Source organism: Paracoccus kondratievae, assembly GCF_009301415.1.
GTDB classification, from domain to species: Bacteria; Pseudomonadota; Alphaproteobacteria; order Rhodobacterales; family Rhodobacteraceae; genus Paracoccus; species Paracoccus kondratievae.
On the sequence record NZ_CP045073.1, the window covers coordinates 789,174 to 843,179 of the forward strand.

Below are 54,006 nucleotides of genomic sequence, written 5' to 3' on the forward strand. Positions count from 1 at the left end.
AGTGCTGGACTGGGACAGCTTTCGCGCCTTTCTGCCGCTGCGCCTGCCGCGTCTGGTCGCGGCGGGTGCAGCGGGTGCGGCTCTGGCGCTGGCGGGCGCGGTGTTGCAGCGGCTGACCGCGAACCCGCTGGCCTCGCCCGAGGTGCTGGGGGTGTCGGGCGGCGCTTCGATGGGCTATGCGGCGACTCTGTATCTGGTCACCGCGCCGGGGCAGGCGGTGCTGGGGCTTGGTACCATGCTGGGCGGCATGGCGGCGCTGGTGCTGGTCGCGAACTATGCCCGCCGCCGCGACATGCCGGCTGAGCGGGTGCTGCTGGCGGGCGTGGCTGTGTCGGCCATGGCGGCGGCGCTGCTGTCGGCAATCATGGCGACGGGCAGCGCGCAAAGCTGGCAGGTGCTGGCCTGGCTGTCGGGATCGTCCAGCACCATCGGCGCCGCACAGGCGGGCACGCTGGCGGCGATGGCCCTGGGCGTGCTGGTCGCGGCCTTGCTGGTGCGGCGCTGGTTGCAGGTGCTGCCGCTGGGGGCCGAAGTTGCGGCGGGTGTCGGCCTGCCGCTGGTCGGGGCGCGGCTGGGGCTGATCGCGCTGGCGGGCATCGCCACCGGCGCCGCCACGGTGCTGATCGGACCGTTGAGTTTCGTCGGGCTGATGGCGCCGCATCTGGCGCGGCGCATCGGGCTGGCGCGGGCGCAGGACCATGTGCTGGGCGCGGCGCTGATCGGGGCAATCCTGATGATCGCCGCCGATTTCGGCGCCCGCATGGCCGGTTTCCCCTATGAGCTGCCGTTGGGGCTTTTCGCCTCGCTTCTGGGTGCGCCATGGCTGATATGGCTGATGATGAGGATGAGGCGATGACGGACGCGCTGTTCAGGATCCGGGGGCTTTGCGTCGACGTGCCGGGGCGCAGGCTGATCCATGGCATCGACCTGGATCTGCCCGGCAGGCAGATGGTGGCGCTGATCGGCCATAACGGTTCGTCGAAATCGACCCTGCTGAAGGTGCTGGCCCGGCAGATCGCGCATTCGGCGGGCAGCGTCGCCTTTGCGGGCCGCGCCATCACCGATTACAGCGCTCGCGACTATGCGCGCCGGCTGGCCTTCATGCCGCAGACCACTCCTCCGGCCGAAGGGATGACGGTGCGCGAGCTGGTGGCGCTTGGCCGCTATCCCTGGCACGGCGCGCTTGGCCGCTTTGGCCCGGACGATCATGCGGCGGTCGACGGCGCAATGGCGGAATGCGGCGTCGTCGCCTTCGCCGACCAGCTGGTCGACACCCTGTCGGGGGGCGAGCGCCAGCGGTGCTGGCTGGCGATGATGGTGGCCCAGCAGGCCGGGACGCTGTTGCTGGACGAACCGATTTCGGCGCTGGACATCGCCCATCAGGTCGAGGTGCTGTCGCTGGTACGCCGGATGTGTCACGATCAGGGCCGCACCGCCATCGTCGTCCTGCACGAAGTCAATATGGCGGCGCGGTTCTGCGACCATGTGGTCGCGATGAAGGCGGGCCGCCTGGCCCTGCAGGGCAGTCCCGACGAGTTGATGCGTCCCGAAGCGCTGGAACATGTCTATGGCCTGCCGATGCAGGTGCTGCTACGCGGTGACGGCGGCAGGGTTGCCGTTCCTGCGTAAAGAAGCAAGGACCGATCGTGTTGCGTGATTTCTTTGCCTATTACCGTCCATGGCAGGGGCTTTTCTGGTTGGATTTCGGCTGTGCCGTGGCGTCGGGCCTGCTGGAGCTGGCCTTTCCGCTGGCGATCACCGCCTTCATAGACCACCTGCTGCCTGCCGGGAACTGGGGCCTGACCGTGACCGCCGCCATCGGGCTGATGGCGCTTTACGCGATCAATTCCGGACTGATGACCATCGTGATATATTGGGGTCACAAGCTGGGCATCAATATCGAAACCGAGATGCGCGCCCGCGCCTTCGACCATCTGACCCGGCTGAGCTGGCGCTGGTATGACCGTGCCCGCACCGGCAAGCTGGTCGCCCGCGTCACCCGCGATCTGGAGGAGATCGGCGAGGTCGCCCATCACGGCCCCGAGGATGCATTTATCGCACTGATGACGTTTGTGGGCGCTTTTTTCCTGATGTTCACCATCCATCCCGGCCTTGCCCTGATCGTGGCGCTGATCGTGCCGGCCATGATGGCGCTGGTGGTGTTCTATGGCGGGCGGATGACGCGGACATGGCGTGCCATCTATTCCCGCGTCGGGGATTTCAACGTCCGGTTGGAAGAGGCGCTTGGCGGCATCCGCGTCGTACAGGCATTTGGCAACGAGGCGCATGAGAGCGCGCTTTTCGCCACCGACAACCAGAATTACCGGCGCACGAAGCTGGAAGCCTACAAGGTGATGGCGGCGTCATCGGCACTGCAATACATGGGGTTACGGCTGGTTCAGGTGGTAGTCATGGTGGTCGGAGCCGGTTTCGTGCTGTCAGGCCAGCTGACTACCGGCGGCTTTGTCGGCTTTCTGCTGCTGGTGGGCGTGTTCTATCGCCCGCTGGAAAAGATCGCCGCCGTGATCGAGACCTATCCGCGCGGCATTGCCGGGTTCCGCCGCTATCAGGAATTGCTGGCGACCGAGCCTGAGATCGCCGATGCTCCCGATGCCATTGAGGCGCCGGTGCTGCGCGGCGACATCCGGTTTCAGGACGTAGGCTTTGCCTATGACCCTGCGCGCCCGATCCTGTCCACCATCAATCTGGACATCAAGGCGGGTGAGACGGTGGCCTTTGTCGGTCCCTCGGGCGCGGGCAAGACGACGCTGCTGGCGCTGCTGCCACGTTTCTATGAACCGACGGCGGGGCGGATCACCGTAGACGGGCTGCCACTGGACCGGATGCGGCTACACGGCCTGCGCCGCCAGATCGGGCTGGTCAGTCAGGACGTGTTTCTGTTCGGCGGCACATTGCGCGAAAACATCGCCTATGGCCGTCTTGGTGCCTCGGATGCCGAAATCGCCACCGCGGCGCGGCAGGCGCAGCTGGGACCGCTGTTGGAGAGCTTACCCGACGGGCTGGACACGGTGGTGGGCGAACGGGGTGTGATGCTGTCGGGCGGGCAGAAGCAGCGCGTGGCCATCGCGCGCGCCTTTCTGAAGAACCCGCCGATCCTGATCCTGGACGAAGCGACCAGTGCCCTGGATAACCAGACCGAGCGCGAAATCCAGGCGGCGCTGGATGCGTTGTCGGTGGGGCGCACCACACTGGTCATCGCGCACCGACTGGGCACCATCCGCCATGCCGACCGCATCGTGGTGATGTCACATGGCCGCATTATCGAGATGGGCGAGCATGGCGCGCTCGTGGCGTGCGGCGGTGTTTATGCCCGGCTGTCGGGCTGACCCCAATAGGCGGCGGCAGTGAACTGCCGCCTGGTCAGGCCGGCTTGCACCAGACTCTGGCGTGCCTGACGCGCGGCCTGAGCGTGACCGGCGAACCAGACATGACGATCCTCGCCCGTGCCGAGATTGGCCCCGTCCAGCGCCGCCAGCAGATCGTCGCAGCGGCTGACGCGCGGATCATTGGCCAGATCGCCCAGATCCTCGGGCGCACAGCGCAACCATGCGCGGACATCGCCCCGCGTCAGAGCCAGCATGCGGGCGATGGCCGGCAGGGCGGTTTCATCGCCGAACAGCCGCAGCGTGGCCGCCTCGGGGCACCAGCCGCCGCCGGGGCCGATGATGCCCGCCTGATCGCCCGGCCGCACCTGACAGGCCCAGTCGCAGGTCGGGCTGTCCGCATGGCGGAAGATGTCGAAATCCACCCAATCCGCCGCCTGATCCGCCACGGTATAAACCGGGCGGTGCAGCGCATCTGCGCCCTCTGGCCAGACGGTGCGGCCGTTGGCGGCGACACGCGGCCATTGCGGCGGGCGGCCCTGCGGCGGGATCAGCAAGCGGAAATGCAGGCTGCCCTGACCAAAGCGCGCCGCCTGCTCGCCCTGCAACCGGACGCGGACAAATCGCGGCGTACGCGGCGTCACGCCGACCACCCGCATCAGCGCCAGCCCCGGCGTCAGCGCGCCGACATCGACATTGTCCCAGTGGATGCCCAGCCCGTGGCTTTCGAAAAGCTCGGTGGCACTGTCCTGTAAGACGCCGATCAGCCGGGCCTCGGGGGCGCTCAGCTCGATACGGACGGCGCTGCCGTCGGGGATCAGGGTCAGGCTGCTGCCCCAAACATGCATGGTCAGGCCGCCCGGTGTCTCGGCCAGCTCCACCTCCCATTCCGTGGCGCGGGCCCGCAGGATGGCCAAGGCGGCACCCGAAGCGCTGGACAGGATGCCGGTGCTGCGATGCGGACGAACAGGAAACATGGCGCGGCCCTTCCGGTTGTGAGAACGCAAGAATATTAGGGCATGTTAACACTTGAGCATATCGACGATGAGGACGAAGTTCAGGAAGGCCCTGAACATGATGTCGAGCTTCTCGAAGCGTGAGAAAATGCGGCGAAACCCCTTGAGCCTTCGAAACAGCCGCTCCACCTCGTTGCGGCGCTTGTAGAGGTCGCGGTCGTAGCCTCACGGCTCCTTGCGGTTCGTTTTCGGCGGCACGACAGGTAATCCTGACATCCATGACCTCATCTAAATCATGGTAACCTATTGATTCAGAGATCAGAAAAAACGCAATTGCAATGCTAGTCGTGCGGTTGAGCGAGCGGTAGATAGTGGGGCGTACAGTCAGTAGAAATGCAGCCGACCGGAAGCGGAAAGCTGGCGCTTGATTCCGACCCCATAGAGTCGCGACAGATTGGCCTCAGTCATCGTCCCCTCGGTCGGGCCATAAGCGACAACCCCCTCGCGGCCCATCAACAGCACCTCGTCGGCCAGCGCCACGGCATGGTCAGGATCGTGGCTGGACAGGATGACCCCGCGCCCGGTCTCGGCAAGGCGGCGAATCGCCTGACCGACATGGCGGCGGTTGGCGAAATCGAGACTGGTGGTCGGCTCATCCATGACCAGCGCCGCCGCATCCTGCGCCAGCGCCCGGGCGATCAACACCAGCTGACGTTGCCCACCTGACAGCCGGGTATGATCGGCCGCCGCCAGATCAGCGATGCCCAGATCCTGCATCGCGACCATTGCGCGGGCGGTCTCGGGCCTGCCGGGGCGGGCGAATGCGCCCAACTGCGCGGCAGCGCCCATCAGCACGATATCGAACGCGGTGAAAGCGAAGGGATTGGCCAGTGCCTGCAGCACATGCGCAAGCCGCGCCGCGATCTGTCGGCGCGACAGCCGGGTAATCGGATCGGCGCCCAGCAGCACCTGGCCCGAGAGCGCCGGGATCAGTCCCAGGAGCGTGCGAAACAGCGTCGTCTTGCCGGCGCCGTTCGGCCCCAGCACGCAAAGCACTTTTCCGGGCGCCAGCCGGAGATCCACGCCCCTGATGAGCACCCGGTCGCCATGGCCTACGGCCAGGTCGCAAGCGGCCAGCAGCGGCGTCATTCGCTCCACCCCCGCGAGCCGCGCGCCAGCAGGCCGATGAAGATCGGCGCGCCCAGCACGGCGGTCAGGATGCCCAGCGGCACCTCGATCTGGGCGATGCTGCGGGCGGCGGTGTCCACCAGCACCATGAAAGCCGCGCCGATCAGCACAGAGGTCGGCAGCAGCCGGTCGAAGCGCGGCCCGGTCAAGAGCCGCGCCATATGCGGCACCATCAGCCCGACCCAGCCGATCACCCCGGCCGTGGCGACGGCGGCCGCGGTCATCAGCGTAGCACAGGCGATGACCAGAATCCGCAGCCGGCCGACGGGAACGCCCATGGCGCGAGCCTCGTCCTCGCCCATGGCCAGGAGCCCGATGCGCCAGCGCAGCGCCAGAAGTGGCAGCATGGCGGGCAGGGCGGCGGCGATGTCTGGGCGCTTGATGTCGGTCAGGCTGCCCATCAGCCAGAAGGTGATCGCGGGCAATTGCTGCTCGGGGTCGGCCAACAGCTTGACCAGCGCGATGCCGGCCCCGGCCAGCGCGCCGACGGCGATGCCGCACAGCACCATGACCAGCACCTGGCCCGTGCCGCGCAGCGCGAGACTCAGCGCCAGCACCAGCCCCACCGTGGCGAGCCCGGTGCCAAAGCCCAGCAGCATCGCCGCCAGCCCCGGCAGCAGCAGCGCCAGCAGGCTGCGCTCAGTCACCCAGCAACACCGAGACAGTGGCGGCATCGGGTCGGGGCCCATAGAAAAGCTGGTAGAAATCGGCGATCCGGCCGTGCAGATCGCCCTTGGCGGCCTTGGGATACAGCTTGTGCGCCAGCCAGATCACCCCGGCCAGCCGGTTGACCGAGGGCGGCGTGTCGATGAAGCCGAAGGGCGCCCCCGGCGCCAGATAGACCCGGCCCTGCGCTACCGCCGGAATGCCCTGCCATTCCGGCATCGTGGTGACATTCGCGACGAAATCCGGGTCGACGGCGATAATGACATCGGGCGCCCAGGCCTGCACCTGTTCGGGCGAGACGTTCGCCAGACCATCGCTGTCGGTCCGGGCGACGTTGATGGCACCGACGCGGGCAATGACCTCAGCATTGATCGAGTTGGGGCCGGCGGTCTCGGTGCCCTCGGGGCCGCGCGCCAGATAGACCCGGGGCCGCGCCGTTTCGGGAATGCCGGCCAGCATGGCGTCAAGGTCGGCGAGCGTGGTCTCAGCATAGCGGGCCAGCGTCTCACCACGTTCGGGTACGCCAAGCACGTCGGCCATCTGTCGGATCGCCTGCGGCATTTGCGCGAAACTGCCATCGACCAGTACATAGGGCACACCGGTCTGGTCCTGTACCCTTGCCGCCAAATCGGCATAGGTCGCATTCACCGTACCGTAATCGACGATCAGCTCGGGCCGGGTGGACAGAAGCACCTCGAGGTTCAGCGTGTCGCCCCTGCCGGTCAGGCGGCCGAGGGCCGGCAGGTCGGCAGCCTCGGGGCACAGGAAGGGCAAATCTTGCGGCTTCAACGGCCGGGACCGCGACCGTGCGCCCTGCCGCATCGGTGAAACGCGCCCCGTCCAGCGCCAGCGCCGAACCGGAAGCGACCATCGCGAGGATCAGGCCGGCCATGCGCCGCGAGTCAGGCGGATCATGCGCGGGCTCCGAACGCTGCCTTGATGTCGATGAGCGGGGTGCCGTCGAGACAGTCGAGCCCGCGCACGGTCAGCACCGGCCCCTGCACGTCAAGCAGCCGGACGACCGACGAGGCCACCGGGTTCGGCCGCACCGGAGAGCGCAGCGCGAAGGTGCCCGTCGCGCGGTCGCCGAACTTGGGATTTTGCAGCACCAGATCGCGCCGCGCCTGGTCCATCCAATATAGGATCTGCAGGTGCTCCTGGCCCTTGATGCCGGTCAACGCCGGCCCCCAGGGATCGAACAGCTCGATCCGGCACGGCGGGCCGGCTTCGGCATCGCCGCGATGCGGGCAGTCGCCACGCCAGGTCCAGGGGGTGCGGATGCGCCCGATGAACCACAGCCCGGCGTCAAAGCCCTGCGGCGTGCCGATGGTCTGCTCATGCGGCCTCAGCGCGTCTGCGCCGACATCATTCATCCACGCCGACCATCACGTCCGAGGCCTTGATCACGGCCGAGGCGCGGCCGCCGACCTTGAGTCCCAGTTCCTTGGCCGCGTCATTGGTGATCGAGGCGGTGACCACGCTGCCGCCCAGATCAATACGGACATGGCTGGTCACGGCGCCGGTCACAATCTCAGTCACGGTACCGGGCAGAACGTTTCTTGCGCTGAGTTTCATGGGATGTTCCCTTTCGAAGCGGTCGCAGATCAGCCCACCTTAGCAAGGCAGGTCTGCTGCAGCCATGCGACAATCGCCTCCGTCTCGGACGGCAGCGGTTGGGCATTGTCCTCGGCGAAGGCCAGGAAGGCCTCGCGCCATTGCGGCGCCACACCGACCAGCACCGGCAGGCCTCGCCGTTGGCGCCGACCAGGCCGCGGCCCGCCGCCTCCTGCTTGCCGAACTTGTTCACCACCAGCGCCTGTGCGCCGGGCAGGCGGCTTTGGACGATGGCAAGGGCGGCGTCCAACGCTTCGGGTCCAGCCGGCAGCCGGGCACCTCGGGCGGCAGGTCGACGCTAATGCTGCGCCGCTCGCCATCGGGCAGGAGCGCCAGCACGATGTCGCAATGGCCGCGCAGCACCTTGGGATCGACCGGCTGCACGGTGCCGGCCAACGCGATGCCAAGCGCTGTCGCGCGTTCGGCCGCAGCGCTCAGCACGCTGTCGGTCCTGAACTCCTCCTCGGAGCAGACATAGCGGATGTCCATGGTGATTCCCTTCGGCGCTGATTCCCGCGACGTTATACATGATGAAACATAACGGACGGCACTGACAAGCGCCCAGTGGCGCGGCGAAGGCCTTGGCCGGGCTGCTGCCCGGGACCGGCATAGCGCAAGAAACCGAACAGGCCAGCCCGGTCTTCACGCTGGGCACGGTGGTGTTGACCGGCAAGGCCAATGCGCAGGGCGGCACCGCCAGCACCGTTCCCGCTGAAGATATCGCGCGGCAGAACCGGCTGACGCTGGACGATGCGCTGGCCGTGGTGCCGGGGGTCGAGGTCGGGAATACCGGCCTCAGCCGCAACGAGCGGCTGGTCTTCGTGCACGGCTTCGACCGCTTCCAGGTGCCGCTGTCGATCGACAGCATCCGGGTCTATCTGCCGGCCGACAACCGGCTGGACTATGGTCGTTTCCTGACCCCCGACCTGGCCGAGATCCAGATGCAAAAGGGCTATGTCTCGGTGCTGAACGGTCCCGGCGGCATGGGCGGCGCCATCAACCTGGTCACGCGCCAGCCCACCGAACCTTTCGAGGGCGAGGCCCGGCTGGGGGTCGAGGCCGGCAATCGCGGCGACATCTCGGGCCGCAGCGGCTATCTGTCGCTGGGCATGAAGCGCGAGCAGTTCTGGCTGCAAGGCAGCTATCTGAAGCGCGACAGCGACGGCTTCTATCTGTCGCGCGATTTTCAGCCGCGCCCGCAGCAGGGCGCCGGTCTGCGCGACTATTCCGACAGCGAGGATTCGCGGCTGAACCTCAAAGCCGGCTGGACACCCAATGCGAGTGACGAATAAGTGCTGAGCTATACCCGCCAGACCGGGCAGAAGAACGCGCCCTATAACGTCGACCTGCCGATCCGCAGCCTGACCGCCGAGCCCCGCGAAGGCCAGTGCCGGCAGCGCGACTGGATCTGGCCGGAATGGGACATCGACAGCCTGGCCTTCTATTCGCACACCGAACTCGGCGCCGGCTATGTCAAGACCAAGGCCTATTACAACCGCTTCGACAACCTGCTTTCGGCCTGGGACGATTACACCCATAGCACCCAGACCGAGCGCCGCGCCTTCGACAGCCGCTACAAGGACCGCTTCTGGGGCCTGAGCCTGGAGGGAGGGGCCGACATCGGCGAAAACACTCTGCGCAGCGCCGTGCAATTCCGCCGCGACAAGCATGAATCGATCCAATTCTCGAGTCCGGGCCTGGGTGGCAGTCCCGATCCGGCCGAGATCAGCACCGAGGAAACCTGGTCCGTCGCGCTGGAGGATACCTGGCAGGCGCGCGAGAATTTGGGCGTGGTCGCGGGCCTCAGCTATGACAAGGCCCGCGTACTGGAAGCCGACCAGACCGAGGCTGACATCGGCCTGCCGACGGGGTCTTCGGACGCGGTGAACTGGCAGCTGGCGGCGATCTGGCAGCCAGGCGCTTCGGGCGAATATCACGCCAGCCTGTCCTCGCGCACCCGGTTCCCGACGCTCTTCGACCGCTACAGCACCCGCTTCGGGACGGCGGTGCCGAACCCGGACCTGGAATCGGAACGTGCGCTGAACGCCGAGCTGGCTATAGCGGCGAGATCGGCCCCGCGACCGTGAACGCGGCGCTATTTTACAGCAAGATCAATAACATGATCCATTCGGTCCCAACCGGCGCGTTGGACGAAGAGGGCGACCAGATCACCCAGAACCGCAACGTCGGCGATGGCGTCTACAAGGGTTTTGAGGTCGCAGTGAACTGGCAGCTGGCCGACGACCTGGTGCTGGTGGCGAATTATACCTGGCTGCACCGCTCGATCACCGACCCGCTGCGCGCCGACTATCGGCCGACCGACACGCCGCGCCACAATGCCTTCCTGCGGCTGGACTGGCAGGCGACGCCGGTGCTGACGGTCTCGCCCTCGGTGCAGGTGTCGAGCTCGCGCCTGTCGGAAAGCGCAATTCAGCCCGAGGATCCGGCGGCGATCGCTTATACCCGCATGGGCGGCTTCGCGTTGGAGAATCTGGACTTCGCCTGGGCGGCCAGCGACCGGGCCGAGGTGCTGTTCGGCGGGCGCAACCTTTTCGACCGCGACTATTCGCTGGTCGAGGGCTATCCCGAAGCCGGGCGCAGCTTTTTCCTGACTACGGCGCTGCGGTTCTGAAATCATGGGGCGCATGCGCTGCGCCCCAGCCGATTTTCCAACCTGCACGAGGGGTTTTTCAACACAGGTCATGGCAGATGTGGAAAGGAAAGGTGATGAACCGGTTCGTAATCTACATGCGGCTCGGTCCCGAGGATCGGGGGCATCCTGAACGCAGCTTCACGGCCCAACGGCACGATATCATGTTCTTTCTGGACAATTGTATCGGAGACGGGAAGCAGGTGGTCAAGCGGTTCTGCGACAACGGCCTGGCCGGCGCCCGGGGCTTCCAGGCCCTGTCGGCGGCAATGGCGTTTTGCCGCCTGAACGGCGCCGAACTGCTGGTGGCACGGCTGGACCGCATCCCGTTCGAAGACTTCGGCTATGCCCCGTTCTTTGCCGATCCCGGCTTGCGGTTGCGCGTCGCCGGACTACCCTATGCCTGCAGAAGCGAGTTGCAGATTCACGCCCGGATGATCGAGCAAGAACGCGCATTCGACATGATGAAACAGCAGGCGAGCCAACCCTGCGACCCGCGTCGTCGAGCGGACTGAGGGTCGAGGACGATGAAATGTTCAAGGATATTCCGACCCATGCGCTGCTGCCCATCGTGCTGCCGATGCGCGAAAGAGGCTCTACCCTCCGCGAAATCGCTTCGGCGCTGAACCAGAGGCGCTGGACCACCGAAACGGGGACCGCCTGGCGCCCGACGCATGTCTCGCGGTTGCTGCGCGATCTGGGCTGAGGAGCCGGCCGAAAACCGTCTCCGTGTCTTCATGCTGAATCGTCCTTCTCATCGGTCGATCCACCTTATGCCCCTGTCTCAGAAACCGGCACTATCTCTGTTGGCCCTGGCGGCAACATTGGCGAACAACTGGCTGGGATAGATGAAGTAACCGTTGATCTTGATCTCGGGCGTGACAACACTGTCGGCCATCTCGGCAGATTTGATGCTCTCGTCGCCGCCTTCGATGTAGCTGACGAAGTTCTCGCTGATGAGCCGACCTGTCGGATTTGTCCAGATCGCAGGGGAGTGACTTTGGGAACGGACGCAACGGCCTTGCAGGCGGCAAACCGGGCGCGGCCCCATAGAGCAAAGGGTGGCGAGCCGCCTGTGGGCAAATCTGGCAACGTGGAGCAATAAGGGCACAACCGGAAAGGCAAAAAAGAACCGCGCCCGAGGGTGTGGCAGTTTTCTTGTCGTCGCTAGATGACAAGGTATCTGTGGTATGCTTTAAACGGTCGGCACATCAAAGGGGATCTGGGGATCGCACCATCGACGTTCTACAGAGTTTCAAGGCTGTGGAGCGTGATCCCGCCCTAGCATCGGATCGGGCCAGGCAGGACCGGAAGGACATGACTGCCATCAAGCAGATACCCGATGGTAGCAGAGGCCGATATGGCGCGCGTAAGGTTTGGCACCAGTTGCGCCGCGAAAGGCGCGACATCGCCCGCTGCACGGTGGAGAGGCTGATGAAGGTCATGGGATTGCAAGGCGTTGTGCGCGGCAAGAAGGTCGTCACGACCAACCCCGATGCGGCCCAACCCTGCCCGGACGACAAGGTGAACCGGGTCTTCGTCGCCGATAGGCCGAACCAGCTGTGGGTCAGCGATTTCACCTACGTCACAAGCTGGCAGGGCATGGTTTATGTGGCCTTCGTGATCGACGTATTCGCCCACAAGATCGTCGGCTGGCGCGTCTCGACCTCGATGACCACCGGTTTCGTCCTTGATGCCCTGAACCAGGCCATCTGCCAGCGCGCGCCGTCCGAGGCTGACAAGCTGATCCATCACAGCGACCGGGGCAGTCAATATCTCTCGATCCGATATACCGAGCGGCTGGCCGAGGCGGGCATCGACACCTCGGTAGATAGCGTCGGGGATTCCTATGACAATGCCCTGGCCGAAAGCATCATCGGACTGTTCAAGACCGAGGTTATCAAGTTCCTCGGTCCTTGGAAATCCGTGGGCCAAGTCGAGCGGGAAACCCTGAGGTGGGTCGATTGGTATAGCAATGCGCGACTTCACAGCGCCATCGGTTACGTCACGCCGAACGAAGCAGAGGAGGAATTCTACGCAAGCTTGAACGCCGCCGAAAAAGCAGCCTAATCATTGAACTAGAAACTCTCCGGTAAACCCGGGGCGGTTCACATCGTCGAAGAGCCGGAATCCGAAGCACTGTTGATCACCGCGCCATCGACACTCAGCGCTCAAGAACGAACGTATAGGCGCATGCATCCCACATGTGATAGTCAACCGCCGCTTTCATGATGTGGGTCACCCCGATGGCGTCGTGCATCAGCCCGTTGAAAAATGGCTCGACCTGATTGCGCAGGTAATCACTCGTTCCCAGGCTGAAATATTTGGTGTCCGGAACCGGTGGTGCCGTGCTTACAGCTTTTGTGAAGGCCGGTCCTGCACTGATCACCTGGGTCCGGGCCGCATCATATGCCTGATAGAAATCCTTCATGTGCCAGCTGCGGAGGCGACCGTTACTGTCGCCCAGCTGTTGAAACAGCATGGTGATAAAATTGCTGACAAACGTGCTGAAATCCAGAGCGTCTTCAGCAGCACTGGCAATAAGCGACAGCTGCTTAAAATCTGATTGGACCAGCTCCTGCGTTTCAAGCGGAAACAGCACGGGCAGCCTTCCCCATTCAGGCGCTCTTTCCCAATGTGTAAACATCATGCCCGGCGTTCCCCCCGGCGAAACGCCTTGGCTTGGCGACGAAGTGGGAATGGCCGGAGGAAGCGTGACTCCGCCCCACCGCAGGATATCCGAGACCAGCGGGATGAGCTTGCGGGTCTGAAGCGATGTCAGAACGTCACCGGCCACCTGGCGTGAGCGGATGCCCGCACTGGCGGCGCTCTCAAGGGGCAGCCCCGCCCATCTTGCGGTGTTTCGATGTAGCCCTGCGGCATTGAAGGTGTCCGTTCTGATCTGTAAATCTGGCTGCCAAGCCTTGGCCGCCAGCGCCGCGCAGGAGGCAAGGCCGCCGCCAAGTGAATGACCAAGGATCATCAGCCTGCCATTCCATTGCTGCATGGCTTCATCTGCAGCATCCTGCGCGACCTTGATGGTATCTTCGTATTGTGGTGTTCTTTCCCCAAGCGCTTGTGAGACATTGGTCGGCCAATCGCCATTCTGGCCGTAGAACAGAGAGGCGGAGCCCGTCCAGTTGATATGCGCTGTCCCAATGGTGACCCCGGGAAATCCCAGTGCAATCGGCACGTTACCCGTTGAAGGCAGGATCAGCGGTTGCTCACGCAGTCCCGCCGCGCGTAACTGTGTCCGCGTAGCTGTCGGAGGGTATCGACCTGTCGGAGAGATCGTCGGGATAATTGGCTTGAACTCGGTTTGATCCATGAACCAATCCACAACCCCGGTGGGAGTGATGGTGCAATTCAGCTCGATATGAACAGCCAGTTCATCGAGATCCTGATCATTCATTTCCGAGCCGCGAAACACCAGCGCGGGCGGGCAGACATCCAGCGGTGTCAGCCCGGCAGAGAGCTTCGGATAATACATCCTGCAGAACAGACCATTCCGCAGGTCTTTTTCCCATCCGCGCTCCCAGTGCTCCCAGAGACGGGCCTTTTCCTGGCGCAGGCGTGGCGTCAGTTCCGCATCTTCATAGTCATAAATATCAAGGATCAGCATTGCTGCCTTGTTCAGGCAGGGCTGCCAGTCTGCTTTGCCGGGAATGCGGGCCGGCTCTGTGATCACGCCCGGAGTATTGTTCGGCATGATTACGGCCCCCAGATCTGATCGCCGCGATCCGGGGTAGACAGCGGAGCATCGTAACGGGAATGGAGTTCGTCCTCGGCCAGATACCAGCCGCCATCCGCCTGATAGCTGAAAGCGCTCAGTTTGGCGCGGATGCGGTCGGTGTCAGCGGTCCGGTCAAGGGATTTACCAACCAATTGCAGCACCTGATCCAGCCGCCACGCCGTGTGGCGCGAATCCGGGCCAGAACCAGTAGCGAATGTATCAACGCGCCTTTCAAGCAGCGAAATTACGAAATCAGTTTGCTTGGAAGGGCCTGAAGGTAGCCTTGTCGCACGTAGCACTCGAAACAATATCTCGGCTGTGGCAAGCTGACCAGCACCAGATGCTAGGGATTCCATAAGACTCCGACCCGGCATTCCATTGATGAAGTCCGGTTTCATCCAAGGGTCTGCCCCTGCGTTGATCAGAGCAATCATCGCCCCGAGGTTTGTGACTGTGTTACTCAAGCTGAGCGGCGTTACATCACGGAACCCATACTGCTGCACATTGGGATTTGCGCCTGCATCGAGCAGGGCCTGCACGATGGGCAGGCTGGCATCATAATCCGGAAACAGCATGAAATCCGGCGCCGTCGGCGTACGCCGCTCGATCGCCATAAACAGGGCTTCCGTGTGGTTCACGTTCGGATCGACGCCTTGCGCCAGAAGCGCCTGCACCGCTGCAAGATTGTAGGCCATCACCGCCTCTTGCAGCAGCGTGGCAAGATACGGGACCGGCCGGCCGTCGCGCGTGAAATCCAGCGCGGGGGCATGATAACCATCAGACAGGACCGCAGGGTCGAACTGATCCAAACCCTGTGGAACCTCGCCTTTTGCAATCACGCGCGCCAATTCACGGATAGCCTCGGGGGCCTCGGCCCATCTGGTTTCGAATGCCGGCCAGTCAGGTTCATATACGGCCTGTTCCATGACAGTTTCCTCAGGATTTAAGACGGGTAATGCAGCGGTCAGCTCGCTCTGTTCCGCAGGAACCCATTCGAGTCTGAGCGGCACGAAAAAGAATGCAAATACCAGCCCAAAAATAAATCCGGCCGCTATCCCCAGAATGGCAATGAACCATCTGTTCATCAGGTATCCTCAGTTCAGCTTGATGAGATCGGACATGGCCTCGAACAGCTTGTCCATGGTCACTGCCATCCGTGCGCCGTTAACGGTGATGTTGCCGCTGTCATCCAGCGTGACCAGCGAGGCACCGACCTTGATGGTGATGCTGTCGCCAGCCGTGATCTCGATGCGCCGCCCTGCATCCAGCGTGTAATTGCCGCGCACATCGGTCATCTTGTTGCGCCCCACGGTCTCGTTGTGGTCGCCCTCGATCATCTGTGTTTTTGTGGCTTCGACAGCCAGGATCAGGTTGCCGATACCAGGATCGCGGCCGACATCCCCCATCGCCTCAGCCAGCGGGCCGATGCCCTGCGTGTTCCCGGCGGCACCTGCCGGAGAGATGGAGCCGATCCTGCCCGGCCCCACACCCAGATGCATGTCGCCTCCGATCATTTGCCGCAGTGTATTTCCAACCTCACATGACTGATCGTGACCGATACTCGTAACAGCATTGCGGTTCACACGCGTCGTTGCGTTACGCTCAATCTTGCTGTTCATGTCGCGCTGCGCGTGGATGAAGACTTCTTCGCGGCCCTTTTCGTCCTCAAATCGTAGTTCGTTGAACCCACGTCCGGTGCCCTTACCGTCATGGGTGTTGGTCCTGAATGTGCTGCGCGTCTTGTGCTTGGGCAGTTCGTAGGGGACGTCGTTCTTTCCATTGAAGACATTCCCGGTGACGATTGGCTTGTCCGGATCGCCCTCGAGGAATTCGACGACGACCTCCATGCCGATGCGGGGGATGACCATGCCGCCCCAGCCTGCTCCGGCCCAGTTCTGCGACACCCGGCAGCGCATCGAATGCGCGGCATCAAGGTCCCAGTGAAACCGCACCAGGATGCGGCCGTATTCGTCGCAGTCGATCTCGCCCTCGCCCACCACCATCGCCGTCTGCGGGCCATGCACCACGGGGACCTGCGTGCGCCGCGGGGGCGCCATCGGCGCGGTGTCGGGCATCAGCACGTAGCTGCCCGTAAAGGCATAGCCGTCGCTGCCCTGACCACCCGAGCCATAGGCCTCAGACACGAAGTGGTGCGATGCTGACAGGCACAGGTAGCTCTCGTCCGTGCCGGGGATCCGGTCGCCCGACAGCGTCACCCGCTTGCCAGACCGCAGGCTCAGGCAATCGCCCACCGCCCGGTTGCGACGGTCCGCTCCACGTTCCTGCGACGTGCGCAGGCCCGCCACGATCTTGCCCACGTCCTGCGCCAGGTAATCGCCCGGATAATCGAAGCTCTCGATCTGGCCCTGCGCATGGGCGGCATCGCCCAGCCGGTCGACCTCCATCGCCTGGTCAGGATGCTTGAAGTTATAGTCGGTCAGCCGGATCGCCCCGGTGGTGATGTTGCGCTCGGGCGTCCAGTCCCAGAAATGCTCACCCTCGGCCTGGTGGTGGCCGTCGTAGCTTTTATAGGGCCGCGCGCCGATCGTCTCATGCGCCAGAACGTCATCGGTCAGCACCAGCGTATGGCTGCCCGTCTCGTGGCGGAAATGAAAGCTGATCCCGTGCCGCTCCATCTGGCGGCGGGCGAAGTCGAGGTCGCTCTCGCGGTACTGCACCGTGTATTCCAGCACCGGATAGTCCTGCGACAGCTGCACATCCAGCGCCGGATCGCCGAGCTGGGCATAGTCCGACAGCAGCTCGCGCAGGATCTGCACCACGGTCCTGTTGTGAAAGATCCGCTGGTTGCGCCGCCGCCCCGCCAGCCAGAACCACGGGCGCAGCACCAGATCATAGCGGTGACCGTTCTCGCCCACCCCGGCCCATCGCGCCTGCGTGACGATGCCGTCAAAGGGCTGGGTGCCCTCACGGCCCTCGATCTCGACCGTGGCATGGGTGCCGACCAGCGCGTCGAAGTCGAGATCATCGCGGGTGGCCAGCGCCTCGACGCGGTATTCGAACAGGTCGTTGAGATGGTCCGTGCCGTCAAAGCGCAGAAGCGCCAGCGTGTCAGCGCCAAGCGCGGTCGTCAGACGGCCGAGACGCTCGGTCTGGCGAAGGGGGGCGTTCATAAACAAGCCTCGTCGGGGAAATGGGTAAAGAAAACTGCCGCGAGTATGCCCAAGGCTGACGGCACTGCCAAGGCCGTGTCGGGTGAGCCCGTCGCTTAAGGTCTTCGCATGATCAGGGACACACTGTTGAGCGTCGTGGAATAAGGCCCCCGCTTCTGGTGTGATCGGCGTCCCAAATGGACCCCACCGACCGGGGTTTGGGTCCATTGTGCTTCCGAGGATTATCGGAGGCCGAGCGCGGGATGCTGATCGTGGAGACAATCGCAAAAATCAGGCGGCTGCATTTTACCGAGGGCAAGGGGATCAAGACGATCTGCCGCGACCTGAAGCTGTCGAAGAGTGAGGCGTGAGCCGCCATCGGTCCGAGGCCACGCCGAACGGTGCGCAAGGTGATCCGCACCGGGGTAGCGGAGTTCACCTACGCCCGGACGGTTCAGCCACGCCCGAAACTGGGCGCCTGGCTTGAGGAACTGAGCCGGCTGTTGGCGATCAACGCGGCTCGTGGGCGCCGGGAACGCCTGACACTGATCCAGATCTACGAGGAACTGCGCGGTCTCGGGTATGAAGGCGGGTATGATGCGGTCCGCCGCTATGCCTCGGTCTCGGGGCGCGCACTCAAAGCTCCGGTGCCTCGTCCGCCTTCGTGCCGCTGAGTTTTGCCCCCGGCGAAGCCTATCAGTTCGACTGGAGCCACGAGGTTGTCCTGATCGATGGGGCGACCACCACGATCAAGGTGGCGCATGTTCGCCTGTGCCACAGCCGGATGTTCTTCGTGCGGGCCTATCCGCGCGAGACGCAGGAGCCTCAGCCATCGGGCTCGAACCGATGGCGCCGCGATGGCTTCGATGTTCGATGCCCATGATCGGGCTTTCGCCTTCTTCAAGGGCACCTGCACCCGCGGGATCTACGACAATATGAAGACGGCGGTGGAGACCATCTCCACCGGCAAGGAGCGCCTCTGCAATCGTCGGTTCCTGCAGATGGCCAGCCACTATCTGGTTGAGCCCGTCGCCTGCACCCCGGCATCGGGCTGGGAGAAGGGTCAGGTGGAGAGCCAGGTCGGCACGGTCCGCCAGCGGTTCTTCTCACCCCGGGTCAGGGTCAAGAGCTACGAGGAACTGAATGCCTGGCTGCTGGACAAGTGCATCGCCTCGGCCAGGAGCAGCAAGCATCCCGAACTGACGGACAAGACCGTCTGGCAGGTCTTCCAGGAAGAGCGCGCGCACCTCGTCCCTTATGCCGGGCGCTTCGACGGCTTCTCGGCGGTATCGAAGACCTACCTCGTGCGGTTCGACAACAACAAATACTCGGTCGCGGCAACGGCTGTCGGGCGGCCGGTCGAGATCCGGGCCTATGCGGAGCGGATCGAGATCCGGCATGGATGAGCCATGCCCCGCCATTGGTTCGAGGGGCATTGCGAACGGCTGGTCGGGGACCATCCCCGTCACTTCGGGCGGGGCCGGGCAATCTACAATCCCTGGCACTATGTGCCTGTCCTGCTTCGCAAACCCGGGGCGCTGCGCAATGGCGCACCGTTCAAGGACTGGGTTCTGCCCGGCGCCCTCGAGCAGATCCGCCGCAAGTTGCAGGGGTCGTCGGATGGCGACCGCCAGACGGTGAAGATCCTTGGCGCCGTGCTGACAGAGGGGGTTCCCGCCGTGCAGAAGGCCTGTGCCGAAGCGCTCTCGCAGGGCGTCCACTCCGCCGATCCTCAGCCATCGGGCTCGAACCGATGGCGCCCGATGGCTTCGATCCTCAACATCCTGTCCCGCAGGCGCGACCCGGAGCCGCCACCCTTGCTGCTCACCTCTCCGGCCCTGCGCCTGACCCATGAACCGAAGGCCGACTGCGCCCGCTATGACCCGGCTCGCGGAGGGCCGGCTGATGGATCGTGCAGAGATCATGGCAGCGATGGGCGAGTTGAAGCTCTATGGCATGCGCGCCGCCGCCTACGACGAACTCATGGCGGTGGCTGTGCGTCGCCAGCATGAACCCCGTCAGATCGTGGGCGAACTGCTGGCCGCCGAGATCAACGAGAAGAAGGCGCGGTCGGTCAAATACCAGATCACCACCGCCAAGCTGCCCTATGCCCGGGAGATCGAGGAGTTCACCTTCGATGACACCCCGATCAACGAGACGCTGGTGCGTGATCTGGCCAGCGGCGAATTCCTCGGCCAGCAGCGCAATGTCGTGCTGGTCGGCGGCACCGGGACCGGCAAGACCCATATCTCCGTAGCGATCGCGCGAGCCGTCATCCGCAACGGCGCCCGGGGACGCTTCTTCAATATTGTGGATCTCGTGAACAGGCTGGAGGCCGAGGTCCGTGCAGGGCGGGCGGGCCGCCTGGCCGAACATCTCATGCGACTCGACTTCGTCATCCTCGATGAACTCGGCTACCTGCCATTCGCCCAATCCGGCGGCCAGTTGCTGTTCCATCTGGTCAGCAAGCTCTACGAGCAGACTTCCGTCATCGTCACCACCAACCTCGCATTCGGCGAGTGGCCGACCGTCTTCGGAGACGCGAAGATGACCACCGCGCTGCTCGACCGTCTCACTCACCATTGCGACATCGTCGAAACCGGAAACGACAGCTGGCGCATCAAAACACGAGCCTGAACACCCCCGAAACGCAGGCCCGCGTCGGCTGCGCCAGCTGGAAAGCTACGCCGCCACGGGCCTGCTCACCACATCGCCAGAGGGGTCCCTTTGGGACGCCGATAAGGGGCCACCATGCAACGCCGATTGACACGGATGCTCCCCGCCTCACGGGCTGCTTCGGCCCAGACAGAAACCGGCAGGCTGGTAGCGGACAGAAGGTCGCGCTCGATCCCCATGCCGAACGGCAGGCGGATTGCCTGCATTTCTGACAAGCTCCAGCTTCCGAGTTCGGGATAGCCGATGTCGGCCAGTCCAAACATGATGTCGCCGCCCGGGTCCAGTTCAGTGGCGAGCCAGACGCCTTCGCCGAACGGGTTGAAGAACTTGACCACCGGCACATGGTCAACGTCGCGGTTCCGGCCATTGGCCAGGAGTTGCTCGCGCAATTCGTCGGTCAACAGGATCATGCCGCCCTCCTGTCGATCGAGGTCGCGTCTATGTCCGGCTCGCCGTCTTCAGGGAGGAAGGGCAGAATCCAGTCGGCGGTCTTGCTGGCCTGCGAAGCGGCGCGCACGATGGCGCGGTTGTCCTCGCGCAGCACTTCCAGCCATGAACCGATGTAATCGGCGTGGCGGACGGTCGGCACGATCCCAAGCGAGGCGCAGCAAAACGCGGCATTTATCTGGGCCACGAGTTCCTCGAATGCGTATTTCTTCGTGCCGAAAGAGCCGGAGAAATCGCGGGCGAGGCGCGAGGAATGGCCGCTGGCATGGCCAAGCTCGTGCAGAGCCGTCCTGTGCCAGTTGATCGGCTCGGGATAGGCTTACGGAGGCGGGACCATCACGAAATCCTGCGACGGCATATAGAAGGCGCGGTTGCCGCCGATGCGGAAGTCGATCCCCGTCGCTTTGATGAGCGCCTCGACGCGCGGTTCGATCAGGCCGGGCGGCGTTGGCGGTGCAACGGTGGCGATTTCTGTGGGCAGACCGTCGCATTGGGCGGCGTTGAACACGGTGAACCTTTTCAGGAACGGGATGCGTCCCGGTTCTTCACCGGTCTCGCGGGCGCGGCGCTTCTCGTCTTCCGGGGTGAAGCGGTCGGCATAGACAACGGTGGTGCCGCGTTCGCCCTTGCGGACATTGCCGCCAAGCGACAGCGCCTGGCGGAAAGTTAGCCAGCCCTGGCCGGGGAAACCATGCTCGATGACCGCACCCCAGAGGATCAGGACATTGATCCCCGAATAAGGACGGCCGGTGGAGACATTGACCGGCATGGCGAGCGGTGCCTTCGTCGTGGCGGTGCCCCCAAGGCTGCACCCACGGCAGGCGGCCTTGCTCCAACTCGCCGATGATCTTGCTGGTGATTTCGTCGTAAAGGTTGGTCCGGTCGGTTCCGGGGTGCGCGCTGCGGAAGTATCTGGACATCGCGGTTCTCCGCGACGGGCGCCGGAAGCCTCTCTCCCAGCCCTCAACCCGTCACGGAAAACCCGTCCGCACTCTCACTCTAAGAGGGCGTTGCGGGGTCTCCCCGCTCGATGGGGGTGCGCCGGCAACGAAGTGCCGGCCAGGGGGAAGGCTTTCCCCCTCACACCGAACAAGTGGACACTGACTGGAAAATCAAATCCCGTTTCCTGGTCCGGGGGCTGAGATCAGGTGCAAGATTCTCCAAAGAGGACGGAGCTTTGTTCAGAAACGAGTTTCTGAAACGCCCGGTAGCTTTTCGACAGGCGGGTACATTGCTTCTTCTCCTCGTTCACCAGGACGTCCAGCATGATAGGATCGCTGCCACCGATCCCGTAGCAGGGCTTTTGGGCATCCTGGGAAGGGAGACGTTTCATCATCTGCGTCATCCCAAGTTCGACGTGCGGTGTGAAGCGGTGGGTATGCTTGCTGCGGAAATCATCCGTCGCCGCCTTGTAGTCCCCGTTGTCGACGGTGTTGAGCGACTTGATCAGCTTCCCCCAGGACCGCCAGGGCTTCGCCAATCTTGCAGCGACCCCTTCATTGATCCCCCAATCCTCGGGCAGGGTGGAAAAGTCGTCCGACCATAGCGCCCCTTGTTGCACACAATTCGCCTGATGAGAGAGATGCGCGATCGCGAAGTAGAATCTGGCCTTGAGCGTATATGGCAACAACGAACTCGTGGAGCAGATCGTTTTTCTGGGGAAGATCGAGCCCTTCCAGAACCGTCTTCCACGCTTCCAGCCGTCTGGTCAGGTTGATCAGATGATTTATGCCGTTGGCCAGATCCCGGGCGACATCCTGGGCCTGATCCCGGTAACCATCTGCTGACGCCCTAAATCAGTATCCAGTCTGACGGTTTGAGGCGGTTTGAACCATCCATATGGCATGAACGGTGTGCATTGCTCTACGCCTTGTAGCGCGGCCCTGTAGTCCGAGTATTTACCGACAAGAAATTCGTCCACTTGATCCATCATCAAATCCGTCTTCGGCTCAGGTCGCACACTCCAAGTTACCGTGCCCCGTCAGACCTCGATCCCGCCTTTCGCCAGCATCGAGAAGCAGATCGCGCAGATCGTGGAGGCCATTGCGGACGGCATGTACCATCCCTCGATGAAGGAGAAGATGGATGTGCTGGAGGCGCGCAGGGAAGAGCTGACGACGCTGCTCGCCGATGCGCCGGCGGATACGCCGGACATTCTACCGAGTGCTTCGGCCATCTACGCGAAGAAGGTCGCCACACTGACGAAGGCCCTGAACCGGAAGGAAGCGTCGCAGGATTGGCGCGCCCTGATCGAGAAGATCGTGCTGACGCCGGGGCCGGAACGAGGCGAGATTTTCGCCACACTGCACGGTGATCTGGCGAAAATCCTCGAATGGACCGAACGGCAAGCTACTGGAAAGACAGCAAAAATGACAAAACCCGCCGCTGGTGCGACGAGTTTGTTGGAATATTTGGTTGCGGGGGCAGGATTTGAACCTGCGACCTTCAGGTTATGAGTTTTGGTCAGGGCGTTTTCGCCACCTTTCGCCACGGTGCGAAAAAGGCGCCAATACTCGCATAACCATCTGTTAATATTGATTTATAGCGTAGACGACCCTACCCTTCTCTTCGCCACAGCAGCACAGTGATTTGCTTCCTGTTGCTTCCGATTTGCTTCCGGAGCTTCCGGAACTGGAGGGGTGAAGATGACAAAGATCACGAAACGTTCCGTCGACGCGGCGGTGCCAACCGGGCAGGAGTTCTTCCTCTGGGACGAAGAGCTGAAAGGCTTCGGATTGCGCGTCTATCCATCGGGGCGAAAGATGTATCTGGCCCAGTACCGCGCCGGCGGCCGTTCGCGCCGTGTCAACATCGGGCTGCATGGTGCGATGACGCCGGAAATGGCCCGCACTGAGGCGATGAAATATCTGTCGGATGTGCGGCTCGGCGCCGATCCCGCCGGTGAGCGCGACCGCCGAAAGGCCTCCCCGACCATCAAAGAGTTCAGCAAACGCTTCCTTTCGGATCACGTCGCGCTGCACTGCAAAGCTTCGACTTATGGCGAGTACGAGCGATCCATCGATCTGTTCATCAATCCGAGGTTCGGCAGTCATCGCATCATCGACATCACCCGGGCCGACGTCGTCGGACTACACCAGTCCATGAAGCATATCCCCTATCAGGCGAACCGGACCCTCGGCGTCCTCTCGGTGATGTTCACCGTGGCCCATACCTGGGGCGTGCGCACCGACGGAGTGAACCCCTGCTGGAAGGTGAAGCGATACCGGGAGGAAAAGCGCGAGCGCTATCTCACCCCGGACGAGTTGGCACGCCTCGGCAAGGTGCTGAATGAGGCGAAAGACGAACCCGAGGCCGCATCCTGCATCCGGCTGTTGCTGCTGACCGGATGCCGCCTCAGCGAGATTCAGACCCTGAAATGGCGCTATGTCGATTACCGCAACGGCCTTCTCCGCCTGCCGGATTCCAAGACCGGCGCCAAGCTGGTCCCAATCGGCAAGGCGGCCATCGAGGTCCTGAAAGCCATCCCGAAGATCGACGGGAACCCCTATGTCATCACCGGCCGGAAGGAGGGCCAGCATCTGACCGACATGCAGAAACCATGGCGGCGGTTGCGCAAGCGTGCCGGGCTCGACGATCTTCGTATTCATGATTTGCGCCATTCCTTCGCCTCGGATGCCCTGCAGCTCGGGCAGGACCTGACGATGATCGGGCGGCTCCTCGGACACACGCAGGTGCAGACCACGGCACGCTACGCTCACCTGAAGACCGATCCGGTCCGCTCGGCGGCGGACGTCGTCTCCGACGCTGTGGCGCAGGCACTGGCGCAACCGGTCACCGAGGGTGACGAAAAATCCACTGCTGCATGATCTGGCACTGTTACGCCCGGGCAACCCATCCCTTGAAGGTGAGAGCGGCATAGAACAGCTGGACCTCGCGGAAGCCCGCCGCTGCCAGAAGCGCGGCATCCTCCTCGGGCGTCAGCACCGGCAGGCGTTCCTTCATCGTGGCCATGCCGGCCATGGCCTGCGCCTCGGGAACGCCGCCCGAGACCAGCCAGGCCGCATTGCGCCGCAGCCACAGATCCTGCTGGCCGTCCGCCTGCGGAAAGCTGTGATGGGCCATGGCGAAGGGCGCGCCGGGGCGCAGGCGGCGATGCAGCTGGCGCAGGGTGCGCAGGCGTTCCTCGCGCGGCAGGAAATGCAGGGTCAGCAGGCAGGTCGCGCCGTCGAAGGGGCCTTCGGGGGCATCATCGATATAGCCCTGATGGAAGGTGACACGGTAGCCCGCCGGGCCCAGGATGTCCAGCGCCTGGGCGATCATCTGAGGCGAAGGATCGACGCCGTCGAAGCGCCAGCCGGGATGGGCCGCGGCGAAGGCGCGCAGCTCCAGCCCGCCGCCGGCGCCGAGGACCAGGACGCGGCCCGTCTCGGGCACGCGCTCGGCCAGCAGCAGCCCGGCCATGCGGTGCAGGTCCTTGAGGCCCGGCACATGGCGCGCGACGCGGCCGGCATAGCTGGCACCGTCGCCCGGATGGGCCGCGCCGCTCATTCCGGCAAGACCAGCGAGCGGTGCAGCTGCGCCCCGGCCCATGCCCCGTCCCCCACCGCCAGCGACACCGAATGCGGCGCCCGCGCGACGTCGCCGCAGGCAAAGATGCCGGGAAGGCTGGTTTCCTTCGTCTCATCCGTCACGATCTGGCGGCCCATCGGCGTCTCGATCAACTCGCAGCCGGCGGCCTCGGCCAGCGGGCTGGCCGGCCCGGTCCGGGTCGCGGTGAACAGACCGGCGAAGGGCAGCACCCGGCCGTCGCGCAGTTCCACCTCGGCCTCGCCCGCGATCCGGGCGACGGGGTTTTCCTCAATGGCAACGCCGCGGCTGCGCAAGTCGTCGCGCTGCTCCGGCTCCAGCGTCACCGCGCCGTTGGTCAGGAAGGTGACCTCGCCCCATTCCGGCAGCAACTGCGCCTGATGGATCGACATCGGCCCGGTGGCGATGACGCCGATCCGGCCCTGATCCAGTTCGTAACCGTGACAATAGGGGCAGTGGAACACCGTCTTGCCCCATCGCTCCGGCAGGCCCGGAATGTCAGGAAGCAGGTCTCGCACTCCGGTGGCCAGCAGGATACGGCGGCCGGCATGGGCCGTGCCATCCGCCGTGGACAGCCGGAAATCATCCTTGCGCCCCGAAATCGCGACGGCCTCGCCCTCGATCCAGGTCACCGTCGGATAGGCCAGAAGCTGCCGGCGCGCGCCGGCCCAGATCGCCGCCGGGTCCACCCCGTCCTGCCCCAGAAACCCGTGCGAATGGCTGGCGAAACGGTTGCGCCGCTGGCCGGCATCGACCACCAGCATCTTGCGGCGCGCACGCGCCAGCTGCAGGGCGGCAGCCATCCCGGCATAGCTGCCCCCGATCACGATCACGTCCTGCATGTCCTACTCCTGTGTGGCCCGCCTTTGCGCGTGGCGGCGGGCGAAATCCCGAGCCAGATCGGCCAGCGTCACATCGGCGAAACGGTCCAGCAACAGCGCCTCGGCCTCGGCAAAGGCGCCCTCCAGCGCGGCATTGACCGATTGCTCGACCAGGCATTCCGGCGTCTCGTTACGATTGCCGATGGCGAAGATCGCGGGTTCCCCCAGTGCCTCGTGCAACCGGCGCAGGCTGACCGTTTCCAGATCGGCCGCGATGCGCCAGCCCCCGGCGTGCCCTCGCTCGGCCGTCACCAGTCCCGCCTCGCGCAACAGCCCCATGGTGCGGCGCACCACGACCGGATTGGTGCTGAGGCATTGCCCCAGCGCCTCGGAGGTCATCGGGCCGTCATGCTCTGCCATGTGCAGCAGGGCATGAAGGACCGAGGAAAGGCGGCTGTCACGTTTCATGTAACTATATATGTTACGATTCGAGGCGAGCGTCAAGACAGTGATGTGGGACATCGCTGCGCATCACCGGTATGATGTCGGTTGCAGCATCTGATCAAAGCGAGAGCAGGCGATGACGATCACCAATCAGGACGAACTCGACGGGTTGAAGGAGATCGGCCGGATCGTCGCCAACACCATGCAGGCCATGGCGAAAGCGATGGAACCCGGCATGAGCACGCGCGAACTGGACGAGATCGCCCGCGCGCTGCTGGAGCGCGAGGGCGCCGTTTCGGCGCCGCAATCCACCTATGATTTTCCCGGCGCGACCTGCATCAGCGTGAACGAGGAAATCGCCCATGGCATCCCCGGCGACAGGGTGATCGCGGCGGGCGATCTGGTGAATATCGACGTCTCGGCCTCAAAGAACGGCTATTTCGCCGATACCGGCGCCACATACCGGGTCGCGCCCGTGCGCCCCTCACTGGATCGGCTGTGCCGCGATGGCAGGCAGGCGATGCGGATCGGCATCGCCCAGGTCGGCGGCGGCCGGCCGCTTGCGGGCATCGGTCGCGCCATCGGCAAGTTTGCAGAGCAGCGCAGCTATACGCTGATCCGCAACCTTGCCAGCCATGGGATCGGCCGGGCGCTGCACGAGGAGCCCGCAGAAATTCCGACCTGGGCCGCGCGCGGTGAACGGCGCCGTATCCACAGGGGGCTTGTACTGACGGTCGAACCGTTCTTGTCCAGAGGCGGCCTCTGGGCGACGGAGGCGGACGACGGCTGGACGCTTTACAGCGAACCGCGCGCCCCGGTGGTGCAATACGAGCATACGGTCGTCGCGACGGATCGCGGTGCCATGGTGGTCACGCTGCCGGGCTGAACCTGGCGGTCCTTCCCCCCGCCGACAATGGGTCAGGCCGCCAGCGCCACCGCATCGGGTCCGGCCGGATAGCGCAGCCGGTCGGAAGTGTCATTCGCCGCCAGGAACACCGCCTCGGCCACGTCGGTTTCCCTGGTGGTCAGGGCCGGGCTGGCGAAGGCGGCAAAGATCGGCGCAGCGAAATCGGCATAGGCTTCGGGGATCATGTCCTCAATGGCAAAGTCGATGTTCTGTGAAAACCGCGTGGTCGGGGCATAGCCCGGTTCGACCAGCTTTGCCCGCACACCGAAGGCCGCAAGCTCATGCGCCAACGATCCGGTAAAGCCCTCTATCGCCTGCTTGCTGGCGGTATAGGCAGCGGCAAGCGGCATCGGTGCCAGCGTCACGCTGGAGGTGACGTTGACGACCACGCCCGACCGTCGCGCCCGCATCTGGGGTGCCAGACTGGGAGGCAGGTCGAAAAAGCGGCGGAAGAAGGGGTCGTTTAGCAGCGGGTTCGCGCTGACCTAAGTCTCGGTTCGCGTCGCGATATTGACGATGGCAGGTGTCACCCGTTCCAGCATCGGGGCTTCCGTCAGCAGGCCCCGGTTGTCGAAGGCTAAGGCCGACTCGCCCCGTGACGGCAGCGGCCTAAACAGCGCTGTTACCAACAAAACAAGCATGAGCAGCCAGCGGCTGCGGGCGGTAAGTGACAAAGACATCGGGCTCTCCTGCGATGAATGGCCGGCCCCGGAGACCGGGGCCGGCACCGGTTCAGGCGGCCTGCGCGCCGCCCCTGCCGCGCGCGGACCAGAGCCGCGCGCCGGTCCAGGCGACCAAGGCAAAGCCGCCAATCACATGCAGTGCGGCAAGCCAGACTACGAGGCCGACGGCAGTTGCCCAAGGGCTGACGGCGACCCAGAGACCGGCCAGGAACAGCAGTCTGTCAGCCACCTGATCGCCCGACCACAGCAGTCAGGCGGCCAACACGACAAGGGCGGCGCCTGACAGGACGCTGCTCCAGAGGGCCGCAGCGGGCAGCGAAAGCATCAGCGGCAGGGCAGCCAGCAGGACGCCCGCAGCGATGACGGTCCCGGCGGCGATGCGGTAACCAGTATGGCAACGGTCCGAAATCCAGTTCGCAACCATGGTTTTACCTCCTCTCATCTGATCGTCAGGTGGGTTTCGCCAGCCGCCGCGGCTCTGACGGCGGCAGGAAGGGGCTCAGTTCTGCTGGCGCGAAGGCGCCGGCCGCAATTTCAGCGAGCGCGGTTTCCGTCGCGCTGTTCGAGGCATCGCCCAGTCTTGGCGCCGCGCCCTCGCGCAGGGCGCGGGTGCGGGCAGCGGCGGCCAGAACCAGTCCGAAACGGTCTGGCATGGCGGCCTGACAGTCAAGGGGAAGAAGCGGGTTCATCGCGCACCTCTGTCAGGCCACCTGCTGCGCGTGTTGCGCGCCTTCGAGTGCCCGCAATGCGGTTTCGACGTCGCTCAGCCGCGACTGGCGATGATGCTCGGGCATCCCCTCAGAGGTCGCCAGATCCTGAAGATATTCGTTGAACGCGATGCTCATCAGGATCGAGCGGCGCGTTTCAAGCGGCAGGCTGGTATCCTGCGCCACCTCCATCGGAGTTGCTCCTTTCCCGGCGTCGCCCACTGGCGCTCCGAGCGCGCGACGATAGGCGTCCCGATGCTGCGCAAGGCCCAGCCGGTCAAGCGTCTGATCGGAAAAGCGCCGCAGACGCGCGGCATGGGCGTGGCGCTGACGCTCGAGCGCCTGCGCCTGCTGGCGCGCCTCGGCCTCGCCCGGCGGCAGATGCACCTCGTAGGCGATGCCCAGCCGTTCGGCATGCCGGACCGCGGCTTCAAGGCTGGGGAAGGATAGTTCGACCTGATGGGCTGTGTCCTTACCGGCGGTCCAGCCCATCAGCGGCTCGATCGACGGCACGGAGGCACGCTCGATCCGCAGACGCCAGTCCTTGCTGCGCGCGCGACCGGATGTCATCGCGGATCTGGCAGGTTTCCAGATCCGGGCAACGCTCTTCGCGGGCAGGCTGGAATCCCAGGTGGCTTCACCCTTGCCTTGTGGCAGAATCGTCGAGATGCGGGGCGCGGCAGGGGAAATATGGTCTCCTCTTGCAAGTTCCATTTCATCCTCCGATGCTTTCTGACAGGGGAGGTGCGGGCCGGATCGCTCCAGCCCGCCAGGATCAGGTTTTCAGCGGGATGCGTTTGACCTGCGCCTGGGCCGTTTCAGTCCTGGGCAGGGTCACGGTCAGCACGCCGTTGCGGAACGCCGCCTCAACGGCAACCTCATCGATGCCGGCGGGCAGCGGAATGCGCCGCTCGAACCTGCCGTAGACCCGCTCGGAGAACTGGCGCGCGCTGTCCTCTGTGGTGCTGGTCTTTTCGCCGCGCAGTGTCAGCAGACCATCCTCGAGCAGGACTTCGACATCCTTTTCTTCAAGGCCGGGAAGCTCTGCACTGATGTTGATCGCCTTGTCCGTTTCGGTAATCTCGACGCTCGGCCAGTTCGTGCCCGGCCAGCCACTGATACCAGGGAGGACCGGCGAGCGGGTGGCGAAAGAGCGGAAAAAGTCGTCGAACAGCCGATCCACCTCCCGGAGGAAGCTGACAAAGGGGTCAGGCGTCGCCTCGACGGGCTGCGTATTGCGACCCCGCCACCACGGCAGATTTTGGGTCCAGTTCTGTGGGATAAGATCTCTTACGCTCATGTCTGTGTCTCCTGTTCTTGCATAACCCCTCCAAAGGGCGCATCGGTGTGACCGATACGCCCCGGCGTTTCGGGACTGCCAGATATGGCCCGGTGATCAGGCTGCGGCGGTTTCGGGCTGCGGCTCGGCGGTTTCCGCCGCCGGGATACGGGCCTGCTTGGCCAAAGCTGCGGCAGATGTGCCATGCACAATCTCGATACGGCGCGGCTTCTTCTCTTCAGGGATTTCGCGCACCAGCGAAATCTCCAGCAGGCCATCGGTCAGCGATGCGCTCTCGACCCGGACATGATCCGCCAGTTCGAAACGACGCTCGAAACTGCGCGCCGGGATGCCTCGATGCAGGTATCGCGCCTTATCATCGGACTCTTTTTTGCCGGCAACGACCAGCACATTGCCGTTCTGGGTCAGCGTCAGATCGCTTTCGCGGAACCCGGCAACCGCCATGGTAATACCGTAGCGGTCCTCGTCGGCACGAACGATGTCATAGGGGGGCCAGCTATCCGCAGATTCGGCGCGGGCGGCGGCCTCCAGTGAGTTCAGGAGCCGGTCGAAGCCAACGCTCGACCGAAACAGCGGTGTAAAATCAAAAGTGGTTCTCATAGCCACATCCTCCATTGAGCAACATGGTACAAGTCGGTAATTCACCGGAATTTCCGGCGGAGGACCCCCGGCAGGGCGATCCGCACGATCTTATTTGGAACGCAACTTCCGGGGTTCAAGACACAATCTCGTGGTTTGTGCGCTATCAATGTGTTCTGCATTCAGCCCGAATCTCGTCTGGATCTGCGCCTTGAGTGACGGGCGTCGCAATAATCGCAAGATCGGAAGCTGCCGTTTGCCGGACGGGCAGGATCTCGCCGCGATCATGATCCGGGAGGGCTATTGCGGCAGGTTCTGGTGATCTGTCCGTTCACGTTGCGAAGGAAGGTACCGCCGGGTCATCTGCGCGCATGCAAATCCCGGGAACAGGCCGAACGCGAACCCATTACCTTCTGCGGTCTTGCCCAGGTCCAGGTTCCAGCCACATTGAAGGAGACCTCGGCGCCGAACTGGCCGGAATGCACCTCGGCAAAGGCGACACAGCCTGTAGGGTGCAGAATGTCGTCCTGCCTCTGGTTCTGCCTGGCGCCGCGCTGCGGGTGATGCGCCGCGGGTCAGGATAATCGCCTCGTTCTTTCCATGCCGGTCATTTCTCCGGCCGGGCATCGCCGATCCGGGTTAGCTAGGGCTGATCGCAGAGGCCGGGTTGTGCCTCTGATGCAACCGCCGGGGGCCGGAAACCTTGATTCACGGAGGCTGGCCGGTGCCGGTCACCACCGCCGCGATCCTTCCTTCATTGCCTGACACGGGACCACACCCGTCGCAGCCCCGAAGAACTGGCTGGTCTGACCGAAGACCGCCTGCGGCTCGATCCGCCGAACGCAACGTCCCGCCGGTCCTTTTTCCCCGCCCGCGAACGGGCTCCTCGCGGCCGCTGCGCTGCAAAAAGAACCGGCCATGGGCCGTCGGGCGCTGCGCTGCGCCCGTTCCGGGTGCGAGGCCGATCGCCTCCGGTCCTGCGACCGCCATCGGGGCCGCGACGGGCGCGGTCCGGTCGAGCAAAAAGGATCACGACGATGGCAACCTTCACCAACACCACCAGCACCGCTTCCTCCGGTTCCAGCCACCCCCGCCAGCCGCGCGGCGACGCCCCGGCCGCCCCGCGCGCCACGCCCCGCAACACCGTCCTGAACGGCGACTGCACCCGCCTGATGACCGGCATGGAGGCGAACTCGGTCGATTTCATCCTGACCGACCCGCCCTATATCACCCGCTATCGCGGCCGCGACGGCCGCACCGTTGCCAATGACGACAACGCCCGCTGGCTGAAGCCCGCCTTCGCCGAGGCGCACCGCGTCCTCAAGCCCGGCGGCTTCGCGGTCTCCTTCTACGGCTGGAACAAGGTGGACCTGTTCTTCGAGGCCTGGAAGGCGGCCGGGTTCCGCATCGTCGGCCATCTGGTCTTCCGCAAACGCTACGCTTCCTCGGCGACCTTCCTGCGCTACGAGCACGAACAGGCCTACCTGCTGGCCAAGGGCAATGTTACCCGCCCCGAGGCTCCGATCCCGGACGTGATCGACTTCCCCTATACCGGCAACAAGCTGCATCCGACGCAGAAGCCGGTCGAGGCGCTGATGCCGCTGATCCGGGCCTTCTCGCAGCCGGGCGATCTGGTCCTCGACCCGTTCTGCGGCTCGGGCTCGACGCTGGCAGCAGCACAATCCCTCGGTCGCGACTGGCTCGGCTGTGAGCTGAGCGCCGAACATCACGCCACGGCCAGCAAACGCCTCGCTTCCCGTCGGCAACGCGGGGTGGCGGCATAGGCCGCCCCCTCCACGCCCTCGTGACGCGGCTCCTGTCGGGCCGCGTCGCCTTCAGGCCTCGTGTTCAGAGGTGTCGGTCGGGCGCTTCAGCAGGTCGGACGCCTCAACGCCAAGTGCGGTAGCCAGCCTATCGACCACATCGATGCCAGCAGCGTAGACACACCGCTCCAGGGAACTGATATAGGTGCGGTCGATATCGGCCCGCCAGGCAAGCTCCTCCTGCGACAAGCCCTGAGCCTGCCGGATCTTTCGAAGATTGAGAGCCAGAACCTCGCGTATATCCATACGCGGCAAGACACTGACTTGTAGAGAATTCATCCACGGAGTATTCTCTACAAATGATGTCGAACCACCGTCGGCGGTCAGGATCATCAAGGAGACCGGTTTCCTGGAACGGCAAAGTACAGCCCCAAATCCGCGCTCCGGGATGTCATTTGCAGAACGCCATGCTCCGGATAGGAGTTTACGATATCGTACCCGCCATGTACGAGAGCCGCGTCAAGGGAAAGGTAATGATAAAAGCCAGCTTTCGCGACGACGCGCCGACCGGCGATCTGCTCACTGATTACGACCGCGATCATGTCAAGCTCTACCTCCGGCTGCTCGATGCCGAGGCCGATGGCGCGGATTGGAAAGAAGCAATCGAGGTGCTGTTCGGCATCGACCCCGCGACTGAGCCTGAACGCGCACGCCGGGTCTATGACAGCCATCTTGCCCGGGCGCACTGGATGACGGAACACGGCTACAGGATCCTGAGGCTGGGCCGTCCGAACTGATCTCCGGACAATCCCGCGCATTGCCGGCGGTGCAAGGCGGTTTCTGGCACAAGGGCTTCGCGCGCGGGTGTATTGCCCGGACCATCTCGCTCCTGACGTGTGTCGTTCCGTGCAGCGGGAGGAATGCCATGAGACCCGACACGTCGCGCTGGCGCGCGGACTCCGCCTATGACGTCATCGACCATGCGGGCGTCGATCATCTTGCCTGGGAATGCCTGCGGCGCAACCGCGATTATCAGAAGGATTACGCCGCCCTGCGGCGGGCCGGCGATCTCGGTCAACCGCTTCCCGAACCGCTCGAACGCCGGTGGGGGTTGCGATTTCCCGGCTAGGCCGCGCCTTGCCGCCAGTGAACAGCCGGTCCTCTGGAGCGAGGCCGCCGATACGGCCGTCCTTCGTCTTGTCGCCGTCGCTCCGCCATCCTGGGCCGGCGTCGCCAATCTGCGCGCCTTCCTGTCCGGCGATCTCAGGATCGCGGCCGACGAATTGCACATCCTGCTGCGCGACATCGGACCGGACCTGCATCTGATCACTGACGCGACCTGCAAGCCGGACGATCCCCTTGCGGTGCTGATCCCGCTCGACTGCGACGGGCTCGACCGGCTCGCGGCCCTGGACCGGCTGCTCCGTCATCTCAACGGCTACAAGGTGCCGCCCGACCGACGCATCACCCCGCAGCAGCGCCGCCGCCTGAAGGCCATGCTGCGCGCCGCCGACGGCCGGGAGCACGGTGCAAGCCAGCGCGAGATCGCCGAGGTCGTCTTCGGTATCGAGCGGGTTGCCGAAGAGCACTGGCGCACCTCGCCGCTGCGCGACACCGTCCGCGATCTTCTGAAGGACGGCGCCGCCATGATCGCCGGCGGCTATCGCAGGCTGCTGCGCTTTCGCCGCCGATAGCGACCTGCGATCCGCCCGGGGGTGGGGGATTTCATGCCCCCCTTCATTCCCCCTCCGTCCCGGCCTCTTCCATTCGCCACCGTGGCCCATATCCGCCGCGCCACCGGAGCGGCCTCATTCCGAGCCACGGAGGTTTCCATGAACGCCAATTCCGCCCTGCTACCGCCGCGCTTCCTGCGCACCCGCGACGCCGCCGATTTCCTCGGCCTGTCGCCACGGACGCTGGAAAAGCACCGCACCTATGGCACCGGCCCGCTGTTTCGCAAGCTGGGCGGCCGTGTCGTCTATGCCATCGAGGAACTGGAAGCCTGGGCCGAACGGGGCACCGTCGCCTCGACCTCGGATCCCCGCGGCGGCATCCTGCCCGCCCGGCCCCACAACCGCCAGCCCGCGCCGACCCTCGGCCGCGCCCTGCGCTGAGGCGGCGATGTCCCGCCGCCCCCTGCCCGGCTCCGAACGCGCCCGCCTCGATCCTTTCGTGATCGCCACCGGCGATGCCAGCCCGCGCGATCAGCGCGACCTGATGGAGCGCCCGTTCTTCTCCCTCGCCAAGAGCCGCCGCACCATCCCGATCCGCTATGCCGCCGGGGATGTTCAGGTCGAGGTTCTCGCCGTGCCCGAACACGGCATGGCGACGATCTGGGATGCCGATGTCCTGATCTGGGCCGCAAGCCAGATAGTCGAGGCCGAGAATTGCGGGCTCCGGACCTCCCGTTTCCTGCGCTTCACGCCCTACCAGTTGCTGACCGCCATCGGCCGCGAGTCTGGCGCCAGCGATTACCGGCTGCTGCGGGCATCGCTCGCCCGGCTGCAATCCACGGTCATCCGCACCACCATCCGCCATGGCGAGAACTGGCGCCGCCATCAGTTCTCCTGGATCAACGAATGGGAGGAACTGTCGCGCCACGATGGCCGCAGCGACGGCATGGAACTGGTTCTGCCGGACTGGTTCTATCGCGGCGTCATCGACCGCTCGCTGGTCCTCGCCATCGACCCGGCCTATTTCCGGCTGAAGGGTGGCATAGAGCGCTGGCTCTACCGCGTGGCCCGCAAACATGCCGGGCGGCAGCCGCAGGGCTGGATCTTCGACATCCCGCATCTGCATGAGAAATCCGGCAGCCTCGCACGGGTATCGGATTTCGCTCTGCAGATCCGCCGCATCGCCGCCCGGCAGTCAATCCCCGGCTATAGGCTCCTGCCCGAACGGGAAGGCGGCCGTGAATTCCTGCGCATCCTGCCGCTGAACTTACCCACAGAAACGGGGGATCATTCTGTGGATGCCTTCGGGATATCGCACGCAACGGGCTTCGGGAGATCACACGCAGCCCATTCGGGATATCACACGCAGAACCCCCAGCTAAGCCTATGGCCGGAAACGACGATTCCGCCCCTTAACTTATATAACTTAAAAGACTCTAACTTTTGTAGAGCGGCGGGCGATGGGGACAACCACTGTCGGGGTGCCAGGTTTCGCGAACCGGGGCGAGGTTTCATGAACTCGCTCCATGATACGCGAACTGGGTTCGCGATCCCGGAACCGAATACTGCCCAGAACCCCTTGGTTTCCAAGCCGGACCACTCGATCAGCGACGATCAGGTGGCGCAAGATCTGCACAGCAACCAGTACGCAATCCCGGATTACCACGAGCCCGATTCACAAACATGGAACCAGTCGCCCTCTGCCAATCCATTGGAAAAGCGAGATTCTTCTGACGGTTCGATTCACGAAACCTGGAAAAACGACAACCACCGCCCGGCCGCCGGGATCTCGCATCATTTTTCGCCCTTTCCGGCTGCGGAAGGAGGCGAGGAATGAGCACCGCGCATCACGATACCACAGGCGCGGAGCCTCCTGCCCTCACGCTGGTGGAGCTGATCTGGCAGCAAAAGAAGAACGAGCGCTGGCTGCGCTTCGGTCGCTTCTGCCATGATGCGCGGATCGACCGCAGCCGCCGGATTGTCGGCTTTGCGCCCGGCAGCATCTTCGCGCTGGTCCGCTGGGCCGGGAACGATTACGGCACCGTGGCCTCAAACCTCGACATCCTGCGCGCCGTCACCCGCGCAGAGCCGTTCCAGACCCTGCCCTTCATCCGCCCCGGCGCTGAGATCCTGCTAAGCGCCGTCGGCTGGCCGAAGGTCGAGCGCGTGTTGCAGGCAATCGACGCCATCGAGGCGCTGAAGATCGATCCCTGCACTGTCTCGCCCGAGCATTGGCGGCATATCCATAACCGCCTCGCGGCCGACCAGCCCTTCTGCAGCTATACGAAGGCGCAGCACGCGGCCTGGCTCAAGCGCCGGGACATCCTGCCATGATGCGCGCGCTCGACCTCTTCAGTGCCGCTGCAGGAGGCTGGTCGCTCGGCCTGCACCGCGCCGGGTTCATTACCATCGCCGCCTGCGAGATCATCGAATGGCGCCGCATCCTCTACGCGGAGAACAATCCCCATGTCAGACTTTACGAAGATATCCGCGACCTCACGGCAGCTCGACTTGTTTCCGACCTTGGAACCCTGCCCAACATCATCGTCGGATCGCCGCCCTGCCAGGACATCTCAAGCGCCAATACCAAAGGCAAAGGGATCGAGGGCGAACGCTCCGGCCTCTACCTGGAGGCCATCCGGCTGGTCAGCGAGTGCCGCCCTCGCTGGTTCGCTTTTGAAAACAGCGCTAATCTCAGAACTCGCGGCGCGGACCGGCTGCTCGGCGAGCTGGACGTGCTCGACTACGCCTGCTGGCCATGCGTGGTGGGTGCTGCGGATATCGGCGCCAACCATGTCCGCAAGCGGTCCTGGCTCATCGGCTGCGATCCCGGGCAGCTTGCCGACACCCGTCTCGCAATCCCAGCAGGGTGGCATCCGTCTGGAGGGCGGATCGGGGGCGCGGCGGGCGATGAAGGCATCGGGCCTCTACGATCTGTTCCGCAGCCACCCCTTGCCGACGCCGATGGCCTCGGACGGGATGAAGGACGGCGCGGGCGGTGGAGCGGAGTCGACATATCCGCTGCGAATGATCCTCACGACGCCACGGAAGACGGATGCGGATCGGGGTGGACGGGGCGATGTGCTGAGCCAGTTGCAGGGGCACAACAGCCGCCATGCGGGCATGATGCCGACGCCGGTGAAGCCGAATGGCGGCCGCAGGCTGAGCGCGCGGGAGATCGAGACCGGCAGGCGTCAGAACGGCGCGAAGGCGCAGATCGACACGCCGAACCTGCTGCGTCATGCGGCGGAAATCCTCCCCACCCCGACGAAGCGCGACAGCCGCATGGACCGCTGGAGCCCGGCCTACGACCGCCGGAAATCGCCGACGATGGACGCGGTGATGGCCAAAGCGATGGATGGCGCAATGACGGACCGGGCGACGGACAAATGGGCCGGAGCGCGGGCGCTGGCGGCGATGCTGCGGAGCCATGGGCTGACTGGAACGGCGGCCTTGCCGATCACCTACGGCTGGATGATGGGCTTTCCGCCTGGCTGGCTCGCACGCGCATTGCGCTCGGCTCTCGCAAAGGGACATCTGCGGCAAGCCTGATCGTCGAGGCCTTCGGCGACGCGGTTCTGCCGCAGATCCCCGAGGCCATCGGCCGCGCCATCCTGCGCACCGAGGCCGCGCTGAATGTGGTGATGGGCGGCACATCGCCGGGTGATCTCGCGGCAGGCGTCAGGCATTCCGACAACGCAGACAGCGTTGACGCCGGTGCTGGCGGCCATACAGCCGCCGGTGATCCAGAGGATCACGGGGGCGCGTCATGAACCGTGCGCCACGCTTGCGATATCTCGCGGTCACCGGTCTTGCGGCGCTGCTGATCGGCGGCATTTCCGTCACCGGGATCACGCCCCGGCTGATCTGGAACGCCTCGGCCAGCGTGCCGCTTGGACTCTACGTCCTACAGCCGGTCGGCAGCCTGGCTGTCGGCGATCTGGTTGCCATCGATCCGCCGGAACCGCTGGCGGGTTTCATTACGGAACGCGGCTATACCGCAGTCGGGGTGCCGTTGCTGAAGCATGTCGCCGCCCTGGCGGGTCAGCGGGTCTGCCGTTCGGGAAGCACGATCACCATCGACGAGGCCGAGGTCGCCGAGGCGCTGCCACAGGACAGGCTCGGGCGCAATCTTCCGGTCTGGCAGGGCTGCCGGATCGTCGGACCGGGCGAAGTTTTCCTGCTGAACGACGGGGTCCGCGACAGCCTGGACGGGCGCTATTTCGGCCCCCTGCCCGCGCAGTCCGTCATCGGCCGCGCGATCCCGCTCTGGACCGATGATGCGCATTCGGCCTGCCGCTCCGCCGGTGCGGAAGTCGCGCCACCATCGCACTGAACCATCCCTCAAACCGCAACGGAAAGGACCAGACCATGCCCCAGATCGGCGAATTCACCCGCGATGAAACCGGCTTTGCCGGGCGCATCCGCACGCTCACGCTCGACCATGAGCTCGTCATCGTGCCTGCAGAGCACAGCGATGCCGAGAATGCCCCGGACCACCGCGTCCATCTCGGCACTGACGCTGACGGTCCCGAGATCGGCGCGGCCTGGACGCGCACCGGCGAAAAGGCAGGCGAGTATCTGTCGGTGCTGATCGACGATCCGATCCTGTTGCATCCGATCCGCGCCAACCTGTTTCAGAACGGCAGCGACGCGACCTCATGGTCGCTGCACTGGAACCGTCCGCCCAAACGCGATGGCAGAGATTGACCCAATGCAATCCCGGCGCCCATTCCATGCAGTGATTATGCTCTCCGGGCGGCTGCGTGCTGCCCGGCGCCATGCACTTCTTCCTCTTTCCGGCCTGCTGCTGGCCCTGCCATTCGCACTGCCGGTAACAGCTCAGGAGAGGACAGCCGAACAGCGCGCGATCCTCGATCAGATTGCTGTTCACGTGGCCGAGGCCGCACGGCGCTTCGACATTCCGGAGCACTGGATCCGTGCCGTGATGCAGGTCGAAAGCGCAGGCGACAGCACGGCGGTCTCCCGCGCCGGTGCGATGGGCCTGATGCAGATCATGCCGGAGACATGGGCCGCGCTGCGCAGCCGCCATGGTCTCGGCGACGATCCTTTCGCGCCGCGCGACAACATCCTCGGCGGCACCGCCTATCTGCGCGAGATGCTGGACCGCTACGGCACTGTCGGCGCGATGCTTGCCGCCTACAATGCCGGACCCGGGCGCTACGACGACTACCTGATCTCTGGCCGGACCTTGCCGGCCGAGACCCGCGCCTATGTCGCGACATTGGCGCCGAGGCTGGTGGACGATGGCTCTCTGTCGCGCCCGGCGATTGCGGCTCCCCGGGTCACCAATTGGCGCGAAGCCTCGATCTTTGTGGGATCGACGGATCGCAACAATTCCGCGCGGGATCCGCAAATCGGCCGCATCGCCGAGGGCGCGGATTCCGCAACCGACCTGCAGCATGGACGCATCCCGAATGACGGGCATTCCGCTCCCGCGATCCCGGCCCATCCGCATGCACTCGCGCCTGCGGACGAGTTGTTCGTATCCCGATCCTCCTCCGGAGATGCGCCATGACCAGAATCGCAGGATTGCGCAGCATGGCGAAGTGCCGGGAAGGAAAGGCGGAAGAGCGTGCGAGAGGGATGCACGCGACAGAAGGAGGGCAAGGTAAAAGCACCTGCCACACGCATCGCAAGCCGCTGATACGGCTCGGTTTTCGTGTGGCAGGCGGGTCGGTCGCGTGCGGATTGCACGATATTCGGCAGGGATATCAGGCCTCCGATGTGGCAGGTGCGGCTTTCCTCCATTGTGGGTGCCCGCAATGAGCGACCGCGATCCAGATTTCCGCATCCGCCCCGGCAAGCCACGCCAGAGCCGTGCGCCACGGGCAAAGAGCTTCGTCAGTCAGGTGCTGCGCGCCGCCCAGAAGGCCGGGCATACGGCAGCGCCGGGGGCCAAACTCGCCGGGAAGCGTGCTTCCGGTTCCGGCGGCAGATCCACCGGTATCGGCCGCTCTACCTTCGGCCGGGGCAGTGGCAAGTTCGCGCGTTCGCGTCTGTTCACCCCCACGCGCCGCGTCGTGGCTAAGGCGCGGATCGTCCGCCACAAGGGCAATTCCTTCCGCTCGGCGCCGATGGCCTCGCATCTTGCCTATCTCCGACGCGAGGGTGTCAGCCGCGACGGCGAGAAGGGCATCATGTTCGGCGCCGATACCGATCATGCCGACGATCTGGCTTTCGCCCGGCGCTGCGAGAATGATCGGCATCATTTCCGCTTCATCATCTCGCCCGAGGATGCGCGCGAGATGGAGGACCTGAAGGGCTTCACCCGCGATCTGGTCCGGCAGATGGAGGCGGACCTCGGCACCAGGCTCGACTGGGTCGCCGTCGATCACTGGAATACCGACAATCCGCATGTCCACCTGCTGGTGCGCGGCGTCGATCAGACCGGCGCCGATCTCGTCATCGCCCGCGACTATATCAGCCATGGGCTGCGCTCCCGGGCCGAGGACTTGGTCGGAATCGAGCTCGGCCCGAAACAGGAGCACGAGATCCGCTCCGTCCTTGCCCGCGAGGTGACGTCTGAGCGCTGGACCCGTATCGACCGCGAGATCCGTTTCCATGCCGATGATTCCGGTCTGGTCGATCTGCGCCCCGAGGTGAAAGGCCCGTCCGATCCCGAACTGCGCCGCCTCATGGTCGGCCGCCTGCAGCATCTGCGGAAGATGGAACTCGCCACGGAACTTGCGCCGGGCGAATGGGTGATGGCCGAGGGCGCCGAGCAGGTGCTGCGCGATCTCGGCCAGCGCGGCGATATCATCAAAACCATGCACCGGGCTTTCGCCAGCCGGGGCGAGGATCGAGGATTCGCCGATTTCGTGATCGGTGGAGAGAGTGCGGCACGTCCGCTCATCGGGCGACTGGTCGACAAAGGCCTTCATGATGAGCTGACCGGCGAAGCTTACGCGGTGATCGACGGCACCGATGGCCGCGCGCATCATATACGCCTTGGCGGGATCGAGGCCTTTCAGGACGCGCCCCCTCCTGGCGGCATCGTCGAGCTCCGTCGGTTCGGCGGGCCGGACGATGCGCGCCCGACCCTAGTGCTGGCCAACCGCTCTGACCTCAATCTGCAGGCCCAGATCACGGCGTCGGGCGCGACCTGGCTCGATCACAGGCTGGTCGAGCGCGAGCCCATGCCGCTGGCCGCTGCCGGTTTCGGCAAAGAGGTCCGCAAGGCGATGGACGCCCGCGCTGAACATCTCGCCGAAGAAGGGCTGGCCCGGCGCGAGGGGCAGCGCATCGTCCTGCAGCGCAATCTCCTGAACACCCTGCGCCGCCGGGAACTGGATGCGGTGGGTGCGGAACTCGCAACCGAGACTGGTCTTCCGCAGGTGAAGGCGCAGGCCGGGGAGTATGTGTCGGGCACGCTGCGCCGCCAGCTCACCCTCACCTCAGGCCGTTTCGCGATGATCGAGGGGATCGGCCCCGATGGCGGGCGCGGCTTCCAACTCGTGCCCTGGTCGCGTGAGATCGACCACAAGCTCGGCCAGCATATCACCGGCGTCGCGACGCCCGGCGGCGGCATCGACTGGTCGCTGGGGCGCAAGCGCGACCTCGGCCTCTGATGAAAGGAACCTCCCATGTCCGGCACGAAAATCCTCTGGGGCCAGATCGGCATCGTCTTCCTGATCGTGCTGATCTCGGTCTGGTCCGGCACCCAATGGGTCGCCTGGCGCTTTGGCTTCCAGCCCCAGCTCGGCCCCGCCTGGTTCGAACTGATGGGCTGGCCGGTCTATTATCCCCCGGCGATTTTCTGGTGGTGGTACTTCTACGACGCCTATGCGCCGCGGATATTTGCCGAGGGCGGGATCATCGCCGCATCGGGCGGCTTCCTCGCCATCGGCATTGCCATCACCATGTCGGTGATGCGCGCCCGTGAGGCCGCCGATATCGACACCTATGGCTCGGCCCGATGGGCGGGGCGGGAAGAGATCGAAAAGGCTGGCCTCCTCGGCCCCGATGGCGTGGTGCTCGGGAAATACGACCAGGACTATCTGCGCCATGACGGGCCGGAGCATGTGCTCTGCTTCGCGCCGACCCGCTCCGGAAAGGGCGTCGGTCTCGTGGTGCCCTCGCTGCTGACCTGGCCCGGCTCGGCCATCGTCCATGACATCAAGGGCGAGAACTGGCAGCTCACCGCGGGATTCCGCGCGCGGCACGGAAGGGTGCTGCTCTTCGATCCGACCAATGCCCAATCGGCGGCCTACAACCCGCTGCTGGAAGTGCGGCGCGGCGAATGGGAGGTGCGCGACGTCCAGAATGTCGCCGATGTGCTGGTTGATCCCGAAGGCTCGCTGGAAAAGCGCAACCATTGGGAAAAGACCTCCCATTCCCTGTTGGTCGGCGCGATCCTGCATGTGCTCTATGCCGAGAAGGACAAGACCCTGGCAGGCGTTGCCGCCTTCCTTTCCGACCCGCGCCGCACCATCGAGGCGACGCTCGACGCGATGATGGGCACCAGCCATCTCGGCGAGGCGGGTCCGCATCCCGTTGTTGCCTCGACGGCCCGGGAGCTTTTGAACAAATCCGACAACGAACGCTCGGGCGTGTTATCGACCGCAATGTCGTTTCTGGGGCTCTACCGCGATCCTGTCGTCGCCACCGTCACCTCGCGCTGCGACTGGCGCATCGAGGATCTGATCGCGGAGGAACGACCCTCGACGCTTTACCTGGTGGTGCCACCTTCAGACATCTCGCGCACCAAGCCGCTGATCCGGCTGGTGCTGAACCAGATCGGCCGCCGCCTGACCGAGGATCTGCACAGCGAGAAGCGGCGGCACCGCGTGCTGATGCTGCTCGACGAGTTTCCAGCCCTCGGGCGTCTCGACTTCTTCGAGTCCGCCCTGGCCTTCATGGCGGGCTACGGCATCAAGAGCTTCCTGATCGCGCAATCGCTGAACCAGATCGAGAAGGCCTATGGCCAGAACAACGCCATCCTCGACAACTGCCATGTCCGGGTCAGCTTCGCCACCAATGACGAACGCACCGCCAAGCGCGTCTCCGACGCCCTCGGCACCGCCACCGAGATGAAGGCGATGCAGAACTATGCCGGCAGCCGCCTCGCGCCATGGCTCGGCCATATCATGGTCTCACGCTCCGAGACCGCGCGTCAGCTTCTCACCCCCGGCGAGATCATGCAGCTGCCGCCCGACGAGGAGATCGTGATGGTGGCTGGCACCGCGCCGATCCGGGCGAAGAAGGCGCGGTATTTCGAGGATGCGCGGCTGAACGAGCGCATCCTGCCGCCGCCGGATCCCGCGAAGATCGCCGCCTCGACGCGGCCCGACGACTGGTCGTCGCTGGCCCCGCTGGAGCCGGATGCCGCGTCTGCAGAGCCCTCAGCGAAAAAGGAGGAAGACAAGGCCAATGCCAGCCTGCGCCGGGAACCGGAGCTGCCCGAGCATGTCGAGATCGTCCATGAGAGAAAGGAACCCGCGCCCGAGGACGAATTCCGCAACCTGCTCGGCGACGATCAGGAGGATGTCGCGCGCCAGCGCCAAGCGATGCGCCGGCAGGTGGCAGGTGTCGCCCGGCGGGCGTCCCTCACCCCGGACAACGGCATGGATATCTGAAAGGACCGGATATGCGTGATCGTCTCAATGCCTCGCTGCCGGTAGGGCTGATCTCCCGCGTCACCGAACTGGCCGACCGCAAGCGCGTCTCGCGATCCTCGGTGGTCGAGGCGGCGCTGGAATCCTTCCTTTCGCCCGACACGGCCCAGATGCAGGAAGCCGCCCTGACCCGGCGGCTCGACCGGCTGTCGCGGCAGGTCGCCCGGATCGAGCGCGACCTCAGCATATCGGCGGAGACCCTCGGCCTCTTTGTCCGCTTCTGGCTGACCGTCACACCGCCGGTCCCGACGGAAGGATACGCGGCGGCCCAAGCCAAGGGGCGGGAGCGCTTCGATGGGTTCGTCACCACCCTTGGAAGGCAGTTGCAGTCCGGACGCAGCTTCCTGCGGGAGATCCCGGAGGACGTGGGGCCGACTTCCACCAACGAGACCGATGATTAAGCGGCAACCACATTTTCCCGGTTGCTGCAATGCAGGCATAAGCCCCGGAGCGCCTGAAGGTCAGACGTCCTGTCGGAGGGCTCGCAACCACCCGTCCGTCACCCGCTCTGTCTGCCTGCCACGCATGAAATCGTCGATTCGCCCGGCGACCTCGATATAAGGCATGCCCAGCGTCCCGAAAGACGAAAAGCCCGAGGCAGGCAAAGATCGGTATACCAGTGAACTGCGGCCGCTAAACGAGGTGTCCGCACCTGACAGTCCGGCACGTTGTGACAGCGCCTGGCGCGCATCTTCTGCGCTGATCTCCCGACCGATAACTGCCGCCGCTGCCCGCGCCGACATATCATTCGTCAGAAGCATTGAACTGGTTTCCTTATTCCAGCGCGGTTTGACGATGATCGTGTGCAGCGAGCGCAGGCCACAACGGGCAAGATCCCCGATCAGCCGAAGCTCTCCGTCATTCAGGCCAAAGGTAAGCGGGTTCCCCTGCATCGGATATTTGTGCTTGATCTCCAGATGCCAGAGCTGATCGCCCTGAAGGTATATCCTGTCAATATTCCAGACATACCTGAACCATGGCTGAATGCCGAAATTCATGAACAGCCGTGGCAGAACGACCCGCCGCCCCAGGTCATTTCCATAGTGCGCCGAGAGATACCCCCAGAAGCTCTGGTTGATACGCCTTGTGTCCCGGACCGACCGGTCGACACCGACATCACGCGCCGTCTGCAGCCCTGAGAGGGATCTCGCAATGTCGTGCAGAGGCGACCAGTCCGATGCACGCCGCCCTTCCTCTGTTCTGGCGGCAACGAAGTCGTGCATGATTTCGTCGAACCGGACCAGCCAGGCAGAATACCTGGATCCAAGCGCCCGAAGATATCGACCCAGCCCCTTCGCGCTGCCGCGATCCCATACGAAGGCATAAGAGACATCACGACCCGGATTCCTGGCGATTGCCGTATCGGCATCGATCAGTACCGGTACCTCTTCATCCTTCCGGGGGAACGCGTCCAGATACTGATCGAAGAGGCTTTCGACAACGAGGCCTTCGGCGAGCCGGTGTTTGTCGAGGGCAAGAATGCGCTGACAGAGATCGTGATCCGAGAGGTCCAGCCCGGCAAGTTCTCCAAGAGGTGTCTGCATAGCCCTGACTCACCGACGGCAGCCTGCGCTTGCCCTGAAATTCGTGCCATATCATCGGCAACGGCGAGGGGGGCGCAAGGGCACAAGCGGAATACTTCATCAGGTTTCCACTATGTTCTTGCAGGAGGGGCGACATGCAGACATAGTGTCAAAAAAATTCCCCGATGGTGTGCGGACAGTGGAGAGCAGAATGCAGACAGATTTCGACAGCCTCCTGCAGCGGGCAGGGTGGTCGGTTGCCGAAGCATCGAAAAAGCTGGGCTACTCCGAAGGCCATATCTATCGCTGGAAACGTGGCGAGGAAACCCCGCGCGAGGCGGTAATCCGGGTTCTGCAGACGGAGGCGGAAAGCCATGCCCGTCCGGCAAAGGACGCCGCTTTTACCTTCATCGACCTCTTTGCCGGTATCGGCGGGCTGCGGCGCGCAATGGAAAGTGCGGGAGGGCGTTGCGTGTTCACCTCCGAATGGGACGGTTATGCTCAGAAAACCTATCTGGCGAACTATCCGGACAACCGGCCCATCGCCGGCGACATCCGCGAGGTCGGGGCCGCAGATGTGCCCGATCACGATGTTCTGGTCGCGGGCTTTCCCTGCCAGCCCTTCTCGATCGCTGGTGTCTCAAAGAAGAACGCGCTCGGACGGTTGCATGGGTTTCAGGATGAAACCCAGGGCACGCTGTTCTTCGACGTCCTGCGTATCCTGAAGCATCACCGCCCGGCAGCCTTCCTGCTGGAGAACGTGAAGAACCTGCGGAGCCACGACAAGGGGCGGACGTTCAGCGTGATCCGGAGGAAGCTGGAGGAAGAGCTGGGCTACTCGATCCACACGCGGATCATCGATGCGGGCCACTTTGTTCCGCAGCATCGCGAACGGATCGTCATCGTCGGCTTTCGTGATCCGGTCCCCTTCAGCTTCGATGATCTGCATCTGCCGGCCTACGGTGCCAGACGCCTGCGCTCGATTCTCCACCCGGAAGATGGAACGGAGGCGCCGGAGGGGCATTTTACCATCGGACCCGACGCAGAAGTCAGCGCGAAATACACGCTCACCGACAAGCTCTGGCAATACCTGCAGGACTACGCGGCCAAGCACCGCGCCAGGGGAAATGGCTTTGGATTCGGTCTGGTCGGCCCGGATGACATCGCCCGCACGCTTTCGGCGCGCTATTATAAGGACGGCTCGGAGATCCTCGTCAGCAGGGGCACGGGAGAAAACCCACGTCGGCTGACGCCACGGGAATGCGCCCGCCTGATGGGTTACGATGACAGCTTCCGCATCCCGGTCTCCGACACGCAGGCATACAAACAGTTTGGCAATTCGGTCGCTGTTCCGGTTTTCGCGGAAGTCGCAAAGATTATGCTGCCACATGTCCTGACCGTCATGTCCGATGCCGGATTGCGCGCGCGAAAAGTTGGCTGACGTCCACAACAGTGCCACCCGCAGCCGTAATATGGCGGCGATCCGCGGGACCAACACGAAGCCCGAAATGCTGCTGCGGAAGGGCCTGCATGCGCGTGGCTTCCGGTTTCGGCTGCACGAGAAGACGCTGCCCGGTCGTCCGGATCTGGTATTGCCGAAATACCGGGCCGTCCTGCAGGTCAACGGCTGCTTCTGGCATGGACATAACTGCTATCTGTTTCGCTGGCCAGCAACCCGGGAAGAGTTCTGGCGCCGGAAGATCGCCGGAAATGTTGCCCGTGACACAGCAAATATTACCGCCTTGCGGGCAGCGGGCTGGCGGGTGTCCCTTATCTGGGAATGCGCGCTGAAGGGAAAGCTGCGGTGGCCGGATGAAGAGGTGATTGACAGAGTCAGCCTGTGGCTCTCCTCTGACGATCCGGTTCTCGAGCTGCGCGGACGGGATTCCGCCGGAAATGAAGGGCAGGGTTGACGTGGCGGGCAAAGGTTATCTTTCAGGATATTTCGTTGGAGCCGGCGCAAAGGTCTTACGCGGCACAGAGGTGGATCCTGCCGTATCCCGGGGACATGAGTTCCAGGGCGTCGATGTGTTCCGGGCATTTGTCGGAACACCGGCGGAACGGGAGAGAATCCCGGTCACCTATATCTGGATGGATGACGAGCAGGAGGCACCCCTCCGGCTTGAACTGACCGGGACATGGTACAACAGCCGCAAGGCGCAACTACATCGCGCGCCGGAATACCGTCTTTACTATCCGGCAGCTGCTGAAAGTGTCGTCCACCGGGCGCAAGCGGGCGATACGCTGTTTCTCTGTATGACCTCAGAGCGGAAAGTGCTTGCAATCCTGTGTCCTTACGGCAGCTCTGCCGAGCAGAAACTGCTGTGGCTCTTCGGGTTGCAACTGACGGATGACTACGCCCTCAGCCAGCGTGATATCGGTGAGGACGGCGGTCGCGGTATCGACCTTGCCGCCAAGTTTATCCTTGATGAGCTTGGCATTGAGGCTGAAGAACCGGAACCTGATGCGCTTGACCAGCTCGTCGGGCGATTTGGTGCGGCTTTTCCCGGCACTGCTGCCTTCTCGGCTTTTGCGCGTAAGTCTGTTAAAGGCGTCGACCCGCTGGCCGATCCCGACGCAGCCCTTGTCGCCTGGATGGAGCATGAGGAAGCCCTGTTCCGGCATCTGGAGCGTATCATCGTGGCGGAACGGCTCAAGGAAGGCTTTCTGGACGGGGAACAGGCAGATGTCGACGGATTTCTGTCCTTCTCACTGAGCGTGCAGAACAGGCGCAAATCCCGCGCCGGTTATGCTTTTGCGCATCATGTCGAGGCGCTGCTGACCAAATGGAATGTCCGATACAAGCGAGAGGCCACCACCGAAAAGAGAAATGCGGCCGATTTCCTGTTTCCAGGTGAAGCTGAGTATGCAGATCCCACCTTCCCGACCGACAAACTTCGTATGCTGGCAGTCAAGACCACCTGCAAGGATCGGTGGCGACAGGTGCTGGCAGAGGCAGAACGCATCACGGCCAAGCATCTGCTAACGCTCGAACCGTCCATCTCCCGGGCACAGACCGGCGAAATGCAGGCGCAGGCGCTGCAGCTCGTCTTGCCACAAAGCATTCACGCCACATATCACACAGACCAGCAAAACTGGCTGATGTCAGTTCGGGGATTCCTTGACCTCGTCAGGGCCGCGTAATCGCATGACGAAATGTCATCCCGCCGTTTTCCTGTATCTGCACGCCATGGCCCTACTACGCCCTGAAGCCTGTTGCGGACCGCTGACATGACGCTTCCTTAGTCGTCCCCATCCGGGGACCTTCATGCTCCTCCCCGGCAGAACGGGGACGGGATGGCAGGCTCAGGCAGCATTGAGGCAAGCAGGCAACGTGGAGCACGGATGCTCCGGAGCGCGCTCGGGCCTGCCATTTCCGCGTATTTGCAGGATCCGGGCGTCATCGAGGTGATGCTGAACCCGGATGGGCGGATCTGGATCGACCGGCTGTCCGAAGGTCTGGCCGACACTGGCGAGCGCCTGTCGCCCGAGGATGGCGAGCGCATCGTCCGGCTGGTCGCGCATCATGTCGGCGCCGAGGTCCATGCCCGGTCCCCGTGCGTCTCCGCCGAACTGCCCGAGACGGGTGAACGGTTCGAGGGGCTGTTGCCCCCAGTGGTTAACGCCGCCTCTTTTGCGATCCGCAAGCCCGCTGTCGCGGTCTTCACGCTGGACGATTACGTTAACGCCGGGATCATGACCCGGATGCAGGCCGAGGCGCTGCGGCTGGGTGTTGCGACCCGCGCCAATATCCTCGTCGCGGGCGGCACCTCGACCGGCAAGACCACGCTGACCAATGCGCTGCTGGCCGAGGTCGCCAAAACCTCGGACCGGGTCATCATCATCGAAGACACCCGCGAGTTGCAATGCGCGGCCCAGAACCTCGTCGCCATGCGCACGAAGGACGGCGTCGCCACGCTTTCCGATCTGGTGCGCTCGTCGCTGCGCCTGCGCCCCGACCGTATCCCCATCGGCGAGGTACGCGGCGCCGAGGCGCTCGACCTCCTGAAGGCTTGGGGCACCGGCCATCCCGGCGGGATCGGCACCATCCATGCCGGATCGGGGATCGGCGCGCTGCGCAGGCTTGAGCAACTGATCCAGGAGGCAGTCGTCACCGTGCCACGCGCCCTGATCGCCGAAACCATCGATCTGGTCGCCGTCCTCGCCGGGCGCGGCAGCAACCGCCGCCTTGTCGAACTTGCCCGCGTCGACGGCCTGGGGCCGGACGGCGACTACCGGGTCACCGCGACAGATTTTCCACCCGCAACCTCCACCACGAACAGGGAGATCCCGCATGATTAGTCATGCCTTTACTATCCGCCGTCACATCGCCTGTGCCGCGACCTTCGGCTATGTCAGCCTCCTGCTGGCCCCCGCAGCCCATGCCGCAGGCTCCTCCATGCCCTGGGAAGCGCCGCTGCAGTCGATCCTGCAATCGGTCGAAGGTCCGGTGGCCAAGATCGTCGCGGTGATCATCATCATCGTCACCGGGCTGACGCTGGCCTTCGGCGATACCGGCGGCGGTTTCCGCCGACTGATCCAGATCGTCTTCGGCATCTCCATCGCCTTCGCGGCGTCGAGCTTCTTCCTGAGCTTCTTCAGCTTCGGCGGCGGGGCGCTGATCTGATGGTGACGACCGTTGGCCCGCAGGGACAGGAAACTCTCCGTTGGAGAGTTTCCAGGGAGGAACGCCATGAGCGGTAGCGATTGGCAGAAGCTGGAGCAACTCGACACCGTGCCGGGGTTTTCCGTCCCGGTCCACCGGGCGCTGACCGAGCAGATCCTGCTCGGCGGCGCGCCGCGCTCCATCGCCATCCTGAACGGCACCCTCGCAGGAGCCGTCGGCCTCGGGCTGCAGCTCTGGCTCGGCGGCATCCTGATCTGGGCCGTCGGTCATTTCGCGGCGGTCTGGGCGGCGAAGCGCGATCCGCTCTTTGCCGAGGTCGGGCGCAGGCATCTGCGCCTGCCCGGCCATCTCGACATCTGAGGCCCCACCATGATGAACCTCTCGGAATATCGCCGCAGTGCCGCCCGGCTGGCGGATTACCTGCCCTGGGCCGCGCTGATCGCGCCCGGCGTGGTGCTGAACAAGGATGGCAGCTTCCAGCGCAGCGCCAGCTTCCGGGGGCCGGATCTGGAGTCCGCCGTCGCCGCCGAACTGGTCGCGGTCGCCGGACGGCTGAACAACGCCTTCCGACGCCTCGGCTCCGGCTGGGCGATCTTCGTCGAGGCGCAGCGCAGCCCGTCCTCCGCCTATCCCGACAGTCGCTTCCCCGATCCCGCTTCCGCTCTGGTCGACGCCGAGCGGCGCGCGGAATTCGAGGGTGAGGCCGATCAGGGATCGTCCCGGGGGGACGATCCCCGGCCGAACGACAGCCATTTCGTCTCGGAATATTTCCTGACCTTCCTCTGGCTGCCGCCCGCCGAAGAGGCCGCACGGGCCGAGAGCTGGCTCTACGAGGGGCGCGAGACCTCGGGCGTGAATCCCCGGGAACTGCTGCGCGGCTTTCTAGATCGCACCGAGCGCGTGCTGGCGCTGCTGGACGGCTTCATGCCCGAATGCCGCTGGCTCGACGATGCGGAGGTGCTCACATATCTGCATTCCACCATCTCGACGAACCGGCACCGCGTCTGCGTGCCCGAGGTGCCGATGCATCTCGATGCGCTGCTCGCCGATCAGCCGCTGACCGGCGGGCTGGAGCCGCGCCTCGGCGACCGGCATCTGCGGGTGCTGACCATCACCGGCTTTCCGACCGCGACCACGCCCGGGATCCTCGACGATCTGAACCGTCTCGCCTTTCCCTATCGCTGGTCGACCCGCGCCATCCTGATGGACAAGGTCGATGCCACTAAGATGGTCACCAAGATCCGCCGCCAGTGGTTCGCCAAGCGCAAATCCATCGCCGCCATCCTGAAGGAGGTGATGACCAACGAGCAATCGGCTCTGGTCGATACCGATGCCGCCAACAAGGCGCTGGATGCCGATCTGGCGCTGCAGGAACTCGGCGACGATGTCGCCGGCATGGCCTGGGTCACCGCGACCATCGTGGTGCAGGACAGCGACCCGCGCCGGGCCGACGAGAAGCTGCGGCTGGTCGAGAAGGTGATCCAGGGCCGCGATTTCACCGCAATGACCGAGACCGTCAATGCCGTCGATGCCTGGCTCGGGAGCCTGCCCGGACATGCCTATGCCAATGTCCGCCAGCCGCCGGTCTCGACGCTGAACCTCGCCCATATGATCCCGCTTTCGGCGGTGTGGGCGGGCGCGGAACGGGACGAACACCTGGGCGGGCCTCCGCTTCTTTATGGCCGCACGGAAGGTTCCACCCCGTTCCGCTTCTCGCTGCATGTCGGCGATGTCGGGCATACGCTGGTCGTCGGCCCGACCGGGGCGGGCAAATCCGTCTTGCTCGCGCTGATGGCGCTGCAGTTCCGCCGCTATGCGCGGAGCCAGATCTTCGCCTTCGATTTCGGAGGCTCGATCCGGGCGGCCGCCCTTGCCATGGGCGGCGACTGGCATGATCTCGGCGGCAGCCTGACCGAGGGCGACGAGGCCTCCGTCGCCCTGCAGCCGCTGGCACGGACCCATGAGACCAGCGAGCGGGCCTGGGCCGCCGACTGGATCGCAGCGATTCTTGCTCGCGAGGGCGTGGGCATCACGCCCGAGGTCCGGGAATATCTCTGGACGGCGCTGACCTCGCTGGCCTCGGCCCCGGTTGCCGAGCGCACCATCACCGGGCTTTCGGTACTGCTGCAATCGAACGATCTGAAGCAGGCGCTGCGGCCCTACTGCATCGGCGGCGCCTCCGGTCGCCTGCTTGATGCCGAGGCGGAACATCTCGGCACCGCCTCGGTGCAGGCCTTCGAGATCGAGGGGCTGGTCGGCACCGCCGCCGCACCGGCAGTTCTCTCCTACCTCTTCCACCGCATCGGCGACCGGCTCGACGGGCGGCCAACACTGCTGATCATCGACGAGGGCTGGCTGGCGCTGGACGATGAGGGCTTCGCCGGGCAGCTCCGCGAATGGCTTAAGACGCTGAGGAAGAAGAACGCCTCGGTGATTTTCGCCACGCAGTCGCTGTCGGACATCGACAATTCCGCCATTGCGCCTGCGATTATCGAGTCCTGCCCGACCCGACTTCTTCTGCCCAACGAGCGCGCCATCGAGCCGCAGATTACCGAGATTTATCGGCGCTTCGGATTGAATGACCGCCAGATCGAGATCCTCGCCCGGGCCACACCGAAGCGCGACTATTACTGCCAGTCCCGCCGCGGCAACCGGCTGTTCGAGCTGGGTCTCAGCGAGGTCGGGCTCGCGCTCTGCGCCGCCTCCTCAAAGTCCGATCAGGCGCTGATCGGCGAGATCCTCGCCGCACATGGCCGCGAGGGATTCCTCGACGCCTGGCTGCGAGCACGCGGCGTGGGCTGGGCGGCCGATCTGATCCCGGACCTGACGATCCTCGTGCCCGAGGCCGAGGGGGAAGGGTCGGGAAGAGGGAATGGTGCTGCTGCGGATGCCGCCACCGCGCCAGCCCCGAACCCTGCTGATCCCGGTGATGACTTCGCCGCTTACGACACAATCAGCGACAAGGAGATCGCGCCATGACCTTTCCCCGAATGACCCGCCGCCCCCTGACCGCGCTGCTGCTGGCCGGTTCCTGCCTCGCCGCAACGGTGGTGGGAACAGCCTTCGTCACATCGCCAGCCCACGCCTGGCGGATCGTCTACGACCCGAGCAACTACGCGCAGAACGTGCTGACCGCCGCGCGGACGCTGGAGCAGATCAACAACCAGATCCGCTCGCTGCAGAACGAGGCGCAGATGCTGATCAATCAGGCCCACAACCTCGCAAGCCTGCCCTATTCCGCCCTCCAGACCCTGCAGGCCAATGTGGCGCAGACGCAGGCTCTGCTCGCGCAGGCGCAAAACCTCGCCTTCGAGGTCGGCCAGATCGATCAGGCCTTCCAGAGCGAATATGGCGCGGTCTCGCTCTCGGCGACCGAGACCCAGATGGTCGCGGACGCCCGCACCCGCTGGCAGAACACCGTCGGCGGGTTGCAGGATGCGCTGAAGGTGCAGGCCGGGGTCGTCGGCAATATCGACAGCAACCGCGCCGAGATGGCGGCGCTGGTCGGCGAGAGCCAGGGCGCCGAGGGGGCGTTGCAGGCCACCCAGGCCGGGAACCAGCTTCTGGCGCTGCAATCGCAGCAGCTTTCCGACCTGATCGCGGTGATCGCCGCCAACGGCCGCGCCGACGCGCTCTCCGAGGCTGAACGCGCCACCGCCGCCGAGCAGGGCCGAGTGCAGCGCGAGCGCTTTCTCACCCCGGGCGCGGGCTACCAGCCCGGCAATGCCCGCATGTTCAACGGCAACTGACGGTACGGGCGCAGCGCTGGCCGGGAAGGAGGCAGGGGATGGAAGGCAAGACCGGCGCCCGGATCGTGGCGATCATGCTGGCGGCGGTCGCGCTGACCGCTGCCCTTGTCTCGCTGATCCGCGAGGCAGAGGGTCCTGTGGTCAGGGCCGTGCTGGAGGCTCGGACCTCGGAAGATCCGCTGCGGCAGGATCTGCGGCGCTGCCAGCAACTGGGCAATGCGGCGCTGGAAGATGACAGCTGCCGCGCGGCATGGGCGCAGAGCCGTGACCGCTTTCTGGGCAGGGAACGAGCGCAGACGGCCGCGCCAAACGTCCCGGACGCTTCGGCCACCTCTGTGGAAGGACGCTGAGACATGGGCGGCACCGGGGTCATCGACAGCTTTCTCGGCATATTCACCAGCTATATCGACTCCGGCTTCGGGTTGCTCGGCGGCGAGGTCGCCTTCATCGCCTCGACCCTGATCGTGATCGACGTGACCCTCGCCGCGCTCTTCTGGTCCTGGGGCGCCGATGACGACATCCTGGCCCGGCTGGTGAAGAAGACCCTCTTCGTCGGCGTCTTCGCGTATCTGATCGGGAACTGGAACAGCCTCGCACAGATCGTCTTCGACAGCTTTGCCGGCCTTGGCCTGATGGCCTCGGGCACCGGCTTTTCCACCG

63 protein-coding genes and 5 pseudogenes (2 of these 68 running past the window's edge) are annotated in these 54,006 nt (G+C 64.6%); 39 read left to right on the forward strand and 29 right to left on the reverse strand.

Features of this window, described 5'->3' with window-relative positions:
- The 3 genes in view from fhuB to F8A10_RS15185 are tightly spaced (at most 17 nt apart) and all read left to right on the forward strand, a layout consistent with a single transcriptional unit that may run on beyond the window.
- A protein-coding gene (gene fhuB / locus F8A10_RS15175; RefSeq protein WP_152367774.1) for a Fe(3+)-hydroxamate ABC transporter permease FhuB crosses the window boundary here: on the forward strand, positions 1-856 show its 3' portion. It extends 1,118 nt beyond the left edge of the window; the window shows 856 of its 1,974 coding nt (coding positions 1,119-1,974); its start codon lies off the left edge, out of view; it ends in the stop codon at positions 854-856.
- Entirely contained in the window at positions 820-1,629 is an 810-nt protein-coding gene (locus tag F8A10_RS15180) for an ABC transporter ATP-binding protein (RefSeq protein ID WP_406611672.1), read from the forward strand. The genes fhuB and F8A10_RS15180 overlap by 37 nt, the downstream gene beginning before the upstream one ends.
- Positions 1,630-1,646: 17 nt before the next feature.
- Positions 1,647-3,347, forward strand: a complete 1,701-nt coding sequence (locus F8A10_RS15185; protein WP_152367775.1) for an ABC transporter ATP-binding protein — start codon at positions 1,647-1,649, stop codon at positions 3,345-3,347.
- Here F8A10_RS15185 and F8A10_RS15190 read toward each other — a convergent pair.
- The 8 genes and pseudogenes from F8A10_RS15190 to F8A10_RS21930 form a co-directional block, all read right to left on the reverse strand.
- A complete protein-coding gene (locus tag F8A10_RS15190; RefSeq protein ID WP_152367776.1) occupies positions 3,326-4,321 on the reverse strand; it encodes a siderophore-interacting protein in 996 nt (331 codons plus the stop codon). The two genes, F8A10_RS15185 and F8A10_RS15190, sit on opposite strands and share 22 nt — an antisense overlap.
- 45 nt (positions 4,322-4,366) lie before the next feature.
- Positions 4,367-4,567: pseudogene (locus F8A10_RS15195) on the reverse strand (IS5-like element ISCARN85 family transposase); the annotation flags it as partial.
- Positions 4,568-4,684: 117 nt separating this feature from the next.
- A complete protein-coding gene (locus F8A10_RS15200; RefSeq protein WP_152367777.1) occupies positions 4,685-5,449 on the reverse strand; it encodes an ABC transporter ATP-binding protein in 765 nt (254 codons plus the stop codon).
- Positions 5,446-6,135 (reverse strand): FecCD family ABC transporter permease, encoded by a 690-nt coding sequence (locus tag F8A10_RS15205; protein WP_227493444.1) that lies wholly within the window; start codon positions 6,133-6,135, stop codon positions 5,446-5,448. Before F8A10_RS15205 ends, F8A10_RS15200 begins: the two co-directional genes overlap by 4 nt.
- The gene (locus F8A10_RS15210; RefSeq protein WP_227493445.1) at positions 6,128-6,943 is read right to left on the reverse strand and encodes an ABC transporter substrate-binding protein; all 816 of its coding nucleotides are present in this window, start codon (positions 6,941-6,943) and stop codon (positions 6,128-6,130) included. The genes F8A10_RS15205 and F8A10_RS15210 overlap by 8 nt, the downstream gene beginning before the upstream one ends.
- Before the next feature lie 122 nt (positions 6,944-7,065).
- Positions 7,066-7,527: a tRNA (N6-threonylcarbamoyladenosine(37)-N6)-methyltransferase TrmO gene (gene tsaA, locus F8A10_RS15215; protein WP_152367780.1), complete on the reverse strand. Its 462-nt coding sequence runs from the start codon at positions 7,525-7,527 to the stop codon at positions 7,066-7,068.
- Entirely contained in the window at positions 7,520-7,729 is a 210-nt protein-coding gene (locus F8A10_RS15220; RefSeq protein WP_152367781.1) for a TOBE domain-containing protein, read from the reverse strand. The genes tsaA and F8A10_RS15220 overlap by 8 nt, the downstream gene beginning before the upstream one ends.
- A 29-nt stretch (positions 7,730-7,758) precedes the next feature.
- Positions 7,759-8,257 (reverse strand): annotated as a pseudogene (locus F8A10_RS21930) (DUF2478 domain-containing protein).
- A 92-nt stretch (positions 8,258-8,349) separates the two neighbouring features.
- On the opposite strand from F8A10_RS21930, the gene F8A10_RS21495 reads away from it, so the two are divergent.
- The 6 genes and pseudogenes from F8A10_RS21495 to F8A10_RS15245 all read left to right on the forward strand — a co-directional run.
- Entirely contained in the window at positions 8,350-9,060 is a 711-nt protein-coding gene (locus F8A10_RS21495) for a TonB-dependent receptor plug domain-containing protein (protein WP_227493446.1), read from the forward strand.
- The gene (locus F8A10_RS21760) at positions 9,061-9,855 is read left to right on the forward strand and encodes a TonB-dependent receptor domain-containing protein (protein ID WP_264675558.1); all 795 of its coding nucleotides are present in this window, start codon (positions 9,061-9,063) and stop codon (positions 9,853-9,855) included.
- Positions 9,856-9,887: 32 nt separating this feature from the next.
- Positions 9,888-10,400 (forward strand): TonB-dependent receptor domain-containing protein, encoded by a 513-nt coding sequence (locus F8A10_RS21765; RefSeq protein ID WP_264675559.1) that lies wholly within the window; start codon positions 9,888-9,890, stop codon positions 10,398-10,400.
- 182 nt (positions 10,401-10,582) lie between these two features.
- Positions 10,583-10,933, forward strand: coding sequence for a hypothetical protein (locus F8A10_RS15235; RefSeq protein ID WP_152367782.1), 351 nt, complete (start codon positions 10,583-10,585; stop codon positions 10,931-10,933).
- A 17-nt stretch (positions 10,934-10,950) separates the two neighbouring features.
- Positions 10,951-11,124, forward strand: a complete 174-nt coding sequence (locus F8A10_RS21160) for a recombinase family protein (protein ID WP_193668218.1) — start codon at positions 10,951-10,953, stop codon at positions 11,122-11,124.
- Positions 11,125-11,640: 516 nt separating this feature from the next.
- Positions 11,641-12,488: pseudogene (locus tag F8A10_RS15245) on the forward strand (IS3 family transposase); the annotation flags it as partial.
- A 94-nt stretch (positions 12,489-12,582) separates the two neighbouring features.
- Here F8A10_RS15245 and F8A10_RS15250 read toward each other — a convergent pair.
- The 3 genes from F8A10_RS15250 to F8A10_RS15260 are packed head-to-tail and all read right to left on the reverse strand — an operon-like array spanning position 12,583 to position 17,282.
- Positions 12,583-14,127: a hypothetical protein gene (locus tag F8A10_RS15250; protein WP_152367784.1), complete on the reverse strand. Its 1,545-nt coding sequence runs from the start codon at positions 14,125-14,127 to the stop codon at positions 12,583-12,585.
- Positions 14,128-14,129: 2 nt separating this feature from the next.
- Positions 14,130-15,236, reverse strand: a complete 1,107-nt coding sequence (locus F8A10_RS15255) for an ankyrin repeat domain-containing protein (RefSeq protein ID WP_152367785.1) — start codon at positions 15,234-15,236, stop codon at positions 14,130-14,132.
- Between the two features lie 9 nt (positions 15,237-15,245).
- Entirely contained in the window at positions 15,246-17,282 is a 2,037-nt protein-coding gene (locus F8A10_RS15260) for a type VI secretion system Vgr family protein (RefSeq protein WP_152367786.1), read from the reverse strand.
- Positions 17,283-17,524: 242 nt separating this feature from the next.
- Between F8A10_RS15260 and istA the strand changes: the two are divergent.
- Positions 17,525-19,273, forward strand: a pseudogene (gene istA, locus F8A10_RS15265) (IS21 family transposase).
- Positions 19,167-19,898, forward strand: coding sequence for an IS21-like element helper ATPase IstB (istB, locus tag F8A10_RS15270; protein WP_152367520.1), 732 nt, complete (start codon positions 19,167-19,169; stop codon positions 19,896-19,898). Before istA ends, istB begins: the two are co-directional and overlap by 107 nt.
- Positions 19,899-19,963: 65 nt before the next feature.
- On the opposite strand, the gene F8A10_RS15275 is transcribed toward istB, so the two are convergent.
- The 5 genes and pseudogenes from F8A10_RS15275 to F8A10_RS15285 form a co-directional block, all read right to left on the reverse strand.
- Positions 19,964-20,347, reverse strand: a complete 384-nt coding sequence (locus F8A10_RS15275) for a DUF2958 domain-containing protein (protein ID WP_152367787.1) — start codon at positions 20,345-20,347, stop codon at positions 19,964-19,966.
- Entirely contained in the window at positions 20,344-20,688 is a 345-nt protein-coding gene (locus tag F8A10_RS22055) for a zincin-like metallopeptidase domain-containing protein (RefSeq protein ID WP_454557391.1), read from the reverse strand. Before F8A10_RS22055 ends, F8A10_RS15275 begins: the two co-directional genes overlap by 4 nt.
- A gap of 15 nt (positions 20,689-20,703) precedes the next feature.
- Positions 20,704-21,153, reverse strand: a complete 450-nt coding sequence (locus tag F8A10_RS22060; protein WP_454557387.1) for an ArdC family protein — start codon at positions 21,151-21,153, stop codon at positions 20,704-20,706.
- Positions 21,154-21,205: 52 nt separating this feature from the next.
- A pseudogene (locus tag F8A10_RS22065) lies at positions 21,206-21,304 on the reverse strand (antirestriction protein ArdC); the annotation flags it as partial.
- A gap of 224 nt (positions 21,305-21,528) precedes the next feature.
- Entirely contained in the window at positions 21,529-22,011 is a 483-nt protein-coding gene (locus F8A10_RS15285) for a hypothetical protein (protein ID WP_139824569.1), read from the reverse strand.
- A 10-nt stretch (positions 22,012-22,021) separates the two neighbouring features.
- On the opposite strand from F8A10_RS15285, the gene F8A10_RS21165 reads away from it, so the two are divergent.
- The 3 genes from F8A10_RS21165 (at position 22,022) to F8A10_RS15295 (ending at position 24,211) form a co-directional block, all read left to right on the forward strand.
- Positions 22,022-22,171 carry a hypothetical protein gene (locus F8A10_RS21165; protein WP_193668220.1) on the forward strand — a complete coding sequence of 50 codons (150 nt, stop codon included), beginning with the start codon at positions 22,022-22,024 and terminating at the stop codon, positions 22,169-22,171.
- Between the two features lie 186 nt (positions 22,172-22,357).
- Positions 22,358-22,840, forward strand: coding sequence for a DNA resolvase (locus F8A10_RS15290; protein ID WP_193668222.1), 483 nt, complete (start codon positions 22,358-22,360; stop codon positions 22,838-22,840).
- Between the two features lie 189 nt (positions 22,841-23,029).
- The gene (locus tag F8A10_RS15295) at positions 23,030-24,211 is read left to right on the forward strand and encodes a tyrosine-type recombinase/integrase (RefSeq protein ID WP_152367788.1); all 1,182 of its coding nucleotides are present in this window, start codon (positions 23,030-23,032) and stop codon (positions 24,209-24,211) included.
- 10 nt (positions 24,212-24,221) lie between these two features.
- On the opposite strand, the gene F8A10_RS15300 is transcribed toward F8A10_RS15295, so the two are convergent.
- From F8A10_RS15300 to F8A10_RS15310, 3 genes are read right to left on the reverse strand one after another with little or no spacing between them, the layout of a single operon-like run.
- Positions 24,222-24,935 (reverse strand): class I SAM-dependent methyltransferase, encoded by a 714-nt coding sequence (locus F8A10_RS15300; protein WP_227493447.1) that lies wholly within the window; start codon positions 24,933-24,935, stop codon positions 24,222-24,224.
- The gene (locus F8A10_RS15305) at positions 24,890-25,774 is read right to left on the reverse strand and encodes an NAD(P)/FAD-dependent oxidoreductase (RefSeq protein WP_152367789.1); all 885 of its coding nucleotides are present in this window, start codon (positions 25,772-25,774) and stop codon (positions 24,890-24,892) included. The genes F8A10_RS15300 and F8A10_RS15305 overlap by 46 nt, the downstream gene beginning before the upstream one ends.
- Before the next feature lie 3 nt (positions 25,775-25,777).
- Complete coding sequence (locus F8A10_RS15310) at positions 25,778-26,221, reverse strand: RrF2 family transcriptional regulator (RefSeq protein ID WP_152367790.1); 444 nt, start codon at positions 26,219-26,221, stop codon at positions 25,778-25,780.
- A 112-nt stretch (positions 26,222-26,333) separates the two neighbouring features.
- On the opposite strand from F8A10_RS15310, the gene map reads away from it, so the two are divergent.
- A complete protein-coding gene (gene map / locus F8A10_RS15315; RefSeq protein ID WP_152367791.1) occupies positions 26,334-27,083 on the forward strand; it encodes a type I methionyl aminopeptidase in 750 nt (249 codons plus the stop codon).
- Between the two features lie 32 nt (positions 27,084-27,115).
- Here the strand turns inward: map and F8A10_RS15320 are convergent, their stop codons facing one another.
- From F8A10_RS15320 to F8A10_RS15350, 8 genes are all read right to left on the reverse strand, one after another.
- Entirely contained in the window at positions 27,116-27,574 is a 459-nt protein-coding gene (locus F8A10_RS15320) for an SDR family NAD(P)-dependent oxidoreductase (RefSeq protein WP_319805343.1), read from the reverse strand.
- A 15-nt stretch (positions 27,575-27,589) separates the two neighbouring features.
- A complete protein-coding gene (locus tag F8A10_RS15325; protein ID WP_152367792.1) occupies positions 27,590-27,784 on the reverse strand; it encodes a hypothetical protein in 195 nt (64 codons plus the stop codon).
- Between the two features lie 52 nt (positions 27,785-27,836).
- Positions 27,837-28,016, reverse strand: a complete 180-nt coding sequence (locus tag F8A10_RS15330) for a hypothetical protein (RefSeq protein ID WP_152367793.1) — start codon at positions 28,014-28,016, stop codon at positions 27,837-27,839.
- A 21-nt stretch (positions 28,017-28,037) separates the two neighbouring features.
- Positions 28,038-28,211, reverse strand: a complete 174-nt coding sequence (locus tag F8A10_RS21170) for a hypothetical protein (protein ID WP_193668224.1) — start codon at positions 28,209-28,211, stop codon at positions 28,038-28,040.
- Positions 28,212-28,236: 25 nt separating this feature from the next.
- On the reverse strand, positions 28,237-28,476 hold the full coding sequence (locus F8A10_RS15335; protein WP_152367794.1) for a DNA-directed RNA polymerase subunit omega: 240 nt from the start codon (positions 28,474-28,476) through the stop codon (positions 28,237-28,239).
- A 12-nt stretch (positions 28,477-28,488) separates the two neighbouring features.
- On the reverse strand, positions 28,489-29,208 hold the full coding sequence (locus F8A10_RS15340) for an NADH dehydrogenase ubiquinone Fe-S protein 4 (RefSeq protein WP_152367795.1): 720 nt from the start codon (positions 29,206-29,208) through the stop codon (positions 28,489-28,491).
- Between the two features lie 61 nt (positions 29,209-29,269).
- Positions 29,270-29,794 carry an Hsp20/alpha crystallin family protein gene (locus F8A10_RS15345; RefSeq protein ID WP_152367796.1) on the reverse strand — a complete coding sequence of 175 codons (525 nt, stop codon included), beginning with the start codon at positions 29,792-29,794 and terminating at the stop codon, positions 29,270-29,272.
- A 96-nt stretch (positions 29,795-29,890) separates the two neighbouring features.
- Positions 29,891-30,394 (reverse strand): Hsp20 family protein, encoded by a 504-nt coding sequence (locus F8A10_RS15350; RefSeq protein ID WP_152367797.1) that lies wholly within the window; start codon positions 30,392-30,394, stop codon positions 29,891-29,893.
- A 1,016-nt stretch (positions 30,395-31,410) separates the two neighbouring features.
- On the opposite strand from F8A10_RS15350, the gene F8A10_RS15355 reads away from it, so the two are divergent.
- On the forward strand, positions 31,411-32,157 hold the full coding sequence (locus F8A10_RS15355) for a DNA methyltransferase (protein ID WP_152367798.1): 747 nt from the start codon (positions 31,411-31,413) through the stop codon (positions 32,155-32,157).
- Positions 32,158-32,208: 51 nt separating this feature from the next.
- On the opposite strand, the gene F8A10_RS15360 is transcribed toward F8A10_RS15355, so the two are convergent.
- Entirely contained in the window at positions 32,209-32,529 is a 321-nt protein-coding gene (locus tag F8A10_RS15360; RefSeq protein ID WP_227493531.1) for a helix-turn-helix domain-containing protein, read from the reverse strand.
- Positions 32,530-32,669: 140 nt separating this feature from the next.
- Here F8A10_RS15360 and F8A10_RS15365 point away from each other — a divergent pair, with 140 nt between their 5' ends.
- From F8A10_RS15365 to F8A10_RS15420, 13 genes are all read left to right on the forward strand, one after another.
- The gene (locus F8A10_RS15365) at positions 32,670-32,933 is read left to right on the forward strand and encodes a DNA -binding domain-containing protein (protein WP_152367799.1); all 264 of its coding nucleotides are present in this window, start codon (positions 32,670-32,672) and stop codon (positions 32,931-32,933) included.
- Positions 32,934-33,061: 128 nt separating this feature from the next.
- A complete protein-coding gene (locus F8A10_RS21935; protein WP_227493449.1) occupies positions 33,062-33,265 on the forward strand; it encodes a transcriptional regulator domain-containing protein in 204 nt (67 codons plus the stop codon).
- A 235-nt stretch (positions 33,266-33,500) separates the two neighbouring features.
- Complete coding sequence (locus F8A10_RS21940) at positions 33,501-33,830, forward strand: DUF2285 domain-containing protein (protein ID WP_227493532.1); 330 nt, start codon at positions 33,501-33,503, stop codon at positions 33,828-33,830.
- Between the two features lie 138 nt (positions 33,831-33,968).
- Positions 33,969-34,250 carry a helix-turn-helix transcriptional regulator gene (locus tag F8A10_RS15375; protein WP_152367800.1) on the forward strand — a complete coding sequence of 94 codons (282 nt, stop codon included), beginning with the start codon at positions 33,969-33,971 and terminating at the stop codon, positions 34,248-34,250.
- A gap of 7 nt (positions 34,251-34,257) precedes the next feature.
- Positions 34,258-35,646, forward strand: coding sequence for a replication initiator protein A (locus F8A10_RS15380; protein ID WP_152367801.1), 1,389 nt, complete (start codon positions 34,258-34,260; stop codon positions 35,644-35,646).
- A complete protein-coding gene (locus tag F8A10_RS15385) occupies positions 35,643-36,143 on the forward strand; it encodes a DUF2840 domain-containing protein (protein ID WP_152367802.1) in 501 nt (166 codons plus the stop codon). The genes F8A10_RS15380 and F8A10_RS15385 overlap by 4 nt, the downstream gene beginning before the upstream one ends.
- Entirely contained in the window at positions 36,140-37,582 is a 1,443-nt protein-coding gene (locus tag F8A10_RS15390; protein WP_152367803.1) for a DNA cytosine methyltransferase, read from the forward strand. Before F8A10_RS15385 ends, F8A10_RS15390 begins: the two co-directional genes overlap by 4 nt.
- Positions 37,579-38,145 carry a S26 family signal peptidase gene (locus F8A10_RS15395; protein ID WP_152367804.1) on the forward strand — a complete coding sequence of 189 codons (567 nt, stop codon included), beginning with the start codon at positions 37,579-37,581 and terminating at the stop codon, positions 38,143-38,145. The genes F8A10_RS15390 and F8A10_RS15395 overlap by 4 nt, the downstream gene beginning before the upstream one ends.
- Before the next feature lie 35 nt (positions 38,146-38,180).
- Positions 38,181-38,519, forward strand: coding sequence for a DUF736 domain-containing protein (locus tag F8A10_RS15400; protein WP_152367805.1), 339 nt, complete (start codon positions 38,181-38,183; stop codon positions 38,517-38,519).
- A 4-nt stretch (positions 38,520-38,523) separates the two neighbouring features.
- A complete protein-coding gene (locus tag F8A10_RS15405; RefSeq protein WP_152367806.1) occupies positions 38,524-39,348 on the forward strand; it encodes a lytic transglycosylase domain-containing protein in 825 nt (274 codons plus the stop codon).
- Positions 39,349-39,595: 247 nt separating this feature from the next.
- Positions 39,596-41,401: a relaxase/mobilization nuclease domain-containing protein gene (locus F8A10_RS15410; RefSeq protein WP_152367807.1), complete on the forward strand. Its 1,806-nt coding sequence runs from the start codon at positions 39,596-39,598 to the stop codon at positions 41,399-41,401.
- A gap of 15 nt (positions 41,402-41,416) precedes the next feature.
- Positions 41,417-43,408: a conjugal transfer protein TraG gene (locus tag F8A10_RS15415; RefSeq protein WP_152367808.1), complete on the forward strand. Its 1,992-nt coding sequence runs from the start codon at positions 41,417-41,419 to the stop codon at positions 43,406-43,408.
- 11 nt (positions 43,409-43,419) lie between these two features.
- On the forward strand, positions 43,420-43,848 hold the full coding sequence (locus F8A10_RS15420; protein WP_152367809.1) for a ribbon-helix-helix domain-containing protein: 429 nt from the start codon (positions 43,420-43,422) through the stop codon (positions 43,846-43,848).
- Positions 43,849-43,908: 60 nt separating this feature from the next.
- Here F8A10_RS15420 and F8A10_RS15425 read toward each other — a convergent pair whose 3' ends face one another.
- The gene (locus tag F8A10_RS15425; protein ID WP_152367810.1) at positions 43,909-44,991 is read right to left on the reverse strand and encodes a hypothetical protein; all 1,083 of its coding nucleotides are present in this window, start codon (positions 44,989-44,991) and stop codon (positions 43,909-43,911) included.
- Positions 44,992-45,103: 112 nt separating this feature from the next.
- Here F8A10_RS15425 and dcm point away from each other — a divergent pair, with 112 nt between their 5' ends.
- The 10 genes from dcm to trbL all read left to right on the forward strand — a co-directional run.
- Positions 45,104-46,411: a DNA (cytosine-5-)-methyltransferase gene (gene dcm / locus F8A10_RS15430; protein ID WP_227493450.1), complete on the forward strand. Its 1,308-nt coding sequence runs from the start codon at positions 45,104-45,106 to the stop codon at positions 46,409-46,411.
- 31 nt (positions 46,412-46,442) lie between these two features.
- Positions 46,443-46,883: a very short patch repair endonuclease gene (locus F8A10_RS15435; RefSeq protein WP_271179454.1), complete on the forward strand. Its 441-nt coding sequence runs from the start codon at positions 46,443-46,445 to the stop codon at positions 46,881-46,883.
- Positions 46,867-48,114, forward strand: a complete 1,248-nt coding sequence (locus F8A10_RS15440) for a type II restriction endonuclease (RefSeq protein ID WP_227493451.1) — start codon at positions 46,867-46,869, stop codon at positions 48,112-48,114. The genes F8A10_RS15435 and F8A10_RS15440 overlap by 17 nt, the downstream gene beginning before the upstream one ends.
- Positions 48,115-48,315: 201 nt before the next feature.
- Positions 48,316-49,272, forward strand: coding sequence for a P-type conjugative transfer ATPase TrbB (trbB, locus tag F8A10_RS15445; protein WP_264675561.1), 957 nt, complete (start codon positions 48,316-48,318; stop codon positions 49,270-49,272).
- Positions 49,265-49,597 (forward strand): TrbC/VirB2 family protein, encoded by a 333-nt coding sequence (locus F8A10_RS15450; protein WP_152367814.1) that lies wholly within the window; start codon positions 49,265-49,267, stop codon positions 49,595-49,597. The genes trbB and F8A10_RS15450 overlap by 8 nt, the downstream gene beginning before the upstream one ends.
- Before the next feature lie 66 nt (positions 49,598-49,663).
- A complete protein-coding gene (locus tag F8A10_RS15455; RefSeq protein WP_152367815.1) occupies positions 49,664-49,957 on the forward strand; it encodes a VirB3 family type IV secretion system protein in 294 nt (97 codons plus the stop codon).
- A 9-nt stretch (positions 49,958-49,966) separates the two neighbouring features.
- On the forward strand, positions 49,967-52,576 hold the full coding sequence (gene trbE, locus F8A10_RS15460; protein WP_152367816.1) for a conjugal transfer protein TrbE: 2,610 nt from the start codon (positions 49,967-49,969) through the stop codon (positions 52,574-52,576).
- Complete coding sequence (gene trbJ, locus F8A10_RS15465; RefSeq protein WP_152367817.1) at positions 52,573-53,346, forward strand: P-type conjugative transfer protein TrbJ; 774 nt, start codon at positions 52,573-52,575, stop codon at positions 53,344-53,346. The genes trbE and trbJ overlap by 4 nt, the downstream gene beginning before the upstream one ends.
- A gap of 38 nt (positions 53,347-53,384) precedes the next feature.
- The gene (trbK-alt, locus tag F8A10_RS15470; RefSeq protein ID WP_152367818.1) at positions 53,385-53,696 is read left to right on the forward strand and encodes a putative entry exclusion protein TrbK-alt; all 312 of its coding nucleotides are present in this window, start codon (positions 53,385-53,387) and stop codon (positions 53,694-53,696) included.
- 3 nt (positions 53,697-53,699) lie between these two features.
- Positions 53,700-54,006, forward strand: partial view of a P-type conjugative transfer protein TrbL gene (gene trbL, locus F8A10_RS15475; protein ID WP_152367819.1) — the 5' end (the start) only. 1,031 nt of this gene lie beyond the right edge of the window; the window shows 307 of its 1,338 coding nt (coding positions 1-307); it begins with the start codon at positions 53,700-53,702; its stop codon lies off the right edge, out of view.

Coding starts and splice junctions, on each gene's coding strand:
- F8A10_RS15180 (WP_406611672.1), top strand. CDS start 820: ATGGCTGATATGGCTGATGATGAGGATGAGGCGATGACGGACGCGCTG.
- F8A10_RS15190 (WP_152367776.1), bottom strand. CDS start 4,321: ATGTTTCCTGTTCGTCCGCATCGCAGCACCGGCATCCTGTCCAGCGCT.
- F8A10_RS15200 (WP_152367777.1), bottom strand. CDS start 5,449: ATGACGCCGCTGCTGGCCGCTTGCGACCTGGCCGTAGGCCATGGCGAC.
- tsaA (WP_152367780.1), bottom strand. CDS start 7,527: ATGAATGATGTCGGCGCAGACGCGCTGAGGCCGCATGAGCAGACCATC.
- F8A10_RS15220 (WP_152367781.1), bottom strand. CDS start 7,729: ATGAAACTCAGCGCAAGAAACGTTCTGCCCGGTACCGTGACTGAGATT.
- F8A10_RS21765 (WP_264675559.1), top strand. CDS start 9,888: ATGATCCATTCGGTCCCAACCGGCGCGTTGGACGAAGAGGGCGACCAG.
- F8A10_RS15235 (WP_152367782.1), top strand. CDS start 10,583: ATGTTCTTTCTGGACAATTGTATCGGAGACGGGAAGCAGGTGGTCAAG.
- F8A10_RS21160 (WP_193668218.1), top strand. CDS start 10,951: ATGTTCAAGGATATTCCGACCCATGCGCTGCTGCCCATCGTGCTGCCG.
- F8A10_RS15250 (WP_152367784.1), bottom strand. CDS start 14,127: ATGCCGAACAATACTCCGGGCGTGATCACAGAGCCGGCCCGCATTCCC.
- F8A10_RS15255 (WP_152367785.1), bottom strand. CDS start 15,236: ATGAACAGATGGTTCATTGCCATTCTGGGGATAGCGGCCGGATTTATT.
- F8A10_RS15260 (WP_152367786.1), bottom strand. CDS start 17,282: ATGAACGCCCCCCTTCGCCAGACCGAGCGTCTCGGCCGTCTGACGACC.
- istB (WP_152367520.1), top strand. CDS start 19,167: ATGGATCGTGCAGAGATCATGGCAGCGATGGGCGAGTTGAAGCTCTAT.
- F8A10_RS15275 (WP_152367787.1), bottom strand. CDS start 20,347: ATGATCCTGTTGACCGACGAATTGCGCGAGCAACTCCTGGCCAATGGC.
- F8A10_RS22060 (WP_454557387.1), bottom strand. CDS start 21,153: ATGCCGGTCAATGTCTCCACCGGCCGTCCTTATTCGGGGATCAATGTC.
- F8A10_RS15295 (WP_152367788.1), top strand. CDS start 23,030: ATGACAAAGATCACGAAACGTTCCGTCGACGCGGCGGTGCCAACCGGG.
- F8A10_RS15300 (WP_227493447.1), bottom strand. CDS start 24,935: ATGGGCCGGGGCGCAGCTGCACCGCTCGCTGGTCTTGCCGGAATGAGC.
- F8A10_RS15305 (WP_152367789.1), bottom strand. CDS start 25,774: ATGCAGGACGTGATCGTGATCGGGGGCAGCTATGCCGGGATGGCTGCC.
- F8A10_RS15310 (WP_152367790.1), bottom strand. CDS start 26,221: ATGAAACGTGACAGCCGCCTTTCCTCGGTCCTTCATGCCCTGCTGCAC.
- map (WP_152367791.1), top strand. CDS start 26,334: ATGACGATCACCAATCAGGACGAACTCGACGGGTTGAAGGAGATCGGC.
- F8A10_RS15325 (WP_152367792.1), bottom strand. CDS start 27,784: ATGTCTTTGTCACTTACCGCCCGCAGCCGCTGGCTGCTCATGCTTGTT.
- F8A10_RS21170 (WP_193668224.1), bottom strand. CDS start 28,211: ATGGTTGCGAACTGGATTTCGGACCGTTGCCATACTGGTTACCGCATC.
- F8A10_RS15335 (WP_152367794.1), bottom strand. CDS start 28,476: ATGAACCCGCTTCTTCCCCTTGACTGTCAGGCCGCCATGCCAGACCGT.
- F8A10_RS15340 (WP_152367795.1), bottom strand. CDS start 29,208: ATGGAACTTGCAAGAGGAGACCATATTTCCCCTGCCGCGCCCCGCATC.
- F8A10_RS15345 (WP_152367796.1), bottom strand. CDS start 29,794: ATGAGCGTAAGAGATCTTATCCCACAGAACTGGACCCAAAATCTGCCG.
- F8A10_RS15350 (WP_152367797.1), bottom strand. CDS start 30,394: ATGAGAACCACTTTTGATTTTACACCGCTGTTTCGGTCGAGCGTTGGC.
- F8A10_RS15355 (WP_152367798.1), top strand. CDS start 31,411: ATGGCAACCTTCACCAACACCACCAGCACCGCTTCCTCCGGTTCCAGC.
- F8A10_RS15360 (WP_227493531.1), bottom strand. CDS start 32,529: ATGATCCTGACCGCCGACGGTGGTTCGACATCATTTGTAGAGAATACT.
- F8A10_RS15365 (WP_152367799.1), top strand. CDS start 32,670: ATGATAAAAGCCAGCTTTCGCGACGACGCGCCGACCGGCGATCTGCTC.
- F8A10_RS21935 (WP_227493449.1), top strand. CDS start 33,062: ATGAGACCCGACACGTCGCGCTGGCGCGCGGACTCCGCCTATGACGTC.
- F8A10_RS15375 (WP_152367800.1), top strand. CDS start 33,969: ATGAACGCCAATTCCGCCCTGCTACCGCCGCGCTTCCTGCGCACCCGC.
- F8A10_RS15380 (WP_152367801.1), top strand. CDS start 34,258: ATGTCCCGCCGCCCCCTGCCCGGCTCCGAACGCGCCCGCCTCGATCCT.
- F8A10_RS15385 (WP_152367802.1), top strand. CDS start 35,643: ATGAGCACCGCGCATCACGATACCACAGGCGCGGAGCCTCCTGCCCTC.
- F8A10_RS15390 (WP_152367803.1), top strand. CDS start 36,140: ATGATGCGCGCGCTCGACCTCTTCAGTGCCGCTGCAGGAGGCTGGTCG.
- F8A10_RS15395 (WP_152367804.1), top strand. CDS start 37,579: ATGAACCGTGCGCCACGCTTGCGATATCTCGCGGTCACCGGTCTTGCG.
- F8A10_RS15400 (WP_152367805.1), top strand. CDS start 38,181: ATGCCCCAGATCGGCGAATTCACCCGCGATGAAACCGGCTTTGCCGGG.
- F8A10_RS15405 (WP_152367806.1), top strand. CDS start 38,524: ATGCAATCCCGGCGCCCATTCCATGCAGTGATTATGCTCTCCGGGCGG.
- F8A10_RS15410 (WP_152367807.1), top strand. CDS start 39,596: ATGAGCGACCGCGATCCAGATTTCCGCATCCGCCCCGGCAAGCCACGC.
- F8A10_RS15415 (WP_152367808.1), top strand. CDS start 41,417: ATGTCCGGCACGAAAATCCTCTGGGGCCAGATCGGCATCGTCTTCCTG.
- F8A10_RS15420 (WP_152367809.1), top strand. CDS start 43,420: ATGCGTGATCGTCTCAATGCCTCGCTGCCGGTAGGGCTGATCTCCCGC.
- F8A10_RS15425 (WP_152367810.1), bottom strand. CDS start 44,991: ATGCAGACACCTCTTGGAGAACTTGCCGGGCTGGACCTCTCGGATCAC.
- dcm (WP_227493450.1), top strand. CDS start 45,104: ATGTTCTTGCAGGAGGGGCGACATGCAGACATAGTGTCAAAAAAATTC.
- F8A10_RS15435 (WP_271179454.1), top strand. CDS start 46,443: ATGGCGGCGATCCGCGGGACCAACACGAAGCCCGAAATGCTGCTGCGG.
- F8A10_RS15440 (WP_227493451.1), top strand. CDS start 46,867: ATGAAGGGCAGGGTTGACGTGGCGGGCAAAGGTTATCTTTCAGGATAT.
- trbB (WP_264675561.1), top strand. CDS start 48,316: ATGCTCCGGAGCGCGCTCGGGCCTGCCATTTCCGCGTATTTGCAGGAT.
- F8A10_RS15450 (WP_152367814.1), top strand. CDS start 49,265: ATGATTAGTCATGCCTTTACTATCCGCCGTCACATCGCCTGTGCCGCG.
- F8A10_RS15455 (WP_152367815.1), top strand. CDS start 49,664: ATGAGCGGTAGCGATTGGCAGAAGCTGGAGCAACTCGACACCGTGCCG.
- trbE (WP_152367816.1), top strand. CDS start 49,967: ATGATGAACCTCTCGGAATATCGCCGCAGTGCCGCCCGGCTGGCGGAT.
- trbJ (WP_152367817.1), top strand. CDS start 52,573: ATGACCTTTCCCCGAATGACCCGCCGCCCCCTGACCGCGCTGCTGCTG.
- trbK-alt (WP_152367818.1), top strand. CDS start 53,385: ATGGAAGGCAAGACCGGCGCCCGGATCGTGGCGATCATGCTGGCGGCG.